Source organism: Halodesulfovibrio spirochaetisodalis (genome assembly GCF_001672295.1).
Lineage (GTDB): Bacteria > Desulfobacterota > Desulfovibrionia > Desulfovibrionales > Desulfovibrionaceae > Halodesulfovibrio > Halodesulfovibrio spirochaetisodalis.
On record NZ_JXMS01000001.1, the window covers coordinates 56,577 to 114,247 of the forward strand.

At 46.9% G+C, this 57,671-nt stretch carries 44 protein-coding genes (2 of these 44 cut by a window edge); 15 read left to right on the forward strand and 29 right to left on the reverse strand.

Translation table 11 applies throughout. The annotated features are described in order from the left end of the window. A protein-coding gene (locus tag SP90_RS00305; protein ID WP_066851406.1) for an efflux RND transporter permease subunit crosses the window boundary here: on the forward strand, positions 1 to 1,254 show its 3' portion. 1,899 nt of this gene lie to the left of the window's left edge; only the last 1,254 of its 3,153 coding nucleotides appear in the window; its start codon lies off the left edge, out of view; its stop codon occupies positions 1,252 to 1,254. A 3-nt stretch (positions 1,255 to 1,257) separates the two neighbouring features. On the opposite strand, the gene SP90_RS00310 is transcribed toward SP90_RS00305, so the two are convergent. From SP90_RS00310 to SP90_RS00320, 3 genes are all read right to left on the reverse strand, one after another. Further along, positions 1,258 to 2,271, reverse strand: a complete 1,014-nt coding sequence (locus SP90_RS00310; protein WP_066851408.1) for a zinc-binding alcohol dehydrogenase family protein — start codon at positions 2,269 to 2,271, stop codon at positions 1,258 to 1,260. A 178-nt stretch (positions 2,272 to 2,449) separates the two neighbouring features. Further along, positions 2,450 to 3,403, reverse strand: a complete 954-nt coding sequence (locus SP90_RS00315; protein ID WP_066851410.1) for a glycosyltransferase — start codon at positions 3,401 to 3,403, stop codon at positions 2,450 to 2,452. A gap of 17 nt (positions 3,404 to 3,420) precedes the next feature. Next, the gene (locus SP90_RS00320; RefSeq protein ID WP_066851412.1) at positions 3,421 to 3,984 is read right to left on the reverse strand and encodes an HDIG domain-containing metalloprotein; all 564 of its coding nucleotides are present in this window, start codon (positions 3,982 to 3,984) and stop codon (positions 3,421 to 3,423) included. Positions 3,985 to 4,200: 216 nt separating this feature from the next. On the opposite strand from SP90_RS00320, the gene SP90_RS00325 reads away from it, so the two are divergent. Continuing rightward, positions 4,201 to 5,280, forward strand: a complete 1,080-nt coding sequence (locus SP90_RS00325) for a PSP1 domain-containing protein (protein ID WP_066851414.1) — start codon at positions 4,201 to 4,203, stop codon at positions 5,278 to 5,280. A 176-nt stretch (positions 5,281 to 5,456) separates the two neighbouring features. Beyond that, positions 5,457 to 7,403: a methionine--tRNA ligase gene (gene metG / locus SP90_RS00330; RefSeq protein ID WP_066851416.1), complete on the forward strand. Its 1,947-nt coding sequence runs from the start codon at positions 5,457 to 5,459 to the stop codon at positions 7,401 to 7,403. 173 nt (positions 7,404 to 7,576) lie between these two features. On the opposite strand, the gene proC is transcribed toward metG, so the two are convergent. From proC to hrpB, 9 genes are all read right to left on the reverse strand, one after another. After that, complete coding sequence (gene proC / locus SP90_RS00335; protein WP_066851418.1) at positions 7,577 to 8,350, reverse strand: pyrroline-5-carboxylate reductase; 774 nt, start codon at positions 8,348 to 8,350, stop codon at positions 7,577 to 7,579. Between the two features lies 1 nt (position 8,351). Further along, a complete protein-coding gene (gene ndk / locus SP90_RS00340; protein WP_066851420.1) occupies positions 8,352 to 8,771 on the reverse strand; it encodes a nucleoside-diphosphate kinase in 420 nt (139 codons plus the stop codon). Positions 8,772 to 8,861: 90 nt separating this feature from the next. Continuing rightward, the gene (locus tag SP90_RS00345; protein WP_066851422.1) at positions 8,862 to 10,055 is read right to left on the reverse strand and encodes a divergent polysaccharide deacetylase family protein; all 1,194 of its coding nucleotides are present in this window, start codon (positions 10,053 to 10,055) and stop codon (positions 8,862 to 8,864) included. A gap of 373 nt (positions 10,056 to 10,428) precedes the next feature. Further along, positions 10,429 to 11,718, reverse strand: coding sequence for a S41 family peptidase (locus SP90_RS00350; protein ID WP_066851424.1), 1,290 nt, complete (start codon positions 11,716 to 11,718; stop codon positions 10,429 to 10,431). Positions 11,719 to 12,107: 389 nt separating this feature from the next. Then, complete coding sequence (locus tag SP90_RS00355) at positions 12,108 to 13,235, reverse strand: murein hydrolase activator EnvC family protein (protein WP_066851426.1); 1,128 nt, start codon at positions 13,233 to 13,235, stop codon at positions 12,108 to 12,110. 838 nt (positions 13,236 to 14,073) lie between these two features. Next, a complete protein-coding gene (locus SP90_RS00360) occupies positions 14,074 to 14,751 on the reverse strand; it encodes an endonuclease III domain-containing protein (RefSeq protein ID WP_082936217.1) in 678 nt (225 codons plus the stop codon). A 98-nt stretch (positions 14,752 to 14,849) separates the two neighbouring features. Continuing rightward, positions 14,850 to 17,786 carry a hypothetical protein gene (locus tag SP90_RS00365; RefSeq protein ID WP_066851429.1) on the reverse strand — a complete coding sequence of 979 codons (2,937 nt, stop codon included), beginning with the start codon at positions 17,784 to 17,786 and terminating at the stop codon, positions 14,850 to 14,852. A gap of 1,460 nt (positions 17,787 to 19,246) precedes the next feature. Further along, positions 19,247 to 20,098, reverse strand: a complete 852-nt coding sequence (locus SP90_RS00370; protein WP_066851431.1) for an AraC family transcriptional regulator — start codon at positions 20,096 to 20,098, stop codon at positions 19,247 to 19,249. 391 nt (positions 20,099 to 20,489) lie between these two features. Further along, positions 20,490 to 23,012 (reverse strand): ATP-dependent helicase HrpB, encoded by a 2,523-nt coding sequence (gene hrpB / locus SP90_RS00375; RefSeq protein WP_066851434.1) that lies wholly within the window; start codon positions 23,010 to 23,012, stop codon positions 20,490 to 20,492. 566 nt (positions 23,013 to 23,578) lie between these two features. Between hrpB and SP90_RS00380 the strand changes: the two genes are divergently transcribed. The 5 genes from SP90_RS00380 to fdhF all read left to right on the forward strand — a co-directional run bounded on the left by SP90_RS00380 (position 23,579) and on the right by fdhF (position 31,575). Then, positions 23,579 to 25,378, forward strand: a complete 1,800-nt coding sequence (locus SP90_RS00380) for a formate--tetrahydrofolate ligase (RefSeq protein WP_066851436.1) — start codon at positions 23,579 to 23,581, stop codon at positions 25,376 to 25,378. A gap of 84 nt (positions 25,379 to 25,462) precedes the next feature. Further along, positions 25,463 to 26,353, forward strand: coding sequence for a bifunctional methylenetetrahydrofolate dehydrogenase/methenyltetrahydrofolate cyclohydrolase FolD (gene folD, locus SP90_RS00385; protein WP_066851438.1), 891 nt, complete (start codon positions 25,463 to 25,465; stop codon positions 26,351 to 26,353). Positions 26,354 to 26,527: 174 nt separating this feature from the next. Next, positions 26,528 to 27,010, forward strand: coding sequence for an NADH-quinone oxidoreductase subunit NuoE family protein (locus SP90_RS00390; RefSeq protein ID WP_066851440.1), 483 nt, complete (start codon positions 26,528 to 26,530; stop codon positions 27,008 to 27,010). 10 nt (positions 27,011 to 27,020) lie between these two features. Beyond that, positions 27,021 to 28,868, forward strand: coding sequence for an NADH-quinone oxidoreductase subunit NuoF (gene nuoF / locus SP90_RS00395; protein WP_082936218.1), 1,848 nt, complete (start codon positions 27,021 to 27,023; stop codon positions 28,866 to 28,868). Positions 28,869 to 28,878: 10 nt separating this feature from the next. Further along, on the forward strand, positions 28,879 to 31,575 hold the full coding sequence (fdhF, locus tag SP90_RS16745; protein WP_082936219.1) for a formate dehydrogenase subunit alpha: 2,697 nt from the start codon (positions 28,879 to 28,881) through the stop codon (positions 31,573 to 31,575). A gap of 162 nt (positions 31,576 to 31,737) precedes the next feature. On the opposite strand, the gene SP90_RS00410 is transcribed toward fdhF, so the two are convergent. The 6 genes from SP90_RS00410 to SP90_RS00435 all read right to left on the reverse strand — a co-directional run bounded on the left by SP90_RS00410 (position 31,738) and on the right by SP90_RS00435 (position 37,862). Further along, positions 31,738 to 32,202 (reverse strand): Lrp/AsnC family transcriptional regulator, encoded by a 465-nt coding sequence (locus SP90_RS00410; RefSeq protein WP_066851446.1) that lies wholly within the window; start codon positions 32,200 to 32,202, stop codon positions 31,738 to 31,740. Positions 32,203 to 32,454: 252 nt separating this feature from the next. Beyond that, positions 32,455 to 33,132: an ABC-type transport auxiliary lipoprotein family protein gene (locus SP90_RS00415; RefSeq protein ID WP_066851448.1), complete on the reverse strand. Its 678-nt coding sequence runs from the start codon at positions 33,130 to 33,132 to the stop codon at positions 32,455 to 32,457. Positions 33,133 to 33,140: 8 nt separating this feature from the next. Next, the gene (locus SP90_RS00420; protein ID WP_066851450.1) at positions 33,141 to 34,064 is read right to left on the reverse strand and encodes an MlaD family protein; all 924 of its coding nucleotides are present in this window, start codon (positions 34,062 to 34,064) and stop codon (positions 33,141 to 33,143) included. Then, the gene (locus SP90_RS00425; RefSeq protein WP_066851452.1) at positions 34,065 to 34,841 is read right to left on the reverse strand and encodes an ABC transporter ATP-binding protein; all 777 of its coding nucleotides are present in this window, start codon (positions 34,839 to 34,841) and stop codon (positions 34,065 to 34,067) included. Between the two features lie 2 nt (positions 34,842 to 34,843). Then, positions 34,844 to 35,977, reverse strand: coding sequence for an MlaE family lipid ABC transporter permease subunit (locus tag SP90_RS00430; RefSeq protein ID WP_066851454.1), 1,134 nt, complete (start codon positions 35,975 to 35,977; stop codon positions 34,844 to 34,846). Positions 35,978 to 36,164: 187 nt separating this feature from the next. Beyond that, a complete protein-coding gene (locus SP90_RS00435; protein ID WP_082936220.1) occupies positions 36,165 to 37,862 on the reverse strand; it encodes a SulP family inorganic anion transporter in 1,698 nt (565 codons plus the stop codon). A gap of 675 nt (positions 37,863 to 38,537) precedes the next feature. Between SP90_RS00435 and SP90_RS00440 the strand changes: the two genes are divergently transcribed. Further along, positions 38,538 to 39,713, forward strand: coding sequence for an amino acid permease (locus tag SP90_RS00440; protein WP_066851458.1), 1,176 nt, complete (start codon positions 38,538 to 38,540; stop codon positions 39,711 to 39,713). 78 nt (positions 39,714 to 39,791) lie between these two features. Here the strand turns inward: SP90_RS00440 and proX are convergent, their stop codons facing one another. The 10 genes from proX to SP90_RS00495 form a co-directional block, all read right to left on the reverse strand. Further along, complete coding sequence (gene proX / locus SP90_RS00445; RefSeq protein WP_066851460.1) at positions 39,792 to 40,811, reverse strand: glycine betaine/L-proline ABC transporter substrate-binding protein ProX; 1,020 nt, start codon at positions 40,809 to 40,811, stop codon at positions 39,792 to 39,794. Between the two features lie 62 nt (positions 40,812 to 40,873). Then, the gene (locus SP90_RS00450; RefSeq protein ID WP_066851462.1) at positions 40,874 to 41,707 is read right to left on the reverse strand and encodes an ABC transporter permease; all 834 of its coding nucleotides are present in this window, start codon (positions 41,705 to 41,707) and stop codon (positions 40,874 to 40,876) included. A 9-nt stretch (positions 41,708 to 41,716) separates the two neighbouring features. Then, a complete protein-coding gene (gene proV, locus SP90_RS00455) occupies positions 41,717 to 42,955 on the reverse strand; it encodes a glycine betaine/L-proline ABC transporter ATP-binding protein ProV (RefSeq protein ID WP_066851464.1) in 1,239 nt (412 codons plus the stop codon). A 783-nt stretch (positions 42,956 to 43,738) separates the two neighbouring features. Further along, on the reverse strand, positions 43,739 to 44,902 hold the full coding sequence (gene dsrP, locus SP90_RS00465; protein WP_066851468.1) for a sulfate reduction electron transfer complex DsrMKJOP subunit DsrP: 1,164 nt from the start codon (positions 44,900 to 44,902) through the stop codon (positions 43,739 to 43,741). Positions 44,903 to 44,911: 9 nt separating this feature from the next. Then, entirely contained in the window at positions 44,912 to 45,688 is a 777-nt protein-coding gene (dsrO, locus tag SP90_RS00470) for a sulfate reduction electron transfer complex DsrMKJOP subunit DsrO (protein WP_066851470.1), read from the reverse strand. Further along, positions 45,688 to 46,068, reverse strand: a complete 381-nt coding sequence (gene dsrJ, locus SP90_RS00475) for a sulfate reduction electron transfer complex DsrMKJOP subunit DsrJ (RefSeq protein WP_066851472.1) — start codon at positions 46,066 to 46,068, stop codon at positions 45,688 to 45,690. Before dsrJ ends, dsrO begins: the two co-directional genes overlap by 1 nt. Before the next feature lie 2 nt (positions 46,069 to 46,070). Further along, positions 46,071 to 47,681 carry a sulfate reduction electron transfer complex DsrMKJOP subunit DsrK gene (gene dsrK / locus SP90_RS00480; RefSeq protein ID WP_066851474.1) on the reverse strand — a complete coding sequence of 537 codons (1,611 nt, stop codon included), beginning with the start codon at positions 47,679 to 47,681 and terminating at the stop codon, positions 46,071 to 46,073. Positions 47,682 to 47,690: 9 nt separating this feature from the next. Beyond that, on the reverse strand, positions 47,691 to 48,686 hold the full coding sequence (gene dsrM, locus SP90_RS00485) for a sulfate reduction electron transfer complex DsrMKJOP subunit DsrM (protein WP_066851476.1): 996 nt from the start codon (positions 48,684 to 48,686) through the stop codon (positions 47,691 to 47,693). A 30-nt stretch (positions 48,687 to 48,716) separates the two neighbouring features. Further along, a complete protein-coding gene (locus tag SP90_RS00490) occupies positions 48,717 to 49,253 on the reverse strand; it encodes an RsbRD N-terminal domain-containing protein (protein WP_066851478.1) in 537 nt (178 codons plus the stop codon). Between the two features lie 242 nt (positions 49,254 to 49,495). Next, positions 49,496 to 50,413, reverse strand: a complete 918-nt coding sequence (locus SP90_RS00495; protein ID WP_066851480.1) for a hypothetical protein — start codon at positions 50,411 to 50,413, stop codon at positions 49,496 to 49,498. 170 nt (positions 50,414 to 50,583) lie between these two features. Between SP90_RS00495 and SP90_RS00500 the strand changes: the two genes are divergently transcribed. Then, positions 50,584 to 51,342, forward strand: coding sequence for a M48 family metallopeptidase (locus SP90_RS00500; protein ID WP_066851482.1), 759 nt, complete (start codon positions 50,584 to 50,586; stop codon positions 51,340 to 51,342). A gap of 112 nt (positions 51,343 to 51,454) precedes the next feature. Here the strand turns inward: SP90_RS00500 and sat are convergent, their stop codons facing one another. After that, positions 51,455 to 52,732 (reverse strand): sulfate adenylyltransferase, encoded by a 1,278-nt coding sequence (gene sat / locus SP90_RS00505; protein WP_066851484.1) that lies wholly within the window; start codon positions 52,730 to 52,732, stop codon positions 51,455 to 51,457. 668 nt (positions 52,733 to 53,400) lie between these two features. Here sat and rpsL point away from each other — a divergent pair. From rpsL to rplC, 5 genes are all read left to right on the forward strand, one after another. Next, a complete protein-coding gene (rpsL, locus tag SP90_RS00510; RefSeq protein WP_020001415.1) occupies positions 53,401 to 53,772 on the forward strand; it encodes a 30S ribosomal protein S12 in 372 nt (123 codons plus the stop codon). A 24-nt stretch (positions 53,773 to 53,796) separates the two neighbouring features. Next, positions 53,797 to 54,267, forward strand: coding sequence for a 30S ribosomal protein S7 (rpsG, locus tag SP90_RS00515; protein WP_020001416.1), 471 nt, complete (start codon positions 53,797 to 53,799; stop codon positions 54,265 to 54,267). Positions 54,268 to 54,282: 15 nt separating this feature from the next. Next, positions 54,283 to 56,358, forward strand: coding sequence for an elongation factor G (gene fusA / locus SP90_RS00520; protein ID WP_066851486.1), 2,076 nt, complete (start codon positions 54,283 to 54,285; stop codon positions 56,356 to 56,358). Between the two features lie 733 nt (positions 56,359 to 57,091). Continuing rightward, complete coding sequence (gene rpsJ / locus SP90_RS00525; RefSeq protein WP_010938597.1) at positions 57,092 to 57,409, forward strand: 30S ribosomal protein S10; 318 nt, start codon at positions 57,092 to 57,094, stop codon at positions 57,407 to 57,409. 12 nt (positions 57,410 to 57,421) lie between these two features. Further along, positions 57,422 to 57,671, forward strand: partial view of a 50S ribosomal protein L3 gene (gene rplC, locus SP90_RS00530; protein WP_066851488.1) — the 5' end (the start) only. The gene runs 380 nt beyond the window's last position; only the first 250 of its 630 coding nucleotides appear in the window; it begins with the start codon at positions 57,422 to 57,424; the stop codon falls past the right edge of the window.

Sequence of the window (57,671 nt, forward strand, 5' to 3'; positions counted from 1 at the left end):
GAGATAACATCCCGAAGGTTTGAAGACTATCCGATGAATGATCCCATTGCGCACTTGGATAAGATGCGGACTGAGATGACTACCTATGCACAGAAGCATTGGGGAGATAACTGGGTGGTTCGAGTTCGAGCTGAATCGGACGGACCGCCTACCGGTAAGGATGTTACAATACGTATTATGGGTATTGATACAGTAAAGGTAGATTTGTTGACTCAGGATATCTGGAATTTTCTGAAAACGAACGAAACGTTTTCCGAATACCTCGTGGATTTACGACCTGACACTGGATATCCCAATAGAATTATACGCTTTGTGCCTGATGAAACACGGGTGGCGCAATACGAGCTTACTCCACGTTATGTCGCCCGGGTTGCAGGGTCGATACTGGATGGTTCGCTGGTAGGGGAGTTCAGGGCAGACGATGAAGATATCGATTTACGACTAAAAATAGACGGACGATATTTGCAAACCCCGGTGGACGCCATGTCTATTCCTGTTATGGAAGAAAGCAGAGGGCCGATTCGTCTGGAAGATATCGTTAAAATAGAGGCATACACCGAGCCGGGACAATACAATCGATTTCAGGGGGAACGCGCCATAACGCTCTCTGCAAACTTGAAAACCGGTTCCTCTTACTCTCCAGCGTATATTGTAAAAGAGGTGCTGAAGTATTATTCAACTATTCGCACAAAATACCCTGGAGCAACGTTGAACTTTGCAGGTGAATACGAGTCTACACAAAAGTCGTACTCATCCCTTATGTTTGCTTTTCTTATTGCGGTGCTCATCATTTACGTGATTCTCGCAACACAGTTTAACTCCTATGTCCAGCCATTCATTATTCTTTCAGCTGTGGTATTTGCCCTCATTGGTGTTGTGTATGGGGTGTTTCTTACCCGTACGTTATTTACGATAAACAGTTTTATAGCAACGATAGGAGTAACAGGGGTTGTGGTTAACGACTCCTTGGTGCTCATTGCTTTTTTGAATAATTTAAGCCGTGGCGGTATGCACAGGGATGAAGCTGTGTATGAAGGTGTGCGCATGCGGCTACGCCCGATTCTACTTACAACCCTGACGACAACCCTTGGGCTGCTACCGATGGCTGTCGGAATTCCATACTACTCCCTAAACTGGGGAACGATGGCCGCAACCTTCGTAACAGGACTGTGTACAGCGACACTCCTTACACTCTTTATTGTGCCTGTCCTCTGGCACATATTCATGGGGGTGCAGGAGCGGTTCGCAAGGTAATAGTTACTCCCCGATAACAATTGCCTGTTTGCCTACCATTTTTCCCGATTCTTGAAGCACATGGGCTTTCTGAACATTCTTTACTGTCAGGCCATAATAGGTTTCAGTCAGTGGGGAGCGAACCTGTAATGTGTCCACCAGCTGTGCTATCTTTGCGAGAATGAATCCCTGCATGTGCACGTCAGAAGTGTCATACATTGTGCGTACCAACGCATATTCCCAGCATAGATTTACGGATTTTGTTTTGAACATACGAATATCTAATGGTTCTTCAGGGTCATCAATAAGAACGACAGAACCTTGTGGACGTATAAGCGCTGCCATGGTTGCCCAGTGTTTGCTTAAATGAGTAGTGCAGAAGATAGAGTGCATCCAATGCATATCGATATTTCGTATCTGTTCCGTCATATCATGATGGTGGTTGATAACATGGTCTGCCCCAAGATCTTTGCACCACTCTGCTGTTTCATCACGGGAGGCTGTTGCAATAACGGTTAATCCCGCCCATTTTGCCAGTTGAATAGCCATTGAGCCTACACCACCTGCACCGCCGATGATGAGTATGGTGCATTCGGTATTAGCATTGGCTGAGGCGATGTATCCCAGACGGGTAAATATCGCGTCGTATGCAGTAAAAGCTGCAACGGGAAGGGTTGCGGCTTCAGCATCGGAGCATAGGTCAGGTGCTAGAGCGATTGTTCTTGCGTCAGCAAGCTGATACTGGGCAAAGGAACCGGAATATTTGGGCTGCCCCATAAAGTAGACCCGATCTCCTTTATTGAAACTGCGTACCTCATCACCCAGCTCTGCAATAATTCCGCATGTGTCCAGACCGGGAGTAATGTGTTCTGTCGAGGGTGTGCGCATGCGCATTTTGGTATCAACAGGATTAATGGAAGCTGCCGACACTTTGATAAGAACCTCATGCCCTTTAGGGACAGGAACTGTGCCTAAAACTTCAGAAAATGTCTGGTCATCAATGGCTGCACCACTGCCGCGAGCTTGTATTTGAAGCATATTTTCTCCAGTTGTCATTGGTTATGGTCGTTATGGGTATACTAGCAGTAAGTTCTCTGAGAGTACCAGTGCAAAGTGTAAAGAATACAGCGGCTATTGTTACTCAAATAAAAAAGGGATGCACCTGTGCGGGTGCATCCCTTTTTTATTATATCGTCATAAACGATGTAGCGATAGATTATTCAGCTGGAAACTGGGTACCAAGCTGGGTTGCAAGCATAGCTTTTGCGGATTCGCAAAATACGCTGCATGCGTAGCCGCGCTTGTCTTTAGAACCGATGCCCGGAATAAGGTAGGCAAGGTAGCGGATAGCAAACACGAGCATGTCCATGCCACCGAAGAACAGGGCAGTAAGAGGGCAATAGTGCTTCCAGAAGTACATCTGTTCGCTACGTGTACGTGCTTTAATAACGCTGGAACCATTCAGTGCGTAGTCTGAGCATTCACACTGCATGGAAAACTTATCAAGCACACGTGCAGTTGCCTGCGGAACGAAGTAGATATCGTAGGAAGGGTTGAGTGACTTACCTACGCGGCGGCAGAAGTCAGCATCAGCAAGACCTGCGTAAAAACGCTCATCAAGCTGTCCGAGTTTGGCAATAATATCACGACGCACAGCGGCAAAAGTGAAAGGAACAAATGATACTTTCATTGGCTGATCTGCGTTACGTGTTTTGGAACACGTACAGCCGAACATGCGTTTGAAGTTTGCCACAAGTCCCGGAAGGCGGTCAGGTGTCTTTAAACCAAGGTTGTCAGTTCCGACTACCTTGCCGCCAGCAACAGCACATGCTGCGTTGGTGGCAAACTGATCCATGAGGCGACGGATGGAGCCTGCGAGCACTTCAACACGAGGATCGACAAAAATAATAAGATCCCCTGTTGCGCGTTCAACTGCTTGGTTGGCTGCAGCTGCGTAGCCTTTATTGTCAGAGTTCTGGATAAGCTGAATCTCTGGAAGAGCTGTTTTTGCAATACTACCGCTGTCATCAGAAGAAGCGTTGTCTACAACAATAACTTCTGCATCAAACTTTCCTGCGGTCTGGTTATCAATAGTCTGCTTAATAGAATCGAGGCAGCGCCCGATGAATTTACTAGTGTTATTTGTTACAATAACAAAAGAAAGTTTCATGATTGTGAATCCTTATGCTATGTACGTTTAGCTAATCCTACGGAGTCAGCTATGGGAGTTATGGATTCAATGGCCAGTTGGAAAAACTGTCCCAGATCCAAGTCCAGTTTCTCGCACTCTCTAATTCGGTCACGACTGACAGACGCAGCAAACGCTTTGTCTTTCATTTTCTTTTTTAAGCTTTTAGGTTTCATGCCTTCCATGCCGTTTGGTCGAACAAGCGCATTCGTGGCAATAAGGCCGGTAACTGTTTCAGCACAGCGAAGTGCCAGATCGAGTTTTGTGGTGGGTTTATGATTCGTGAATTCCGAATTATGGGCAAGAATAGCATTCAGTGCTATTTCTGGAAGCTTTCCTTTGAGTAGTTCAACAGATTGCTTTCCATGTTCCTCAGGTATTTCCTTTGTGATGGGAAAGTCAAGATCGTGCAACAGGCCGGTGATGGACCAGAGGTTTTCATCTTCACCGAAGTGACGTGCAAGAGCGGTCATAACCGCTTCTGTTTGCATGGCATGGTGTAAAAGATGAGGTTCCGGATTTTGCGTCTCCAGCAGTTGAAAAGCGCTATCACGATCAATCATTTTTATTCTCCTGAAATACATTTACATAATCATGCGAACGATTTTTTCATAAACATGAATGCGCCAGAACACAACCATATATTCGATTTGTTGACACGAGCGCCAATAAAGCCGAAAAGAAAATGTTCTTATCAATAAATAGATGCTGAGCCTTTGTAAGGGGACAGCATATAACATATACGTGCTGCCGGGCTGCAGCGCCAAGAGTGGATCGCCATGTCATCAATAGCTGGTGTTAAGTTCCGTGAATACGGGAACATATATTATTTTGAAATAAAAGATCTGGAAGTCTCGATGGGGGACTGGGTCGTCGTCGATCAAGGACAGGGACTTGGTGAAGTCGTTGTTTTGCGCGACGATGTACCGGCAGATGCAGAGAGTGATGAGTTAAAACAGGTCAGCAGACTTGCAGAAAATGAAGATTTAGTTCGTCATCAGGAAAACGAAGGGCTTTCCAGAGAAGCATTTCAGTATTGTCTTGATTGTGTGCGTCAGCGTAAGCTTGATATGAAGCTTGTTGATGTCGAAGTCTTTTTTGACCGTAGCAAGATCATCTTCTATTTCACTGCTCCTAACCGGATTGATTTTAGAGAACTTGTAAAAGATCTTGTTAAAAATTACCGCACACGTATCGAGTTACGCCAGATTGGTGTACGTCATGAAACGCAGATGGTAGGTGCTGTAGGGAACTGCGGTATGGTATGCTGCTGTCGCAGATTTTTACGAAAGTTTGCTCCGGTAACTATCAAGATGGCAAAAGAGCAGAACTTGTTCCTTAACCCTGCTAAAATTTCCGGCATCTGCGGTAGACTGCTTTGCTGTCTTTCCTACGAGCAGCAGAACTACGAAGAATTCCATCGTGCCTGCCCTAAGCTTGGTAAAAAGTATTTTACGGAAGATGGTTCCGTTAAGGTGCTCCGTGCCAATATGTTCCGCAACAGTGTTTCCCTCCTTACTGAGTTTAACGAAGAGATGGAAGTGACACTTGAGGAGTGGGCGGAAATGAAGGCTACACGTCCTGATCAGGCGCTTCAAGATGCTGCACGCGCTGCTGCGAAAAAGGCTGCTGAAGATGCTGCTCGTAAAGAGCAGGAAGAGCGCGAAGCAGAGGAAGAAGAAGCACGTCGTGCCGAGATGGAAAAAGAGCTTGAAGCTCGTGCAGAGGCCGAGGGCGTTGACGTGGAAACTCTGCGTGAACAGTTAATCCGCAAGCCTGGTGTAAAGAGCGCAGAGCCTGTAAAACGTACAAGCCGAGGTAAACGCAAACGTAAGCGTAAACCGAAATCTGAAGAGTAATCTTCAAGGCTAAAAAGAACATTTCGTTGAGAAAGACTTCATTGCAGCATGCAATGGAGTCTTTCTCAACGATGAAGATAGAATGAGTGGCTGCTGCATGCGCATGTATGCAGCCGTAAAATACAACAAAGAATCCAGCGCCCGTATCCAGCGGGCGAAGCCGTCGGGAGATTCTCTTGGAACGCTTTTATATTACGACTCCGATTTACTATGTGAATGCGAAGCCGCATCTTGGACACGCCTATACAACAATCATCGCTGATACCATGAAGCGCTTCCAGCAGATGATGGGGAAAGAAACTTTTTTCCTCACCGGTACAGACGAACACGGCGACAAAATCGTTCAGGCTGCTGAAAAAAATAAATGTACTCCACAGGAATACGTAGATCAAATCAGCCAGCTTTTTAAAGATCTCTGGCCTGAACTGGGCATTTGCAACGATCACTTTATTCGCACAACAGACTCTGCTCATAAGAAAGTTGTGCAGGACGTATTGCAGAAAGTATATGACTCCGGTGACATTTACTTTGGTGAATATGGCGGACATTACTGCTACGGTTGTGAGCGTTTCTACACAGAAAAGGAACTGGAAGACGGCCTGTGCCCGCAGCACCAGACCAAACCTGAGTACATTGCAGAGAAGAACTACTTCTTTAAAATGTCTAAGTATCAGGAATGGCTGAAACAGCATATTCTCGATAATCCTGAGTTCATCCGCCCTGAGCGCTACCGCAAAGAAGTGCTTTCTCTGCTTGATAGCGGCGAACTGGAAGACCTTTGTATTTCACGTCCGAAATCTCGTCTTGAGTGGGGCGTAGAGCTTCCGTTCGACAATAATTTTGTTACGTACGTATGGTTTGATGCACTGCTGAACTACGTGTCTGCTCTGGATTATCCTGAAGGTGAGAATTTTAAAAAGTTCTGGCCTGGAGTGCAGCACATTGTGGCAAAAGATATCCTTAAACCGCACGCAATTTTCTGGCCTACCATGCTTAAAGCAGCCGGATTTGAGCCGTATAACAACCTTAATGTGCACGGCTACTGGCTTGTGAATGATACCAAGATGTCCAAATCTCTTGGTAACGTTGTAGCTCCGCTTGATATGGCGAAGAAGTACGGTAACGACACGTTCCGTTTCTTCCTTCTGCGCGACATGCATTTTGGTAATGATGCAAGCTTCTCTGAAGAAGCTCTGGCTATGCGTCAGAACGCAGAACTTGCTAACGATCTCGGCAACCTGTTCAGTCGTGTGCTTTCCATGGTTAAAAAGTACTTTGGCGGCGTTGTTCCGCAGCCTGCCGAGTACACTGAAGCAGATATGGAGCTGCGTGAACTTGCATCTAACTCTTGTAAGAACTTCCAGCAGCTTTTTGACAACGTGCGCTTCTCATACGGCATTGAATCCCTGTGGGAACTGGTACGTGCGTTGAATAAGTACGTAGATTCAAGCCAGCCTTGGACACTTGCTAAAGAAGGCGACACAGCCCGTCTTGGTACTGTTATGTACACTATGCTTGAGTGCATGCGTAAAGTAGCAATTCATTTGTGGCCGGTAATGCCTAAATCCGCTGAGAAGCTTGTTGCGCAGCTTGGAGTTGAGTTTGATCCTGTAAAAGCAAATCTTCCTGCGGAAGTTGAAGCTTGGGGAACATTACCTGTGGGAATTGAAATTGCTCCAGGTTCTAACCTGTTCCCGCGTATCGATATCGACAAGCTTCGTAAAGAGATTGAAGAAGCAACTAAGGCAGCAGCAGCTGCAGCGAAAAAAGCTGCTGCTCCAGTTCAGGAAGCAGCAGCACCTATCGAGTTTGATGATTTTACAAAAGTTGATCTGCGCGTAGGCAAGGTACTTGTTGTGGAAGACCATCCAAAAGCTGACCGCCTGTTCCGTTGTGAAGTCGATCTTGGTGAAGAAAAACCGCGTCAGATTCTTGCCGGCTTGAAAGAGCATTTTACCGCTGAAGATCTTCTTGGTCGTCAGGTTGTAGTTGTAGCTAACTTGAAGCCACGTAAAATCCGTGGGCTTGAGTCACATGGCATGATGCTCGCGCTGAAGACTGCTGACGGAATGGAAATGCTTACTGCTTCCGGTGAAGTACCTGCTGGTACAAAAGCTTCCTAGCCTGTCAGCTGCCAGGAATGCGTTGAGAATGTGAATACATTCTACGTATACAGAAATATGAAACCCCGTATCTTTTTTGATGCGGGTTTTTTTTCTACAAAGCAAGCTGGTTGCGTATTAGTTATAAAAAAAGGGCGCATCATAATGATGCGCCCTTACTATTCAGCAGCGAATTATTTACTCATTTCAATACCGCGGTCGCGGGCTTTAAAAATAGAGTCTATAATATTTCCGCGTAAGGCAGTTCGATCCATGTGGTTTACAGCAGCAATGGTTACACCAGCAGGTGAGCAGACCATTTCGCGTAGCAGGGAAAGGTGATGGTCAGACTCATCAGCAAGCTTAGTAGTGCCTTTAAAGAGGTTGATTGCCATTTCTGTAGCCTCTTTTCTGTTAAATCCAACACTGACAGCGGCTTCTGTTACGGCTTCCATGAAGTAGAGTACGTATGCAGGGCCGCAGCCGGCAATGGCAGTGAATGCGTTGAATTTAGATTCAGGCAACACCATTACCTGACCGATTTGTTCGAACATGGTATGCACGGCTGTCTGTTGCGTCTCTGTAAGGGCAGGATCGTCAAAACAGAAAGCAAAGATTCCTTCGCCTACCATTGCCGGAGTATTCGGCATACAGCGAATTACAGGGCATTTTCCGCCGCTGTGTTTTGAAAGTGTTTCCATAGAAACACCTGCTGCAATGGAAATGATGACCTTATCCTCAGTGAGTGCAGGCTGGATAGTTTCGAGCACAGATTCGACATAATCCGGCTTAACAGCAAGCATGATAAAATCTGCCTGCTCGGCAAGCTCAAGGTTAGTGTCGCACGCAGTGCAAGGGACATTACCGCTCGGGTCATAGCCGATAAGGGAAATATCCTGTTGGGATTCAAGGCCGCCCAAGATGGCGGAGCCCATATTACCACAGCCGATACAGCCGAACGTTTTCATGTTAGCCAGTAATCTCCAGATGATTAAAGAAGTAATTGATCTCGTACTCAGCAGTTTCAGGAGCATCAGAGCCGTGAACAGAGTTGGCTTCGATGTTTTCCGCAAACTCTTTACGGATGGTACCTTCAGCTGCATCAGCTGGATTTGTAGCACCCATAATAGCACGGTAGTTTTCAATAGCGTTTTCGCCTTCAAGAACAGAGCAAACAACAGGGCCTGAAGTCATAAACTCAACAAGGCTCTGGAAGAACGGACGCTCTTTATGAACGTGGTAAAATCCTTCTGCTTGTTCTTGTGTCATGCGAATTTTTTTCATGGCAACTACATTAAGGCCTGCATCCTGAATGCGTGCAAGTATTTTGCCTTCAAGGTTGCGTCCAGTTGCGTCTGGTTTAATGATTGAAAATGTTCTCTGAATCATTGCCAACAATCCTCCAAATAGAAAGGTAATTGAAGGATACAACAGTCGAGATTGCATATGTGGTATCCGACGTTAGTTGTATCTAGCCCGTCAGAAGTTCAGCAACTCTGTCAAAGAGACAACCTGCACCCTTGTATTGCGCTGTTTTTCCCACTCCTGCAGTGCTAGCAGGGTGGTAGGGTACGGGTGGCCTATTGCAATGGCGGTACCTTTTGCCAAAGCAATGCGTTCTGCTTTTTTGATCTGATGTAGAGTGCTTTGAACCTCTTTTACATTATCGATGAAAACATTTCGCCGGAAGGCAACTAAACCCTGCCTTTTTGCTTCGTTGTAGAACACTGACTTGGCATGCGTCATACTATCCAGAACAAAGAGCCCACTTTTCTTTGTCTCCTGTACAACCTCTCGTATTCCTTTGCGGTTTTGTGTGAACTTGGAACCCATATGGTTGTTCAGTCCCACAGCACCGGGAACAAGCTTGATGTTTGCACGGATGATAGCGCGAATGGTTTCAGGTTTCATTTCAACGTAAACGGCACCGGGCCCCGGTTTTGCATCAGCAGACATCGGCTCCATAGGCTGATGAATGATGATTTCACGGGAGGCAGCACTAGCTACTTTTGCAACTTCTTTTGCATATGACGAATGGGGCCATATAGCGAATGTTACTGGGTAGCTTAAGCCTGCAAGCGATTGTGCTGCCGAAATGCTTTCACCAAGGTCGTCTATCACAATAGTGAGATGACCGCCAATATCCAATGTTGAAGCATCCTTATCGGAAGAACCATCCCCATTGATTTTGGTAAATTTGAGAAGATGTGTTTCCACATCATTGTAGGTGACGCGATACAGGCTGTGAGAAAGTTTGGTCAGCATAGCTTTTTCAGACCACTGTAACAGGGAGGCTGCTATGGGTGTTGCTAGCTCTTCTGCAGTGTATTGCGAACGAATTTGCAATTGTTGGAAATGGAAGACTTCGTCACCAAATTTTTGTTGTTCAATGCCGGTTAAGTCAATGCCGGACGGAGGAACTCCGGCATCTTCCAGAGCACGTAGGATTGCAAAGTCAATGCGCTTTACGCCTTCTTCAATTGGTGCATCAAGGCGTTCTTCATATGGGAGGGAGGCGATGCGGACAGGAGCGCGCATCTCAGACACCGGATGGGCTTTGGGTTTTGTGTTACCGGTGAGTACAAAAATGAGTACGATGAGGGTAATGCAGGTAACTACAGCCAAGGCATAATAAGGCCAGCGCGGTGACTGTTTAGGTTTAATTTCAGACATCTAAGCTCCAGAAAGAATATGTACCCCAAACACATACCCCAGAGTGGTTAGATTTGAAAGGGCAACATACAGTGCGATTTTAGAGCCTTTTTACTCCAAAAAAATCCTGCATTTTTCGTAATTGAACCAAAATATTACAAAAAATACGGGTGTTGTGACAGGTGAGACTGTTGCGAAGCCCTTACTAGTCAGATTGAGTGAAACCTATGCAATGGAAGGCACAAGATAAAGTCAAGGGTGAAGCAATGTACGTAGGTGGACAGATAGGGAAAGGACAGATGTGACCAAAAGAGGAGTGTGATATTTTTTTGTTAAACTAACAGAGTACAAAAAAAGGGAGAGCAATATGCTCTCCCTTTGATGGACAGTGTGCTTAGTTCAGGCTCTTGATGCGAGGCAATGTCTGCACAAGGCTTGCTGCGAGTCTGAGCTGGTTGTCTTTATCAAGACGCTTTTGCACGTCTTCACTGCGTTTGAAGGCTGTTTTCTTTTTACCTTCATCGGCTGTTTCAAGATGCCCTTCAAGATCCTTTTCGCGTGGTGCGTGGAGGAATTTCACAGCAGGGTCTTCTTCTTTAGCCGGAGTTTCAAACGGTACCAGTAAGTCAGGCTCAATACCTTTGGCCTGAATGGATGTGCCGTTAGGGGTAAAGTAGCGTGCAATAGTAAGCTTGATGGCGCTGCCGTCGTTGAGCGGGATAATGTTCTGTACAGAACCCTTACCGAAGCTCGGCTCACCGATAATGAGTGCGCGTTTATGGTCGCGGAGCGCGCCTGCTACGATTTCAGAAGCAGAAGCGGAACCTGCATTGATGAGCACTACCATAGGAGCGGTGATGTCCGCGGACTGTTTTGCAGCATCAAAGTTACGGGAATCGTTGCCCTTACCTTTAATGGATACAACGGTGCCGCCCTGAAGGAAGATGTCCGCAATCTTAATGGACTGATCTAACAGGCCGCCCGGGTTATTACGCAGGTCGAGCACTACGCCTTTAATTTTGTGATTCTTTGTGTACGCTGCCAGCTTTTCTTTCAGCTCGTCTGTTGTGTTTTCAGAGAAGCGGCTGAGGCGAATCCATACAACGCCGTCGTCCAGTTCGCGTACTTTGGCACTGATGAGCGGAATGGAATCGCGCACGATTTCCACTTCGCGTGGTGCTTTTGCTTTTTTAGAGAGAATGGTCAGCTTAACTTTGCTGCCTTTCTCGCCTTTGATACGGGCTACAGATTCGCGCAGACCAAGATCCTGAGTAAGACTTCCGTTCACTTCAAGAATCAAGTCTCCGGCAGCAAGACCGGCTTTATCCGCAGGAGTATCTTCGATTGGTGTTACTACGCGCAGTACACCAGTATCGTCTTGCGTGATTTCTACGCCGATGCCGAAGAATTCACCAGTGGTGGATTCCTGCATGCTTTTGTACTCTTCCTGATCCATAAAGGTAGAGTGCGGGTCAAGAGACTGCAGCATGCCGTCAATGGCACCATTAATGAGATCCGGCCTCGGAACGTCTTGTACGTAGTAGCGTTCAACAAGATCGAGAATCTGGCTAAATCGCTTGAGAGACTCAAACTTGCTTTGTGCATCGGTCGCCATGCCGGGAATAGATGTGAAAGCAAGTAAAGCTGTAGTCATGATGGCGACTAACCACATAGTTAAGCGCATTATCAAAGATCCTCCAAGTTCGAATTAATGGCAAAACTCAAAATATTGCCGTGCCATGCGAGGCACTGTGTTATAGTATATTTGACGGCTTTTCCGGCTCATTGTCCGGCATCGCTGCGAAAATACGAGTAAAATATATATGCTGTTTCAGCTGCGTTTACCAGCACCTTACATACTTTCATAACTGGTAATACGCATTGTCAGTACGGTGCACTCAGCATATTGCTGATTTAGATGTCAGCACGTCTTTTTTAAACGTGTACGTGCTTGCCCGAGCATTTTCCTGCCCATTTTCGGTATCTGTCTGGCACCTCAAAGGACTGACGGTGGTCATGCACCCAGCAGCGTTTGTATACAACTTGCTAACGGCTGAAAACTATTAGCAGTTCTTAACGCAGTGCTGAAAGCCACGTCTCTGGATTAATTGCTTTTTGATGAAAGCGCAATTCGAAATACAGTCCGGTACCGTCCACTGCGGGGTAGAAGCCAGCTTCACCGATTATTTGCTTAGGTTTAACAACAGAGCCTACCTGTAAATTGCTGATGGCAAGAAAGGCGTAGAGCGAATAGTACTCTTCCCCGTGCATGATAATAACAACGCGACCGAAGCCTCGCAAGACATCGTTATGCACCACTCTGCCACCGGCAACTGCCCGAACCATGCTGCCTTCCTGCAGGGCAATCCCCACACCGCGAACAGGCGGTTTTCTTTTCGGCCTGAATCGTTGGGAGATAATACCTTTAGCAGGCCACGGCAGCACACCTTTAAGCAGTGAAATATTGGAGCCAGCCTGACTGTGCGCTTCCATTTTGTAATTCAGTGTATCAATAATAGAGAGAACATTGCGCAGTGATGACTCTGCGGTTGCCCGCTCTTTGCTTACTTTTGCAAGCTGTCTGCTGTGGCGCAACTTTTGCGCAAGCAGGACATCTTTCTTTTTGTTTACCTTTGCAAGCTGCTGTCCGGCCTCTTTGGAGAGTGCCGTTTGCTTTTCAGCCAGCTGCTTAAGCTTGTTTTGCTGCGCAACAAGTTCGCGCTGCTTTGCTTCTACCGTTGCATACAGGGTGGAAGCCCATGTGTAGCGCCTGTCCAGCTCATCCCAGTTCTCTGCGGAATTGTTAGAAAGGACACGGCTATTAATGTACAACGGCCATAACTTTTTAACCAATGATATCAATTCTTTTTGCGCTGCACTATTCTTGGTCTCAAGCTTTTTATACTCAAGAGTAAGCGTCTTACTCTTCGTATTAAGCGCAGCGTATTTTTTTTCCTGCTTTTTGATCTCGCCGGAAAGGGCAGCAATAGTCGCCTCTTCAGTGCTCAGCTTGCGCTTAAGATGCTGTGTTTTTCTGTTGAGTACTTTGAGCTTTTTCTTTTTTTGCTCAGCTTCGCGTTTTTCACGCTTCAGCTTTTTAGCAAGGCTGGAAGCATTTTCAGCATAGGCAGGAGAGTACGTGGCGACTGAACAGAGCAACGTGATGAGAATGAGGAGTAGGGAGGTGAGTGTTTTCTTCATGTGTATTTTTCTGGTGCCTTCGGCGAGTCTCCGACGGGCAGGGGCTCTGCCCCGCACCCGCAAGGGGGACGCCCCCTTGACCGCGAATAGTTTGTTCACCTTCGGTGTGGACATGTCATTACGGTTGTATCGTAACATGTCCACTTTGCTCTGTGTATGCGGTTAACCAGACTATGTTAGGCTATAAAGCGTTAACCGCAGGTGAAGTTTTACCTGCAACTGCTGTGAAATTTCTTTCAGCTCATCATGAACTCGCATTCGAGCAGTAAAGCTCGTTCGTTGAGTTGGTATCCAACTCCGTGCTCATTGAGAACCATCTGTAAATTCAATCGAAAAGCCTGACTGACACTATGAATAGTGATCTACTATGACAGCCTAGAATATTCTGTTCGGCAGAGCGTGTTGTGAGCTTTAATTCAAAGTGAGCAGGATGAACTATCTATATAGCAGATAACAGCAATGCGTGGATTTATTTAGTGTGCAAAAGCAAGGTGCTATGTGCAGCGATGTTTTGCAGAGTGTGTCTAGAGGGCAGGGATGGTGTTCCGTTCCGTGTTCTCGTGCTGTTTTTAGTATATTGTTTTGGCGCAGAATGCAAAACGTGGCAGCTAGCAAAGCCTGCTCGGGAACATGGGACGGAATATCATTCTCTGCCCATACTCGAACCTAGTGCAACAAAAAAGCTTCTCAGCTTACGTTTCACACTTACGCATGAGGCATACGCGCTTAGACCACGGAACACTTGTTCCCTAGTCTTTGATGCAAAGGAAAATTTCAGCGTCGCACATGCCAGCCTATCATTATATATAAAGGTTAGCTCACCACATTAAATGCAAACCTATTCTAAGAACGGCTGTAACGGACATGTTTCGCAGCGCGGCTCTTTTTTTAAGCACCATTCTTTAGCAACGCGAACGACAAGGGCGTGATACTCATTAAAGAGCTGTACATCCTGCGGCAGCACATCCATGAAGTAATCACGAAGATCATCATAGTAAATATCTTCTTCTACTAAACTGTGCCGATTAAAAATACGCCGAGTGTAGGTGTCTACCACAAAGGAAGGACGCTCTAAGGCGTAGAGAAGGATAGAATCTGCTGTTTCCTGCCCTATGCCGTTAACAGTGAGCAGTTCTGCCCGTAAGTCGTCTGTGGAGAACGTATCGAGTGCAGCAAAGGAATAGTCTGCTGTTTCTTGAAACCAGCGCAAGAGGTTCTGTAGGCGTTTTGCTTTAACATTGAAATATCCGGCAGGTCGGATAAGTGCAGCCAGCTCGTCCTGAGGCAGGGCAAGTATAGCTTGCGGAGTTAGCATCTTCTGGTCTTTAAGAGCATGGATGGCTTTTTCAACATTCTTCCAGTTTGTATTCTGGGTAAGAACTGCACCCACCATTACCTCAAATGCACTTTCAGCAGGCCACCATTCGCTGTTGCCAAGTTCATTTTGCATGGCTGCGAACATGTCTAGTAATAATGATTCACGATTCATAGTGTGTTCAACACTACTCTTAACCATACAGACTAGCAAGAAAGCACAACGTGGAACGCTGTGCTTTGACAAAAAAGAAGCCCCCTCGGCAAGCCGAGGGGGCTGGGAGTCGCAAACTAAATTAACTATGCGTCATTGTCATTAACTTGCAGTGCATCGGCAGCTTCCTGAGCTGGGTTTGTACCGTCATTGTAAATAACTTTATACATAGCTGGATCAGCTTGATGGTCACCAACTGCGATAGTGAAGGTTGCGTCGTCTGCACTCTGAGCAGTGATAGTTACGTTGTAACCATCGCCTGGAGCGTCATCAACAACAACTGCACTAACTGTAGCGTTTTCAGCAGTTGCAGCACCACCTGTTTTAACAAGTGACCAATGATCTTTGTTGCCTACAGCAGTAGCAGTAGCTGCACTCTTAACAACAGTAACTTTAACAACAGGTGCTGTTGTCACTGCTGCATTAGCACCAGAGGCTTCAGTAGCTTCACCTTTAGTTGTTACAGCAACGCCAGCAGCAGCGTTAGGTGCAGGAGGTGCATCAGCTGTGTTAGTTACAGTCATAACAACTACAGATTCTACGCTACCATCAAAGGTAACTTTAGCAGTAGTTTCACCAGTGTCAGCTGCGTTGATGGTAGTGTCTTCGAATGTAAGTACTGCAGTGTAGTGAGTATCATCTACTCGTGCTGCAGCAGTTACAGATGTAAGTTCAACAGCATCGGTAGCAGCAGTTACTGGAGAGTTAAGAACTACGTTCCAGTTAGCTTTTTTGTTGAGTTCTGCGATGTATGCAGCGTTATCTGCAGGTGCCATTGCAAGGTTGATAGCAACGGTTACGGTACCGCTTGCAGCTACGCTAGCGCCGTTAGCACCAGTAGCTGTTGCAGCTGCGCTGCCGCCATTGATTGTGATAGAAGCGATATCGCCAGGAGCTGCTGGTTTAGCCTGAATTGCTTTTACGCCACCAGTTGTATCGGTAACAGCAACAGCGAATTCAGAATCAGCAATGCTAGGTTTGATTGTAACTTTAACGTACTCACCAGCGTTAAGAGCAGGTGCTTCTACAGTAAGTGCGCTGAGGTCAACAGTGAACTTCTGCATGCCGTAGAGGTACTCTGCAGCAGCAGCAGGTGCGATTGGCTGTGCGCCAAAAGTTACGCCGTCAACTTTAGCTGCAGCCCATGTGAGGTTTGCAGCAGCGTTGTCTTTATCAAAGCCCTGTACAGGAGCGTTAACACCAGCAACAGAGTTCCATGTTTTACCGTAGAATACTACGTTGTTAGCTTCTGCACCAAGTGCAATAGCTGCGCTGTAGTCTTTAGTAACTTCAACTGCTTTTTCAGAGAACGCGATGCTCTGAAGGATGTTTTTAGTATCGTCAGAAGCTACTACTTTGTAGCTAGGACGAGTAGACATGAGTACTTTTGGAGTTGCTTCAGCAGAAATAACTTCCATACCGAAAGTTACAGCGCCAGCAGGGAGTTCTTTAGTTGTGATAAGTGAGTAACCGCCGCCAGCAACTGCGTATGTACCTACGCTTGCAACTGCAGGGTCAGTAGCTTCAATAACGATGCTCTGGCTGTCGTCTTCGCCAGCCTTTTTGAACATGAGGCCTTCAGGTGCAGTAAAGCGAACTTTAAATGCAGCATTAAGAAGAGCAAAAGCAACGTTATCTGTAGTGTTAACCTGCGCGTCGTATGTTACAGCTGCTTTCAGGGTGTCGTCAGCGATTGCAACGGTTGCACCTTTTGCAATTTTGCTAACAACTTTTCCACCATCGGTGAAAGGAAGAAGCTTTACTGTTGCAGTGTTTTCTACTTTTGTTGGGATAAGAGTGTCTGCTTTTTTGATAACAATTGTAGCAGTATTTTCAATCTTGTCGTCAGCAACAATAGATACTGTGAATGTTACAGTAGCATCTTCATCAGCAGTTCTATCAACGTTTACTGCATGAACAAAGTCGTAAGGTGTGTTAAGAGCAGCAGGAGCGCCGTTAACTTCGAGCTTTGAGATATCAGAAGCAGCAGTAATCTGGTACTTGTTTGCAGCTGCAAAGCCAACTGGTGCTGAACCATCTGCAACGTTACCTACTGGAGAAACTAATACAGGGATATCTGCACCAGTAGCCTTGAAGTAAGGAGAAATACCACCAAGGCTGAGAGCTACAACTTTATGTTCAACTGTTGCATCAGCAATATTGAGCTCGCCCTGTGTTTTTGCAATCGCAGCAGCTTTTGTGCCATCTTCGATGTCTTTGTCTGTAACAACAGTAATGGTGCTAGCAACGCGGTTTGCGATAGCAACTTTATTGTCATTTAAGAACTTAGCAATGGTTTCACCATCAACGAGGGCAGCGTTAGCAGCTTTTGCAGCCTGAGCGTAAGTGCCACCATCATTGAGTGAAGTAGCTACGTCATCAATAGCATTAGCAAATGCAGGCTGATCTGTTGCAACGAGAACACCAGTACGTGGAGCTTCTTCAACAGCAATTGTAGCGAGGAAAGACTGAGTAAGAAGCTCGTGTTTTTCCAGTGCTGCAAGTGGGTTTGCGAAAGGATCGATAGTAGCGCCAAAAGTGTCTTTAGCGATTGCTTTAACTTCTGCTTTAGCAGCAGCTGCAAATTCTTTTTCAAGTTCTGCAGTCACTACAGCAACATTTTCAAGTTTTTTTTCGTAAATAGCAGCTGCGAGAGTGCTGAGCGGAGTTACGTACACAGGGTTGGTTGCATCATTCATGATTGCACGAAGCTCTAAGCCGAATGCATCCTGTGTGTTTGAGTTGGTACCTGCTGTAGTTTTAACTACGATAGGGAAGGTTTTGATTGTAGCAACAGCTGCTTTATCAAAAACGATAGTACCTTTTTTGGAAACACCAATAACGGTATCTACGCCTTCGATGTTAGCTACTACGTTAGCACCATCAATAGGACCAGCTACTACTGCGCCAGTAAGGCCGCTAGATGCTGCTGGGGTGCTGTCGCTGCTGCCACTGCTGCCGCCACACGCGGTGAGGGAAACAGTGAGAACGAGAAGGGATAATAACCAAAGTGCTTTTTTCATAGTTGCTCCTTTTGAAAAAGCAAATTCATAGAGAGTGGGGTCTGTTTACATATTCTAACAATTTGTAAACGGACTAAATTTTTTTCAAGCTAATGAGAAAAATTGCCTATAAATAGGAACTTCTTAGCGGTTGTATATGTTTTAGCCGAAATGTGTCAATAAATTAATTTGTGTTAATCTTGTGTCAAATCTATGAATGCCGTGCGTTGAGCGGAAATTGATTCATACTGAAATATAAAAAAAATGAAAAGTCTGCTTTGCGTAGTTAGCAGTTGCTTGCAACATTTGTTAAATTTTCAAAGAGTTGACATTAACACTGCTTGCTTGTTGAGTATAGTTGATGTGACAATGAAAACTGTATATTAATCCTATCCAACTTAAGTTCTTAACGGCAGATATGAAAAATGCATTAGGGTTTTGACAATAAATTTTTTAAAAAAACATTACTATCTGTAGTTATTGTTTATTTGAACGAGTGGGAATTGTTATTGCGGTGCTCCTGACTGTGTTTTTTGCACTAAACGCGGTGCGAAAAGGATAGGGATAAAGGACGTAGTTGTTGTTTTACATATTAACAACTGAGTGTTTCTAGTTAACAACTTGCGTTTCAGATTCTCTTTTTGTCATTTGTCTGAGTTGTGTAAAAATATGGTTGTGTAATTTTTTTTTGAAGTTTCGCTTCTATATTACGTATTGACATTACAAAATTGCAAGTTTACAACAGTTTCTAAGCTTTTACATACGTAGAAGTTTTTCGTTGATTTAGTGCTGAGGCATATCATTACGCCTATTGGTGCTTCAGTAACTAACTCTTCCCTACACTTTATATGCTACCCCATATAACTTAAGAGCGTCCTGCAACGGCAGGGCGCTCTTTTGCTTTATGTGGTTTTTAGTAGTAATTTCTGCATGTAGACGTATAGCGATGTTGCAAAAAAAGTTTTTCATGTGTGTCACTGCGTACTCTAAAAATGTTTTAACAAATGTTAGCTCTATATAATGCTGCATTGTGGTGGCTGGCGATTGCAGCAGCGTGCGTCGATGTGAGGAGTATTGCGCAGGTTATTTGCGCACGGTAGTTCTTTTCCATGTTCTACTATGGAGTATCAGCTTATCCATTGATATTTTGGTGAGATATGAAAAAAGCCAAGCTCTATGCATACGTGTACGTTTGCTGTGAGCTTGGCTTTTTTATAGTTAGTGTATTGTGCAGAGTGGTCATGCTCTGACAAGTAAAGGTGTTATCAGCTTATTACATAGAAGTACTATGCGTTATTTGATGGCACGTTACTTCAACTGGAATTGAGTATTCAGGTATTTCTATCTGTCGCGCATTACTGGCGTATAGTTACCTGCGGTCTTGGTGAAGGGTCTACACAGGCATTTGGACTGAACGCATACCGGTTGGTGCATGGTGAACGATATACGTCTCCTACTATTAAAAACAGCACTTAGTAATACTACTTCAACTCTACACGGATCTCCGTAAGGAGTTCTTCCTCCGGCATGTCCTGATCATGCTTCAGATACACCTGCTGGCAGGGGGCGTCTGTCAGTTCCTCGCCGGACTGTGGTAGCCATTCGCCAAGCAGGGCTGCATAGGTCAGGTACAGCGTGCTATATGAGCCTTTGTGCAGGATAGTTGCGTAGCGGCCTGCTTCGATCACTCTTTTTTCTGCGCCTTCGGGCACGTCATACGTGTCCGGAACTGTAATGCAGGCATCGTAGCGGCATTTTTCCGCAGGGGTGATTTTGGGATCGTCGTAGCATAACCCCAACCATTCTTCTTCTCCCGTAAACAAGTCGTGCTTGGCTGCCCAGTCTCCCAGTTGCTCGTGCACAACACCGCAGCCGTGGTAGTCGCCAGTGTAGCGCATGGATGCCACATGCTTCTCAGGGAAGGTCTTTACCTCAACCGTCAAATTATACTCTTTCAGCAAACTCTGTTTCGATTCCATCAGCATTTCTCCTGAAATGTATTCGTGTGCGGGTGCCCATTTTCTGTAATGCTTGGGCGTAAAACCGCTCCAACGTTTAAAGGCTCGAGTGAACGCTTCCTGTGAGCCGTAGCCTGCCTGCAACGCGATATCGATAATCTGCCTGTTACTGTAGAGTAACGAGCCGGCAGCACGCTGCATTTTTAACCTGCGCTGGTATTCCGCAACACCTTCACCAATGAGGCCTCTGAATACATGGTGGAAATGATGCGGCGCGTACATGCTGATATCGGCAAGCACCGCTAACGAAACAGGCTCGTCCAAATGTAACTCCATGTACCGCAAGGCGCGGCGGATACGTTCGTGTGCGTTCATGTTCGTCCTCCGTTCAAGGTACACTGCATGAATCTTGAAACTATTTCTTGATCGTTTTTGCTAATTTGTTGCTTTTGGAAGAGCTTTTTGTGCCTGCGGCGCTTGAGTTTTTTTGTCTCCGACGGGGAGGGGCGCTGCCCCTCCACCCCGCAAGGGGGAATCCCCCTTGACCCGATTAGGTAGGTGTGGGGTGGGAGGGACATGAAAATCTGTGTATCGGCATCACTACTTACTTGAGGCGTGACGCTATATGAATTTGGACTGAGTACTTATAGAGCCGTGAATGCAACCTTATTTCGGAATATCTCGAATAATAGGGGTGCAGGGGGATTATCTCCCTGCCCGCCGGAGGCAAAAAAACTCAAGCGCCGCAGGCATACCAAATAAACCCCTATTCTTTTCTCAAAGCTCTTTTGGTTTTGCGGGTTGGTTCGGCTGTGAGCGGATTTTCCGGCCACGGGTGTTTGGGGTATCTGCCGCGCATTTCTGCTCGTACTGACGGGTAGCCGTTTTGCCAGAAGGATATGAGGTCGCGTGTGACTTGCAGCGGCCTGTTTGCTGGCGAAAGCAGGTGTATTGTGAGCGGAAGTTTGCCTTCTGCTATTGTTGGTGTTTGCGTTGCGCCGAACATTTCTTGCAGCTTAACGGGCAGTGTTGGCGTTGCCGGGTCACTGTAGTCTATACGGATGCTTGACCCTGACGGGACGGTGAAATGGGTTGGCGCTTGTTGTTGCAGTGTTTGTTGCTGCGTCCATTCTAATGATGCGAGCAGGATGGATTCGAGGTTGAGCTTGCGCAGGTCTGCTGCTTTGCGCATGCCTGTTGTGTAAGGGGCGAGCCATGTTGTGAGACTGGCGAGGAGCGCTTTGTCTGAGATGTCCGGCCAGATTGGGGAATCTTCTTTGGTGAAGAGGTGGCTGTGTTTGTGCATGAACGCAAGGCGCTCGCGTAGACGCAGGGCTTCTTTTGTCCACGGAAGGGTTGTGATGCCAAGCTTGCGGATGCCTGTAAACAGGGCTTCTTGGATTTGCTCATCTGATGCTGAATCTGACGGTTGCTGAGTAAGGACAAGTTCACCAAGTTGCTCTGTGCGGATGGTGGAGACGGATGCTGTTTTTTCGTCCCATGTGACGATGTCGTGCTCGTGGATATCTGTTTGGAACAGGGTGTAGATGTCGTCTATGTCGATGGGGGCGCAACGCCAGATGCGGCTTGTTGCGTGGGCGTCGTTAAGCTCTGCTGCGACTATGAAAGGCGATGCTGCGAGTGGTGAGTCTTCTGGCAGCTGTGCTTTGCGTCCGTTGCTGAGCTTGTAGTCGGTGCGGCTGTTTTCACGCAGCTTACCTATGCGGTCGGGATAGGCAAGGGCAAGGCAGGCACCGACTTTGCTGGTGTGGATTGGTTCTGTTGTGGAAATATTTTGACGCTTGCAGAGGTGTTGTGTGGCTTTTTTGAGCGCGGGATTAGCTGTGGCTTGTTCTACAGCATGGCGCAGATCTGTACCGAGTGATCTTTCTGAAAGAACGGCTGCAAGGGTGCATGCGGTGTGCCCGTAGCCGTTTTTCTGTGCCGTCAGCACCATGTGCGCAAGGCGTGGATGCAGGGGTAGGGCAGCAACAGCTTTGCCGTGGTCGGTTATGGATAAATCTGCATTGAGTGCTCCCAGCTGGTGCAGGAGGGTGAGCGCTTGGGTGTAGGCACTGGTGGGCGGAGTATCCAGCCATGCAAGGGCGTGGGCTCCTTCTTCACCATAGGCACCCCACTGGGCAAGTTCCAGCGCAAGGGGGGCAAGATCTGCTTCTTTGATTTCCGGCGATGCGAATGCGCGGAATGAGTTTTCCTGTGTTTGTGACCAGAGACGGTAGCAGATGCCGCTTTCTGTACGTCCGGCTCGGCCTGTGCGCTGTGTTGCTGCTGCCAGAGAAACGGGTTCTGTGATGAGCCTGTTCATGCCTGTTGCAGGAGAAAAGCGGGATGAGCGGGAGAGGCCGCTGTCTATGACAATGCGGATTCCTTCAATGGTCAGGGAGGTTTCTGCAATGGAGGTGGCGAGCACTATTTTACGGCGTCCTGCTGGTGCTGGGAGAATGGCTGCGTCCTGCTGTTTTTGCGGCAGGTTGCCGTAGAGCGGAGCAACGTCCACATGCGGGGGCAGAGCGCTGCTGAGCATATCGGCAACTTTGTTGATCTCTCCGGCACCGGGGAGGAACGCAAGAATGCTTCCTTCGTCATGAGCAAGGGCATGGTGGATTGTTTTCACCATGTGGTTCAGCAGGGCAGGAATATTTTGATCCGTGCGCGCCGCTAGTGCTTGCGGCAGCGGAATATGGTTGATTGTGACAGGATAGCTTTTTCCTTCACTGCTGACGATGGGGCTGTTATTCAACAGAGTTGCGATTTCCTGCGTGTCCAGTGTGGCGGACATGACAAGAATGCGTAGGTCATCGCGCAATGCTTCTTGAATCTCCAAAGCAAGGGCGAGACCTAAATCTGCATGAAGGCTGCGTTCGTGGAATTCATCAAAAATGATACAAGAATATGCGGAAAGTTCAGGGTCATTTTGCATTATGCGCGTAAGAACGCCTTCTGTAACGACCTCGACCTTTGTTTGTGCGGAAATTTTGGTATCATTTTTAATACGATATCCAATGGTTTTGCCTACTTGCTCACCAAGAGTGGCTGCAAGGCGTGCTGCGGCTGTCCGCGCTGCAAGACGACGCGGTTCGAGCATAATAATTTTTTTTTCGTCTTGTGCGAAATTTTTTATCAGCGCAAGGGGAACGCGTGTTGTTTTACCTGCACCCGGAGGCGCGTGAAGCACGCAGTTCGGGGATTTTGTCAAAACAGAAACAAGTTCCGGCAAGGTTGTGTCGATGGGAAGCGCTGGAAAAGTATCAAAAAAGTTTGTGTGCATAAACAATTCGCTAGGGCGTTTTATGTGAATAAAGTAACATGCGGTTTATACCGGAGAAAGCCTTGCAACGTAAGAGCATTTGCAGTGTAGAGAAAAAAGAAAATGCAGTTTTCGAAGCATCTTTTGCAGGGTTGCGTGATTTTAGCACTCAATTGTTGGTTTTTCTGCAAAAAAATCTACGGTTATTGACGTAAACGCAATAGTGTGTGTATGCAATTAAGAACTACTTAGCAGTATGCACAATATTTGCGGGATGATTGGACGGATGCAGGCGTATGCTCATAGGTTTCCATCCACTTAAGTAGCCGTACTGGGAAGGCCGCTTTTCTTTTCTACTCGCATCGAGCTGCATAACGTTTCGTACAGCAGGGTGAATAACGCTGCAACGTTGGATTATTCACACCTGTATGACTGGCTTGATGTACGTTAATAATGCTTGCGCTGAGTGCTTTTTTCCGGTTTGGACTGGGCGCTTTTATTGAGATTCTTATGTTGAGACGCAAAGTAAGATGATTTCCTCTGTGTAAGCATATATGTTCTTTTACCTTTTAAGGGAGGGTGAAGAAATGACCTCTGTGGGAACAGAAAACAAGACCTTGGACCCGAAAAATCATGCAGACTGGGAAGTAGCTCAGGACGCAGAAAAACGGATGAAGACCATCTACGCAATTGCTGATGAGATGGGACTGACCGAAAAAGAGCTTCTTCCGTACGGGCACTATATGGGTAAAATTGATTACCGTGCAGTGCTTGATCGTCTTGAGAACAAACCCAACGGCAAATACATTAACGTAACTGCTATTACCCCGACCCCGCTTGGTGAAGGCAAGTCCACAACGACTATTGGTCTTGTACAGGGACTTGGCAAGCGCGGGAAAAAAGCTTCCGCAGCTATCCGTCAGCCGTCCGGCGGCCCGACCATGGGCGTAAAAGGCTCTGCTGCTGGCGGCGGCCGTTCACAGTGCATTCCACTGACTCCTTTCTCCTTGGGCTTTACCGGCGACATCAACTCCATCATGAACGCGCATAACCTTGCGATGGTTGCCCTTACCTCCCGCATGCAGCATGAGCGTAACTACGACGATGAGAAGTTGGAAAAGCTGTCCGGTATGAAGCGTCTCGATATTGATCCGACCCGTGTTGAGATGGGCTGGGTAATCGACTTCTGCTGTCAGGCACTGCGTAATGTCATTATCGGCATTGACGGTGTTAATGGACAGCGCGACGGCTACATGATGCGCTCTAAGTTCGATATTGCTGTATCTTCTGAAGTTATGGCGATTCTTGCTGTTGCGAAAGATTTACGCGACCTGCGTGAGCGTATGTCAAAAATCATCCTTGCCTACGATAAAAAAGGTAATCCGCTTACAACAAAAGATTTTGAAGTAGACGGTGCCATGACTGCATGGATTGTTGAGGCTGTGAACCCGAACCTTATCCAGACTCTGGAAGGGCAGCCGGTTATCGTGCATGCCGGTCCTTTTGCGAATATCGCGATTGGCCAGTCTTCCATTATTGCCGATCAGGTCGGCCTTAAACTTTCCGAATATCACGTGACAGAATCTGGATTCGGCGCTGACATCGGCTACGAAAAATTTTGGAACTTGAAGTGTCACTACTCAGGCCTTAAACCGGATGCAGCAGTTGTTGTTGCAACTATCCGCGCACTCAAGTGCCACGGCGGTGCTCCTGTACCTCTTCCTGGTAAACCATTGCCGGAAGAATACAGCACCGAGAATGTGGAATGGGTGGAAAAAGGCTGCGCAAACCTTCTGCACCATGTAGATATCGTGAAGAAATCCGGTGTGTCTCCAGTTGTCTGCATTAACGCGTTTGTAACTGATACAGAAGCTGAAATTGCGAAAGTCCGTGAGCTGTGTGAAGCAGCCGGTGCCCGTGTAGCGCTGTCCCGTCACTGGGAAGATGGCGGCGACGGAGCACTTGAACTTGCTGATGCTGTTATCGCAGCGTGTCAGGATGAGACAGAGTTTACACCGCTGTATACTTGGGATATGCCAGCACGCGAACGTATTGAGCGGGTGGCTACCGAAGTATATGGTGCTGATGGTGTGGACTATTCTGTTGAGGCACTGCGTAAGCTGAAAGCGATTGAAGCTGATCCGAAAGCCAGTGAGCTTGGTATGTGTATGGTAAAAAGCCACTTGTCACTTTCGGATAACCCTGCGTTAAAAGGTGTCCCAAAAGGCTGGCGTCTCACTATCCGCGATGTTCTTGTCTTCGGTGGTGCTGGATTCTTCGTACCGGTAGCAGGTGCTATTTCACTTATGCCGGGTACTGGTTCCAACCCTTCATTCAGAAGAATTGATGTTGATCCTGATACCGGACAGGTAAAAGGGTTGTTCTAGCAAGAAAAAGCGCGTGTGCGTTATTATGGCAGGCTCCGCTGCTGGCGGAGTCTGCATATAGACGCATTGCAGAAGGAGCAGACGATGAGTGCTGAAATTATCAGTGGAACAGAGATGCGCGCAGCGATTCTTGAAGAACTGCGTGGTGAAGTGGCGGCTATTAAAGAAAAATACGATACCGTTCCAGGTCTTGTAACAATTCTTGTCGGAGAAAATCCGGCGTCCGTAAGCTATGTGACCCTTAAAGTGAAAACCGCATTAGGGCTTGGTTTTCACGAAATTCAGGATAATCAGCCTGAAGATATTACTGAAGATGAGCTCCTTGCGCTTATCGACAAGTACAACAACGATCCTTCCATTCACGGCATCTTAGTTCAGTTGCCGCTTCCTAAGCATATTGATGAAGAAAAAGTCATCACTGCTATTAATCCTGATAAAGACGTGGACGGGTTCCACCCTGTAAACCTCGGGCGAATGGTTTTGGGCGACAAGGATGGCTTCCTCCCTTGTACTCCAGCAGGTATTCAGGAAATGATCGTGCGTTCCGGCACAGAAACCAGCGGTGCAGAAGTAGTGGTTGTGGGCCGCTCTAACATCGTGGGTAAACCTATCTCTATTATGATGGGTCAAAAAGGTGTGGGCGCCAACAGTACCGTGACCATGGTACACACCCGTACTAAAAATTTAGAGGAACACTGCAAACGTGCAGATATCCTTATTGTTGCAGCAGGGGTACCTAACCTTGTGAAGCCGGAATGGATTAAGCCGGGCTCTACTGTTATCGACGTTGGTGTAAACCGCATCGGTACAGCTCCTTCCGGTAAAGCACTTTTGAGCGGTGATGTTGAATTTGACAAAGCCAAAGAAATTGCAGGTAAAATTACTCCGGTTCCGGGCGGTGTAGGCCCTATGACAATCGCAATGCTCATGAAAAATACGGTCGCTTCTGCCTGGCGTCACCTCGGGGCAGAATAAGCTCTGTGTGTTTGAAACGTATTTAGAGGATTGAATGATACGATAGTATAAAGGCCGTTAACTACAGATTTTGTGAGTTAGCGGCCTTTTGTCCTTTTAACGGCATGCGTTAGATCGTCGTTATAAGCGGCATACTGCAGGATTGCAGGCAAATATTGTCTGCAAGGAGGAAGAATGAGCTGCTGCAGCGAAGAAATTTCTCAAGAGATGTGGAGCGAGGTTGATAGCGTTATTGAGCGCCATCGTGAAACTCCCGGGGCGCTGATCACAGTGCTCCGTGAAGCGCAGGATGTTGTGGGGTGGTTCCCGCAGGCGCTGATTGAATATATTGCAAAAGGTATGAATATCCCTGCCAGCGATGTGTTCGGGGTTGTCTCTTTTTACTCTCTCTTTTCCCTTACGCCTAAAGGGCGAAATTCTATTAAGGTCTGTACCGGTACGGCCTGTTACGTAAAAGGTGCCAGAGAAGTTATTGGCAGGATCTCCGGTGAATACGGCATTGCAGAAGGTGAAACCACTGAAGACAGACGGTTTGATCTGGAAGGGGTTCGGTGTGTAGGTGCCTGCGGATTAGCTCCGGCAATGGTGATCAATGGAGATGTGCATGGTGATGTCACCGCTGATTCCGTATTGAAAATTTTAGAAAAGTATTCGTAATGGAGCTCGTATGACACATATTACTCCAACGAAACTTGAAGCAATGCGAAAGGAATATGCAGCAAGGCTCACGCAGCCGCATATCCGGCACCTGTTTATTTGTGGCGGTACAGGGTGCCATGCCACGGGCAGCTTAAAGGTAAAAGACGCACTGCATGAAGAAATTGCAAAGCACGGACTGGAAGAAAAAGTCCGTGTTGTTGAAACCGGTTGTAACGGTTTCTGTGCGCTTGGCCCGTTAATGGTCGTGCATCCGGATAATGTTTTTTACCAAAAAATGACTGTCGATGATGTGGCAGAAATTGTCAGCGAACATCTTGTGCATGAAAAGCCGGTCGAACGGCTTATGTACAAAGACCCGCAGTCTAAAAAAAGAGTTCCGCTCTTTTCCGATATCCCATTCTTTGCACTGCAGAAGCCGTGGACATTGCGCAACAAAGGGATAATTAACCCTGAGTCCATTGAAGACTACATCGGGCGCGAAGGATACATGGGGCTTTCTAAAGTGCTGCTCGAGATGGAGCCTTCTCAGATTATTGATGAGATGAAAGCCTCCGGTATTCGCGGCCGTGGTGGTGCCGGTTTCCCTACAGGCATGAAATGGTCATTTGCTGCGCAGAATGACAGTGACATTAAATATGTTCTTTGCAACGCGGACGAGGGTGACCCGGGTGCGTTCATGGACAGAAGTATTCTGGAAGCAGACCCGCATGCCGTACTTGAGGGCATGACCATTGCTGCACGCGCTATTAATGCGACAGAAGGCTACATCTACTGCCGTTCTGAATATCCGCTGGCAATCAAGCGGGTGCAGATTGCAATTGATCAGGCTCGCTCACTGGGACTGCTCGGTGAAAACATTATGGGTACCGGCTTCTCCTTTGATATCTCTATTTATCAGGGAGCCGGAGCGTTTGTGTGCGGTGAAGAGACTGCGCTGATGCGTTCCATTGAAGGTAAACGCGGTATGCCTATTCCACGTCCTCCGTTTCCTGCAGCACAGGGCTTATGGAAAAAGCCGACCATCCTTAATAATGTCGAGACCCTTGCGAACGTCGGGCAGATTATGCTCAACGGCGGTAAGTGGTATTCTTCGGTAGGTACGGAAAACAGCAAGGGAACCAAAGTGTTCGCGCTTTCCGGTGATGTGAATAACATCGGCCTTGTTGAAGTGCCTATGGGAACCTCGCTGCGTTCCATTGTCTACGACATTGGCGGCGGTATTCCTAAAAAACGTAAGCTCAAGGCTGTTCAGCTTGGTGGTCCGTCCGGCGGTTGTATTCCTGAAGACCATATGGATGTTGTTGTCGATTACGAAGAAATTGCCAAAGTCGGGGCTATTATGGGCTCGGGTGGCGTTATCGTAATGGATGACAAGACCTGCATGGTCGATATGGCGCGTTTTTTCCTTGAATTTATTCAGGAGGAATCATGCGGTAAATGTACCCCGTGTCGGGAGGGCACACGCAGGCAGCTGGAAATTCTGGAACGAATTTGTGAGGGGCATGGTAAGCCTGAAGACATTACTCTTATTGAAGAGTTGTCCGAAATGATTACCGCCTCTGCCTTATGCGGACTGGGACAGACTGCATCTAATCCTGTTCTTTCTGTTCTTCGCCATTTCCGTAACGAATTTGAAGCGCATATTTTTGATAAAAAATGTCCAGCCAAGCGCTGTCCGGCGTTGGTTGAATTCAAAGTTATTGATGAACGTTGTAAAAAATGCGGTAAATGTGCGGCGGTCTGTCCTGTGGGGGCAGTGGAATGGCAGAAGAAAGAAGTTGCAAAAATCAATACGGAAGCATGCGTACAATGTATGAGTTGTTACTCGGCATGTCCGTTTGATGCCATAGATTAGGCGGTGATCCATGAGTACCTTAGAATTGACCATTAATGGCAAGGGATATGCGTTCACCCAGGGAGAAACCATTCTGGACGTGGCGTGCAGGAACGATATTGTTATCCCCACACTGTGTCATTTAAAAAACACCACGCCTACAGGTGCCTGCCGTATGTGTGTGGTGGAAGTAAAGGGTGCACGTTCACTGGTTGCATCATGCACAGTACCTGCCAGTGCCGGTATGGAAGTGCAGACGGAATCTCCATCTGTTGTTAAATCCCGCAAAATGAATCTAGAGTTATTGCTGTCTTCCGGCTCACATGACTGCCTCCTTTGTCCGGCCTCCGGTGACTGCCGTCTTCAAGATTTAGCATTCAAATATAATGCAACAGGAAAGCGGTTTGAACGAACCAAGCCGAAGTATTCTCCTGATGTGTCCAATCCGTTTTTAATTCGTGACTTCTCCAAATGTATTCTGTGCGGGCGTTGTGTTCAGGCATGCAAAGATGTGCAGGTCAACAACGCCATTGATTACGGCTATCGCGGCAGTGATGCAAAGATTATTGCCAAATGTGATCTCCCGTTAGGTGATTCCGACTGCGTATTCTGCGGGGAATGCCTGCAAGTATGTCCTGTGGGTGCGCTTACGCTAAAGAAAGCGCGCCAGAAGCCACGCATTTGTGAAACAGAAGCAGTGCGGACAACGTGCGCTTACTGTGGTGTGGGATGCCAGATGAATCTGCATGTAAAAGACAATGTTGTGCAGATGGTGACTGGTGCAGATGCTGTTCCGAACCATGGCAGCCTGTGTGTTAAAGGGCGGTTCGGCATGCAGTTCATCAACTCCCCGGAACGTCTCACAACACCGCTTATCCGTAAAGACGGAGAGCTTGTTCCTGCAGAGTGGGATGAAGCACTCGGGCTGGTTGCAGAAAAACTGGGAACATACAAAGCAGAAAACGGTGCAGATTCTATCGGCGTATTAGCTTCAGCCCGTTGTACAAATGAAGAAAACTACCTGTTTCAAAAGTTTGCACGTGCAGTAATCGGGACAAACAATGTCGATCATTGTGCGCGGTACTGACACTCCCCAACGGTAGCCGGTCTGGCTGCTGCATTTGGAAGCGGTGCTGCTACAAACCCGATTGATGATCTGCAACATGCAGATACGGTGTTGATAACAGGTTCAAATATTACAGAGAATCATCCTGTGATGGGGGCGGCGCTAAAACGTGCCATTACTCAGCACGGGACCAAACTGATTGTGTCAGACCCGCGCAATATTGATGTTGTGCGTTTTGCAGACGTCTGGCTGCGGTCCCAGCCGGGGACAGATGTTATCTGGATTAACACACTTGCGCATATAATATTGCGCGATGGTCTGCACAATCAGGAGTACATTGATGAGCGCACAGAAAACTTCACAGCCTATTCGCAATCCCTTGCGAAGTTCACACCGGAGTACGCAGAGAAGAAGTGCGGTATTCCAGTTGCTGAACTTGAAAAAGCAGCACACTTGTATGCAAAAGGACGCAGTGCCATCCTCTACTGTATGGGAATCACCCAGCACGTAAGCGGCACTGATAACGTAAAAGCCCTCGCAAATCTTGCCATGTTATGCGGTAATATTGGTATACAAGGTGGTGGATTGAATCCGCTTCGCGGGCAAAATAATGTTCAGGGTGCGTGCGATATGGGCGCACTTCCGACAACATATCCAGCGTACGGAAAGGTTATAGACGAGAGCGTCCGTGCCCGTTTTGAGGCAGCGTGGGATGTCAAATTGTCCGAATCTAACGGTATGACATCACGACAAATGTTTGATGCTGTTGATGCAGGGACGCTAAACGCCTTGTATCTTATTGGTGAAAATCCTGTGGTCTCTCATGCAGATTCAGCTCATGCGGTGCATTGTTTAGAGAAAATTCCGTTTCTGGTTGTTCAGGATATCTTCCTAACAGAAACAGCAAAACTGGCTGATGTAGTACTTCCTGCTGCATGTTTTGCTGAAAAAAATGGAACATTCACTAACACGGAACGGCGTGTTCAGCGTGTACGAAAAGCCGTAACTGCGCCGCAAGGTGCTCGCGATGACGCACAGATTGTGTGTGATATTGCAGCAAAAATGGGTACAGAACTCATTCAGGATAACGGGGAAAATGCTGCTGCCGTGTTTGATGAAATGGTATCGGTGACACCTTCTTATGGTGGGTTAACCTACAGCCGGATTGATGAAACTGGCATTCAATGGCCGTGTCCTGATACAGAAAGTAAGGGAACGCCAATTTTGCATGCAGAAAAATTTGTATGTGGAAAAGGCAAGTTTCATGAAGTGGACTTTGTTGCTCCTGCTGAAGAAGCAGATGAAGAGTACCCGTTAATTCTTACAACAGGACGGGTGTTGTACCAGTATCACACAGGAACCATGACCCGTAAGTCTACAGGACTTTATGCAAAAGCACCTGCTGCATATCTGGAAATAAGCCGGAATGATGCAGCAGCGTACAACGTGAACGATGGTGATCGAGTGAAGGTCTCATCCCGTCGCGGTGCCATTGAAGTTTCCGTTCAGTTGTCAGAAAAAGCTGTGGACGGCACAGTGTTTATTCCGTTCCATTTTGCGGAAGCTGCTGCAAACGTCCTCACAAACAGCGCGGCGTGTCCTGAATCCGGCATTGCCGAGGTAAAGGTCTGCGCTGTAACTATAGAACCAGTCGGCGATTAGATTGCCCGTCTAAGTAGCCACAACAACCACATAATAGGAGCGGAGCTGCAGTAATGCGGCTCCGCTCCGAAATATATACTGAATGAGTAACTATAGGAGGGCTGCTGAGGGTTGCAATAAGAGGCGACAGCCTGTTTGCAGCTCAGCATAAAGGAATTAGATTTACTCGCTCAATGTATTCGGGTCGAGAATGTATGGAGTCATGAGGTTAGAGCCTTTGTATACAACAAAGCTTTCCACAGACCGAATACCGTCGACCTTGGACATTTCTTCGGAGTAAAATTCAAGCAGCCCGTACCCGTCGCGTAGTAGCAAGGTTAAAATGATATCAAATCGTCCTGTTACAACCGCACCGGAAACAACGCCTCGTAACTGGCTTAATTCCTGACACTTTGCAAAAAGATCACGCTCGTCGAGCAGAACACCGGTAAACACCATTGTGTGACCCGGTAGTTTTTCTATGTCGAGACGCGCAACAATATCCATCACGCCTTCTTTCTGCATCTTATTGATTCTGGAACGTACAGTGTTTTCCGCAACTGCAAGTTCCTGCGCAATTTCTCTGAACGACTTACGCCCTTCCAGAAGTTGTCCTGCTATCTGAAAGCTCAACTTATCAATCTTCATAAACTCCCTCCAGTTACAGCTTTGTCTTGCACCACCTACAGACATAATCATGAACGACAAAGCGCTAGTACAATTTTAGATACTAATTTTTATAAAAAAACTCAATAAGACCGACTGAAAAGAGCATATTTCTTCATTAGCGACTCAACTTTGCCCGGAGAAATGCAGAAACGCCGTAGTAAATACGGCGTGTTCTGTTTGTGATGCATGTGCGAATTGAGGAACTCTTCAATAGTATATTTTGCTTTTTTATTATTGATTATAGGTGGTTTGAGTGTGCTTTTGTCTTGCTTTTTCTACTTCTGCCCTTTGAATGGTGGAAAGCACCCATGTGTCCATGCTGCGTAATAATGCAGCTGTTGAGGCATTGAATGAACGGACAATAGTTTCAAGCTCAGTTCCGGCTGCAGGTCGTTGCCGTGAGAAAACGGAAGTGGCAAGAGTGGTTCCGGTGTCAGTATCCAGCAGCCAGCATGTGAAGGAGATATTGATGGTAGGTGGCATTTTTTTGCTGCCGTAACGGGCGTAGAAATCTTCAATGCTCCATACCAGCTTGTAATCAGGGAAGATACCCGGCTGTACTTTGCTGAAGGCACTGACCTGTTGACCAGCATTAAGAGAACGGATTGCAGCTTCCTGCATCATTTCCGGTAATGGAGTTGCCCATGTACCTTTTGCGAAATAGAGTACTTTTTGATTCGGTTGAATAAGAGCGATACCGGTTGAGTTCAAAAACGCATTTGCTTGCGGTCGTTCAACAGAAACGGTCGGGCAAGCCTGGTGCGTTGCTGTGGCTTGAGAGTCGGTTGCTACTGACAACATATACCGTTCAGATGCTGATGGGGGCTTAAGTCCCACATCGAGTGCACACCCTGAGCAGGCTGTGAGTACCAGAGTCACAGTAAGTAGTTTATTGATAAGTTTGCGCATAAAGAGTCCTATGGCGTTTGAAATTCGGGTACTGTTTTCCCAAGCAGGAATTGCTTCGGATCGCTATTTAATTTTTGTGAAATATTTTCGAGTGTATTCACAAGAATTCTGCTTTCGTTCACGAGCGAGTTCAGGTCGCTCAGGCCGTCTTTACTGAACCTGCTTAATCCCGGCTCCATATTTTTAACAACTTGATCGATGCGTTTTACAAGGTCACCAACTTTATCCGTGGCAGGGACAAGTTGTTTTGAGACATACCCGTTGATGGCATTGGCTGCCTGTTCTGTGGCACCCATGGCATTACTTGTCTGATCAGCAGCTTTGTTGAGATTGGTGATGGCTGCCTGTATCTGTTGTTCATTTTTGACAAGCATGTTGGTGACTGACGCAATGTTAGCCAGAATAGTTTTAATATGTTCTCGGTTGTCCGGATCAACTACTTTTCGCAGGTCAGCAAGGAGCTTTTTGCCTGTGTTCAGCATTTCCGGCAGTGCATTCATAAGTTCATTGATTGGTGACGGAACCGTTTTAATTACTGGAACATTTCCTGTGAACAATGGGCGAAGTAATGGGCTGGCTGCGGTTCCACCGGAAATGAAGACCGCGGATTGACCAGTGATTCCGATAGGAACAAGCTTTGCCCTTGAGTCATCACGGATTGGTGTAGTGCGGCGCACAAGAATGCGGACACGGATTTCGTCCGGCTTATCCTGACTGAGCGTAATAGCAGTAACCTTACCGACCCGTACCCCGTTGAGCAGTACCGGGTTGGCAATGGAGAGTCCGTCTACACTGTTGAAAAATAGGATATCGTAGGGCAGGTCATCAGAGTCTGAATTGGTGTTGGCTCCCCAGAGGATGAAGCCGAAACCGCAGACAATAGATGCTATGATGAAGAGACCTACTATGATGTAGTGAGCTTTTGTTTCCATTTATTTCTCCCCGCAAGGCACAGGTTTTGCGCTTCTTCCGCGTGGTCCGTTGAAATATTCCTGAATCCACGGGTAAGGATTCTTGACCACTTCATCCAGCTTGCCGACTGCATAGATGCGCTTTTCTGCAAGTACGGCCACGCGGTCACAGATTGTGTAGAGTGTGTCCAAATCGTGTGTAACGAGAAACACGGTGAATCCCAGTGCATGCTGCAGCGTCTTCAGTAACTCATCAAACGCATTGGCTGTAATAGGGTCCAGACCGGCTGTCGGCTCATCAAGAAACAGTATTTCAGGGTCCATAGCCAGTGCTCTGGCAAGGCTGGCACGTTTACGCATTCCGCCGGAAAGTTCTGACGGCATCAACTCTGCTGATTCTGCTGGAAGACCTGCCAGAAAGATTTTGAGCATGGCTATTTCATTACGCGTTGCACTGCTGAGTTTTGTATATTCCTTCAAGGCAACATCAACGTTTTCCATTACGTTTAATGAGGAATAGAGTGCGCCGTCCTGAAACAGGACTCCCCATCGTTGTTCAATCTTGTGTTTCTCTTTGGTATTCAGCTTATGGTATTGCTTGCCAAATATTTCTATTTTCCCACCCGCATGGGTGTTCAGTCCTAAAATGGTACGCAGAAGAACTGTTTTACCGGAACCTGACCCGCCGATCACGCCGATAATTTCCCCTTTGTACACGTCAAGATTGACATCATCATGAATGACCCTGCTTCCAAAGCGGGTTTTGACATTGCGGAGTGAGAGAATGACATCATTCATGGCTATATCCCGATTGCTGCGAAAAAGATTGCGAATCCGGCATCAATAACAATAACGGCAAAGATGGATTCAATAACAGATGTTGTTGTGAGCCTGCCCACTGATTCCGCACTTCCTGTAACCTGAAGTCCTTGAAAGCAACCGACGGTTGCGATGACTACGGCAAAAAACGGCGCTTTAACGAGGCCGACATAAAAGTTGTTAATGTTCATTGTTTCGTGCAGGCGGACAATGAAGCCGCTTAGACCGATATCGAGAGATTGCCATACCATGAGGGCGCCTCCGAGAAGGCCCATGATGTCGGCAATGAATCCAAGAATGGGCAGCATGATAAGTAAGGCGAGTACGCGGGGAATGACGAGTGTATCTACGGGGTCGAGTCCGGTGGTTTTCATGGCGCGAACCTCTTCGTTGGCAACCATGGCTCCTATTTGGGCTGTAAATGCTGAACCGGAGCGTCCCGCGATAACAATAGCTGTAAGCAGAATGCCCAGCTCCCTGAGCACAGAAACTTGAACGAGTTGAATGACAAAGACTTGTGCTCCGAACTTTTGCAGCTGTTGGGCGCCCATATACGCCAGTACCATGCCGATAAGAAATGAAAGCAGAGCAATGATGGGAATACCGCGCAACCCGACATGTTCCAGATGGTAGAAAAACGCCGTGGTTCGGAACCGTTTTGGCTTGATGCATGACCGCACAAGAGCAATGAGTACTTCACCGAGAAATCCGATAATGTGCAGCGTTGTTCGAGATTCTGTAACGACGGTTTCTCCAATGTCATACAGCAGGGTGATGTAAAAAGGGTCGGGCTTCTGTTTTTCTGGAGACTTTGGTCTGTTTTTTACGGTATCTAGCAGTACACCTGCGTTTTCACTGGCACCGGTTACTGTACAGCTTTTTCCTAGGGCATCGGCCTTACGGTTAAATTGTTCAACAAGCCATGCCCCGTTTGTATCAATGGATGAGATTCCGGTAAGGTTGAGCGCAATAGAGTGCGCTGCATTTTTAACAGACCGCAAAAAAGCGCGCTCTACGGCAGCAAGATGCAGAGTTGTCCATGCACCGGAAAGTGAGATTGTGGTCGCGTCAGAACCGGTCTGCACGTCAAAAGAGGGTGTAGGCTGTGTTGTCATAGTCTTTGTATATGGCTGATGATAAAAAACACTATGAGTACAGTAGCATATTCAAAGAGCTTTTCTGAACCGTATATACAGAAAAATACAAGATAGCTTTAGATGACAATGACTAACCATCATTTACCGATTGATGGATAAAAAAACGCCCTGCAACGTATGGTGCAGGGCGTTTTTTAGAGAATAGTTAGCTCAGAGCCTGAGCCTCTTGAGGAGGAGTTGGATGAGTATCGAGGTGTTGTTGTGCTTGGGTCCATGCTGAACCGAATGTCGCGTGGATATTATCCCTGTTGATATGGTTCAGCAGGCCGAAGCGTATCATCTGCTGTTGAATCGAATTGTCGACTCCTGAAAAGAGAATTTCAACATCAAGTTGCTTCATACGGATCAAAACAAGTTCTAAAGCATGTAACGCCGTGGCATCAATTGTATGTACATGACGCATTCTGAAGATAATAACTTGCGGTGGCTTACTCATCAGCCTGAATGTTTGCGAGAAGCGTTCTGCGCAGCCGAAAAAGAATGGCCCGTTAATTTCGTAGACTTCTATGCCGTGATCCCAGTCAGGAACTTGCTGTGACGGCATTGTTTTTTTGTGCTCCCAGCTTTGGAATTGTGTCGCGTCGCTGATTCTACCTATGAGAAGTAGTGCAGCAAGAACAACTCCGAACTGGACCCCCACTGTAAGGTCGATGAGCACTGTCAGCAGAAACGTACCCAACATGACCGCTGCATCAGATTTTGGTGCGCGGAGGATGTGGATAAACTTAGGAAGCTCGCTCATATCCCATGCGACATAGGCAAGGACACCCGCAAGACTTGCAAGAGGGATAGCTGAAGCAATCGGGGCAAAGAATTTGATGAACAAGGCAAGAACAAGCGCGTGTACTATGCCTGAGACCGGTGAAAACGCTCCGGCGCGAATGTTCGTTGCGGTGCGTGCAATAGCCCCTGTTGCCGGAATACCACCGAAAAGTGATGAAGCAATATTCGCAAAGCCCTGTGCGATGAGTTCTGTTGATGAATTGTGCTGTTGTCCGGTCATCCCGTCGGCAACAACGGCACTGAGAAGAGATTCAATTGCAGCAAGCAGGGCAATTGTGATGGCGTCGGGCATCATGACAATCATTAAGTCGCCGAAGTGTTCCGGCAGTGCAAAAGAGGGCAGGCTTGCTGGAATGCCGCCAAAACGTGTGCCGATGGTGGATATATCCAGTCCGCAGAGCATGGTGATAGCTGTTGCACTGATAATGCCTGCGATGTGGGACGGAAAGCGCGGTATAAATCTGCGAGTAAGAAAAATAGTTAGTAGTGTAATTCCTGCCACTAGCATTGAGTTTTGACTGGCTGTCGGCACGGCATGGAAAAGTGTGGTGACTTTAGGAAGAAATTCAGCAGGCAGTGCAGAAACTCGCAGCCCGAGAAGATCTTTGACCTGAGTGGTAAAGATAAGCAGAGCAATGCCTGTCGTGAATCCTGTTGTTACAGGGTATGGTATGAATTTCAGAAGCCTTCCGAGTCCGCAGCATCCCATGACAAGAAGAATTACCCCTGCCATGGCTGTGGCAATAACCAGCCCCGTATACCCGTGTCTGGCGATGATTCCCGCAACAATGACAACAAATGCCCCTGTAGGGCCACCTATCTGGAAGCGAGAGCCGCCGAGAGCAGAAATGATAAAACCGGCAACAATGGCTGTGAACAACCCTCGTTCCGGTGGACAACCGCTTGCGATAGCAAAAGCCATGGCAAGCGGTAAGGCAACAATTCCTACGGTTGAGCCGGAAACAATATCTTTGAAAAACCGGGTGCGATTGTAGCCTGAAGTAAACGTGTTGAGCAGGGCAGGACGAAAAGTCCTGAAAAAGAAAGCGTGTGAACGCACAGTGTATCCTCCATGAGATAATAAACACATAGGGTGGACACAGGCGCGGTCCGTTTTGAAAAGTCGGATCGGTCTGGAGGTCTTCGCCTTACTGAATAAAAGTGTTGGCAATCATTAGTAACAAAAACAAGCAAGTGAGTGAGTACTTGTTTGCTTTTTCTGTGAGCTATGTACTGGGCTTTTGTGGATGATGCAAGGCATGAGTTTATGCAAAATTGATAAATTCGACGTAAACATTATTGTTAATTTGGTATGCAAAAATGTTCAAACTATATACAAATTTGTAATGCGTAAGCATTATGTGCTGGTGTAGATTGCTTTTTAGTATGTATTTGCCATATTGAAATTTTCCAGAAACGTAAAAAATATGCACTACAGTGCTTGACCTTGTCTGTTAACAACGTGTACTTGGTGCAAGCTATAAAGATTAATCGCGCAACTATATAAGCTGCTACTGTTACTGTATCGCTGCACACAACTTAGCAGGTTTTACATTAGAAAAATAAAGTAAGCCTGCAAAGAGCGAGCGGTAGCATCTTGTTTTTACCCATATATGCTCATTGCTACGAGTGATTTTTAGTCTGATTCGAAAACGGTTGAAGCAGACATACGGGCACTGTTGTTTGTTATTAGGTGTAGGCGCGAGCACAAATGACCTATGGGGGTTATATTATTATGAAGTCTCAATCTCTGGATGCAGTATTTGTTGTAGCCGGAACCACCATTGGTGCCGGAATGCTCGGTTTGCCGATGGCAATCGGTTTTCTGGGCTTTAAAGTCAGCATGGTACTGCTTCTGGTCATGTGGGCTTTGGCATTCTACACTTCCCTTCTCCTGCTCGAAGTTAACCTTCAGGTAGGTACCGGGTTAAATGTAAATATGATGGTGAAGAAAGTTCTCGGACGCGGTGGACAGGTAATTGCTGTTCTCTGTCTTGCATTTCTTCTCTACGCCGTTCTCGTTGCTTATGTAACTGCAATGGGTGGCATTATTGCCAGCGCACTGGATGTAAGTGGCGATGCCTTTAGTACCGGTCTGTGCGCAGTTGGTTTTTCTGTGGCCATGGCTGTAATTATGTTCTGCGGAACCAATGCCATTATCAGATTTAACAGCTTGTTCTTTATGACCATGCTTGTTGCCATGGCTGTTGCGTTTGCCACATTGAGCACCACTGTAAATACAACCGTATTGCTGAACAGCGTGCCGAACTATGACTACCTTGTTGCAGCTATTCCGGTACTGTTTGCTTCTTTCTCATTCCACTTCTGTATTCCAAGTATTACCAGCGTGGTGGGAACCAATACCAGACAGCTCGTGCGCATCATGTTCTGGGGAACACTTCTTCCGCTTCTTTGCTACATGCTTTGGCTCTTCCTTTCCCTTGGCAGTGTACCAATGGATCAGATTGTGAATATGAGCGGCAGTGTTGATGCTCTCATTAAGTCCATGTGTAACGGTTCTGTGGTCATTCAGACTATTCTGTCCGTATTTGCAGCATTTGCGCTTGTTACCTCTTTCTTCGGGGTGGCATTGTCATTGTTTGACCTGATGGCGGAAACACTGCGCCGCGGCAACTCTGCAAAAGAGAGAATGGGTACAACCTTTATTGTGTTCGTACCAGTTGTCATCGCATCCTTGCTTGCTCCAGGCGGCTTTATCGCAGCACTCGCGCACGCTGGTGCGGCTCTCGCTGTTATCTGTATCCTTCTTCCATGCGCAATGAGCTTTAAGCTTCGTCGTGAAGCAAAAGCAGCAGCAAAAAAGATTGCATACATGACACCCGGCGGCAGCATGGGCATTGCTACCGCGGCAGTTTGCGGTGTAGTTATCCTTGTTGCTAACTACGTATAAGCTGTTTTTTGATAGTAAAAGCCCCCGTTTTCTCAGGAAAACGGGGGCTTTTTTTATATAACGATACGGGCAGCGTGTTTATTTAGCAGCATGACGCGCCTGATCAAGCCAGCTGTTCCATAACTTCTGATTGTTTTTGATCCATTCGTCCGCATGGCGGTTGATATCTTTCTGGGATTTTTCACCTTCCATCAGCTTAGTGTATTGGGCACTAAGGTCAGCAAGATCAATAGTGAATAGTTCTAAAAACTTTTTAGCAGCCGGATTTTTTTGTAGAAATTTGTTGTTTGCCACAACACGGATATCGGCAACGCTGAAGCCCATATCGATAGGACTGGTTACAGCGCCTTGAACTTCTTCCAGATGCATAAGTTCCAGCTCATCTTTTGAGCCTGTAAGGGGAATATTAAACGGAACGTTAAGCCACACTACATCTTCACCTGGAACCAGCTTGTAGATTGTCCAGCTAGGTGTCCATGTGTAGTAGAAAATAGGCTCACCACTTTTGTACGCAGCAATATTGGCTGCCATTGAGGCTTCATAGGCAGCATTAATTTGCTTCACATGTTTACCGAGTCCGTATTCTTTAAGATGGGTGTTGATAACCTTCACATTTTCCCATCCATGAGGGGCTCCTGTAAGGTCTGCCTTGCCGTCACCGTCTTTATCAAATGCTTTGCGTACTTCCGGACGCTTGAAGTCTTCAAGTGACGTAATATTGAGAAGCTCTGCATGCTTTCTGTCAATCACATAGCCTTGCAGAGCCTGCTTTTTTAAAACATAGCCGACAGCTGAAATAGCGTTTGCTTCTTTTTCCAAGTAGTTATCGTAGAGCGGGAACCAGCCGTTCGGCCAGTAATCAACGTCTCCTAACGCCACGGTTTTGAAGAACAATGCCACAGGTAGTTCTTTGGATTTTTTAACGTCATACCCTAATTCACGCAGACCTTTTTCTATGATCATGGCATGGAAATAGCCAGTGGTCCATGTGGCGCGGGCAGGTTTAATAGTGATGCCTTTGCCGGGGGTAGCGTTATAGGCAAAGGCGGGAACCGAAATACAGATAATAAGTAAGGTGAGTAAGAGCTTTTTGGTCATGGTAGCGTATTTCCTACTATTCTAAAGGTTATCGTACTACGCATCAGGAATGCAGTGGTTGGTTAATTTTTCTTCTGGGCGGCTGCTTGTGTAATGCGGTCCAGCATGACAGCCATAAGCACAATGCCGATACCGCCAATGGCAGCAAGTCCGATATCGAGCGAATTCAGGCCGATAATAACGGGAGAGCCAAGGCCGCCTGCTCCGATAAGTGCTGCTACAACCACCATGGACAGTGCCATCATGATAGTTTGGTTCAGGCCGGCCAGAATAGTCGGCATAGCAAGCGGAATTTGCACTTTCACCAGAACCTGAAAGTTTGTAGCACCAAATGCTTCTGCAGCCTCCACAAGTTCTTGAGGTACTTGCCGTATCCCAAGTGATGTTAAGCGGATAATTGGAGGGAGAGAGAATATGATAGTTGCAAGGACACCGGCAGCGTTACCAATGGAAAAGAGCATAACAATCGGGACAAGATATACAAACGACGGTGTTGTCTGCATTGCATCAAGCATAGGGCGAATGAACTGCTCAAAGCGATCGCTTCTTCCTGCATAAATTCCCAGCGGGACTCCTGCAATAACACAGAATATGACTGAAGAAAGAACCATCGCCAATGTGATCATGGTATTTTCCCATAATCCGAGCAGGCCGATTAAGATAAGAGAGCAGCTCGAAAAAAGGGAGGTTCTCCAGCCTGCAAGACGCCATGCGAGTAATACCACGGCTATTATGACGATCAGTGGGTGCAGTGCATTCAGGCCATGTTCAATTCCGGTAAGAGTCTGCTCCACTGGCCATTTGAGTTTGAGAAAAATACTGCGGTGGTTGTCGACAAGCCAGTTGATACAAGTGGAAATCCATACATCCAATGGGATAACTTGTTCTTCAAACATGTGCACTCCTTACATTCCCTGAGCTTTTGCGTGAGTTGAAGCTTCGCCGTTGCGATGAAGCGTATTAAGAAAACGGGCTTTAGATACAACACCTTTAAAGCGGTTTTCAGAATCAATGACAGGGACAGGGTACGTACAGTGGGCAACAAGCGGAAGAATGTCCTGCATTGTGTCATCTTCATGAACAGAGAGAATATGCGGGAGAAATGCGTCACGCAGGGTATTGTCCGGATTCTTTTCTTCCAGCATATCCTGTATCGAATCTGCGGACACAACTCCTTGCAACTGGTGTTGCGGGTCGAGCACAAATGCATAGTCTCGTTCGCTTGAACTGAGTATTTCATGCGAGGTGCGCAGGTTTCCGCCTTTAGTAATGATAATAGTGGGGTAGTTACTGGATGCAATGTCCTTTGCGCTAAGGACGCTTGTCGGGTCAACGCCTTTGAAAAAAGCCCTGACGTAGTCATTAACCGGATTTTGCAGCACGTCTTCCGGTGTACCTACTTGAATAAGGCGCCCGCCTTCCATGATACCTATTCTGTCACCAATTCTAAGTGCTTCATTAAGATCGTGCGATATAAAGATAATGGTGCGGCGGTATTTTTCCTGCAACTTGAGTAACTCATCCTGCATTTCTGTACGTATGAGCGGGTCAAGGGCAGAGAAAGCTTCGTCCATAAGCATAATTTCAGGGTCTACAGCAAGGCCGCGTGCTAAACCTACACGTTGCTGCATGCCCCCGCTGAGTTGATCCGGTCGGGAGTTTTCCCAGCCTGCCAATCCAACCTGCTCGAGTGCTTGCGTTGCTCGTTTATGGCGCTCCGGCTTGGATATTCCGGCAAGCTCCAGCCCGAATGCTGCATTTTCCAGTACAGAAAGGTGCGGCATAAGTGCAAAAGATTGAAAGACCATACTCATGTTATGGAGACGAAATTGGACCAGTTCGTCATGGTTCATTTTTGTGATGTTGTTACCGTGCATGGATACGCTTCCGGCATTTGGTTCAATAAGCCGGTTCAGCATGCGTACAAGGGTGGACTTACCAGAGCCTGATAAGCCCATAATGACAAATATTTCTCCCTCATACACAGTAAACGATGCATCATGGACTCCGACAGTGAGTCCAGTTTGTTGCAGAATATCCTCCTTGGTTGCTCCTTGCTCCAGCAACGGAAGGGCGCGTTTAGGATTTGATCCAAAAAGTTTTGTGAGATTTTGTACTTCAAGCATCACCTTCTGGGATGTCATGTAGTTTCCTTTTTCCTCCAAACCATAGAAAGAGCCTTGTTCATAGTCGGTTCGTTATACATCAGGACCGGAAGAGGCATAATTGCATTCAATTCATAAGGCACAATGCAAGAGTGGGTACGAAAGTCGTACTCACAACATATGCAGCTTCATACAAACAAGCTGCCTATAACCGATGAAGCTCTTGAAGAATCTCGAAATGAAAGAAAATAGGCTGAAAATAGATACAATATAGTGCGTACATATCGACCACAACGAGATACCTAAAGAAAACTCTGAGGTTTAGGCTGCTTATAAACAGAGCAGTATAGTCTACTCTGCCTAAGTATTGTATTTTATTTTCAATAAAAAAATATAACGAAGGAATGGAAGGAATTGTGCTGGGGGAGTGCAGCGGAAAGCTTGGATGAGTAAGCACCTGCAAGTGAAGGGACAAGAATTTGCTATGATGAAAATATGGAATTGAGCACAGAGTTAGGGGCGGCAGTATTCTGTTTTTTCTGAATACGGGCAGGTGACATTGCGTTTTTATTTCGCTGTGCAATTGAGCTGATTAAATCTTCCATAATGACAGGTGAATGTGTTTTTTCATTCATATGGAACGAGTTTGTTTTGCCGTTAGAGGAAGGCTGCGGGGCGCCATGCGTCGTAGTGTGGGGTTCTGCTGTAAGCAATGATTGCGGGATATGTTTTTTCATTATGCAGGATAGTAAGCCTGTTGCTGATGCTATAAAAAAAGGGTCTGCCCGAGAGCAGACCCTGATGTACGTAAAGAGACCGGTCTTATAAGGTGCCAGCTTCTTTTTTCACGTCGATTGCGATCTTCCAGAGGATGGACACTACGAATGCGCCAACACCGAAGATGCCGAGAGAGATCAGCAGTTCAGGTACGGTTGGTGCGTAAGTAGCCCAAGTCTCGAACGGAGATGGTGCGAAACCACCGATGATGAGGCCGAGACCTTTGTCGATCCATGTTGCGAGAACGAGCATGCCGAGAGCCCAAGGAAGGATCTTCATGTTTTCACGCAGGGAGGTAGGAATGAGGAGTACGAGGCTTGCAATAGCGAGCACTGCGCCGATCCACATCCAGTAAGTTACCCAAGGAAGACCCTGCTCTGTACCTGCAAAGAGGTAGTGGAGCGGGTGCATGTGACCTGGAATGTTACTGTAGAACGCTGTGAATACTTCACAGAGGAACAGGAACACGTTGAGGCACATTGCGTAGGTGATGATGATGGTAAGAGTCTTGATAGCTTCTTTACCAATTTCAAACTTAGCAATTTTCTTCACTACCATGAGGAGGAGAAGAAGAAGAGCTGGACCTGCGCAGAAAGCGGATGCGAGGAATCGTGCAGCAAGAACTGCAGTCAACCAGTAGTGACGACCCGGCAGACCCTGAGAGAGGAACGCAGTAACTGTGTGAATTGAGAACGCCCAGATTACGGAAGTGTAAATGAGGTACTTAACCCACTGTGGAGGAGCAATCTGGAAGCGTTCGCATTCCAGAGTTTTCCAACCGATGATTGCGTTCAGGCAGAGGTAACCGATAAGTACCATCATATCGTAGAACATAACGGAGTTAAGGGTCGGGTGGAGCATTACGTTAAGCATACGCTGTGGCATACCCATATCAACTACGATAAAGAGCATGCACATGATAACTGCGCCGATTGCCATGAATTCACCAAAAATGATGATCTTCTTGAACTGCTTGTAGCCGTGGAAGTATGCAGGAAGAACCAGCATAACCGCGGAAGCTGCAATACCTACGAGGTAGGTGAACTGAGCAATGTAGAAGCCCCAGGTTACGTCACGGTTCATGCCTGTGAGGCCGAGACCGTACTGAAGCTGGAACAGGTATGTAATTGCGCCGATGCCGATGATGCCGCCGAGGAAAGCCAACCACATGTAGTACTTTGGAGATCCTTTCAGAACTTTTTCGAGCATGATGGCCTCCTAAATTATGTAGAATACACCAGGCTCAGTGCCGAGTGCAGGTTTACGACGGAGAGTGTAGTTCTCTTCGAGCAACTTACGTACTTCAGACTCAGGGTCTGAAAGGTCGCCGAAGTGAATTTTGCCCGGAGCGGCTTCAACACAAGCTGGAAGCTTGCCTTCATCAAGACGTTCAACACAGAAGTTACACTTCTCAACTACACCGATCATACGGGTAGGGAACTTAGGGTTGATTTCTTTGATGTAAGGACGAGGATCAGTAAAGTTGAAGGAACGTGCGCCGAATGGGCAGCCTGCCATGCAGAAACGACAACCGATACAGCGATGGTAGTCCATTGCCACGATGCCGTTTTCAAGCTTGTAAGTAGCCTGAGTAGGACATACGCGAACACATGGAGGGTTTTCGCAATGGTTGCAGAGCATGAAGTATTCACGGTCTTCAATTTCTTTAGACTGATACTTGTTGGTTGTTTCAGTGAAGGTGTGCTCGTATGCGTCTTTCCAGATCCATTTGATTTCAGTTTTACCTGGAATCTCAGGAACGTTGTGCGCAAAGTTACAAGCATTGATGCAAGCATCAAAATCTTCTTTAGAAGCAAACTCGCGTGTATCAATTACCATCGCCCAGCGCTTAGCTTTAAGCGCAAGAGCGTCTTCTTTGTAACTAGGTTTTACAGCAGCAGCTGCTTTGGTCACGCCGCCAGCAGCAAGCTGAGCACCAAGACCTGCAACAGAAAGGCTGGCAACCTTAAGGAATTGTCTTCTGCTACGTTTCATTATTCATTCCCCTTAGGCGGAACGTGGCAAGTCCAACAGTATGGTTCCACGGCGTTCTCAAGGTGACAAGTGTCACAGAACTCAGCCTTATTGGTATGACAGCTCATACAGGTTTTCTGCAGGCTTGCTTCCCAGGTTGCACCGTTGGATGCAACGTATACTCGCTTACCGTCGCGAAGAGCGGAGTCGCGCCACTGGTTCAACAGAGTCATATGCTCAGCGCGCATAAACTCTACAGGCTCAATGCACTGCTTTTGATCAGCAGGCAGGCTCAGTTTAGGACCAGTGTAGTCTTTGGAAGCCAGGTTGCCCCAGAAAGGGTACGAAAATACGGCTAAAAAGATTACCAGTCCGGAGATAACATACTTGCTGTTATACATGATTATTCATCCTCCATTCCTGGCAGTTCTTCCTGCCTGAGGTCCATAGTACGCTTTTTCTCGCCTTTCATAACAAGGGCGTTAGCGACAAGTTCGTGCATACCGGAAACGTCTACACCCGGTGCCCAGTAATCGGCAAGCGGAGGCAGGGTTGCGCGGTCAATAGCACAAACACAAGACATCATGTTAACACCGTGTTTTTCCTGTACGTGACGCAGAGCGTTACCACGAGGAAGAGCGCCACGCATGCGGATTTCCATGATCTCGTCTGTGTTGAGACCGGAACCAGCACCACAGCAGAAAGTCTGCTCGCGGATGGTGTTTTCAGGCATTTCGTAGAAGTTATTACAAGCAGCCTTAAGAACTTCACGAGGTTCATCCATAAGACCCATTGCACGAGCTGGGTTACAGCTGTCGTGGTAGGTAACATTGAGATGATCGTTACGGGAAGGATCAAGGCGGATTTTGTTGTGCTTAATGAGGTCAGCTGTGAACTCAGCAATGTGAACCATTTTGGTTTCAGCAGCGTTTTCAAACACGGTACCTGTAATTGGGCTTACAGGAGTTTCCATGCAGGAAGGTGCAGGACCGTTCATGGTAGACATGTACTGGTTAATAACACGCCACATGTGACCACACTCACCACCGAGAATCCATTTGGAGCCTAAGCGTTCTGCTTCAGCGTACATTTTGGCGTTCAGTTTCTTCATCATGCTGGATGAGGTGAAGAGACCGAAGTTACCGCCCTCGGAGGCGTAAGTGGACAAGGTGTAATCAAGCCCGATTTCTTCGAAGAGCATCAGGTAACCCATGAAGGTGTAAATACCTGGCTCAGCAAATGCGTCACCGGAAGGAGTGATGAAGAGAACTTCATGTCCCGGTTCGTTGAAGGTCGGGTTGATGGAGATACCGGTCACTTCTTCAATGTCTTCGCAGAGGAATTCTACGATTTCTTTGAAGGCGTGCGGTGTAATACCAAGGTGGTTACCTGTGCGGTTACAGTTACTTACAGGGTCCATGATCCAGTGCAGACCGAGACCGAGTTCGTGCAGCAACTCACGAGCCATCATGGTGATTTCAGCGGTATCAATACCGTATGGGCAGTACAGGGAGCAACGACGACATTCAGTACACTGGTAGAAGTAGTAGAACCATTCTTTAATTACGTCTTTGTCGAGCTTGCGTGCACCGGCAAGTTTACCAAGGATTTTACCGGCAGTGGTAAAGTCTTTACGGTAAACGGAGCGGAGCAGTTCTGCACGCAGAACAGGCATGTTTTTAGGGTCGCCGGAACCGATGAAGTAGTGACACTTATCAGCACAGGCACCACAGCGAACACAGATGTCCATGAAAAGTTTAAGAGAACGGTATTTTTCAAGACGTTCTTTCAAACCGTTGTAGATGATTTCTTCCCAGTTTTCCGGGAGGTGCCAATCTTCCTCAAATGGATTCCAATCGTGTGGATTAGGCATTCCAAGAGGTTCCATGGTCACTTTCTTAGCTGGATACGCTACCGCGCCTTCTGTAATCTCAGGCTTGGTGTCCATCCAGTTTTCACGAGGCATATCGTAGCTGACTTGCATCAGCTCTTCTGGTGAAGGGATTTTAGCCATAACTACTCCTTATTCCTCCGGCTTCTTTACGACCGGGAGTCCTGCCTCAGCCATAGGTACTCTGAACTCGTCTTCGTATTCTTCGTATGTGCGGTATACTTTTTCCGGGTTCCATGGGTTAACGTGCAGCTTCATACGGCTGTCGTTTGCCATGTTACGTGTCGGGCTAAGGAATACACCGCCGGCATGCATAAGCTTACTGAACGGGAAGTACATAAGGAGTACTGCAAGGAAGAACATGTGCACGTAGAAAATGCTTCCGATTTTTGCAAGAGCAGCAGTATCCGGTGAGAAGTGCAGCAAGCTCATTACAAAAACTTTTACAGTCGCAATATCCACTTTCATGAAGTAGCGCATTGCGATGCCGGTAGCACAGAGACCAAAAATCAGGAAAAGCGGGAAGTAATCGCTCAAAAGAGAGATGTAACGCACTTTCTGATTAAAGATACGGCGACCGATCAGGTACAGCAGAGCAACGATCACAAGTGGACCAGTCATAAACAGACGTGGAGCACCGATCTGCAGAATGCCGTCAATCATTTCGACACCGTTTACGAAAAACGGTACCGGCTCAGCAAAGAACCTGAAGTGGCGTACAAAAATAATAAGAAAAGAGTAGTGGAAGATGAGTGCGAAGAGCCACAGGAACTTTGAGGACCAGTAGACTACGCGGTCGCCTTCGATTGAAACGTTAGTGTTGCGGAACAGGGAGCGAAACATAAGTACTTCAAGGATCATGCGTCCCCAAACACCCGCTTTATCAGACGGGTTATCGAGGGTGGCAGGCTTAATCCAAGGAAGGGACTTTTGTTGGCCACCTGTAGTAGGAATGCTGAACGGAACCGGACGCTTTGCCCAGTCTATAATCCGCCATGCAAAACCTACAAGGAATACGATTACTGCTGTGTACGGTAAACAAACACCCAGAACATACTGGAATCCCATCATTGATCCCATCCAGGCAAGTATACCCAAAGCAATAACCGCGAGAAGTGAAATGATCATTCCGTTACCTCGCTGCTAGGCTATTGGTTGTTATGATTCCGGTTCCCCAACCGGTTTCTCCAATATACGTTCTGCTCTCTTCAAGAGCTGAAAGTGCTTCCTTTTGAATTCATCAACGCGCATTCTCTGAATCTTGTCACGGCATTCCGCATAAATTCGGAATCCCACAAGTGCCAGAGAATCTATCTTTGATTCTAGTTCCAGAAGATCAGCAAATTCTTCGGACTTAGAAAGTTTGGGGACAATATGTTTGCGGATAATGCTTTTTAAAACAAAGAGAACGGACATAGCCTGATCTGCTTCGAATTGCTGAACTGCGCGTACCTGAATAATCTCATTCACGGCCGGTGTGACAGTATCGCTGTCCAGCTCATCATCCAAGAGTGCATCAATAAGGGCTACAGTTGCTTTTTTTGTTTTGTTTCCTACCGGATTCAAAAAAGCATTGTCCTGAGTACGCAGGAACCCTACGGTATCGATGTCATAAGTACCGAAAATGGCGGCAACCCATTCATCGGTAATTTGTTGTTTATGTTCGGAAAAAATAGCTTTTAGTTCGTGTCGCATAGACATACTTCGCTTAATCTAAAAGGATTGCGGCGGGAGACCCTATAAAGCGTTTTTTGCTCTTTGTCCAAGTAATTTGCCAAAAAAAGTATGGCACCAAAGGACAATAGTGCCCAATCGCCGACACTCCGGTTTCAAATGATTTTTTTCACATAATGTGATTACATGGTTGCGTCAACACATTCAATAAGATTGGTTGGCCAACCAGCCTGTTGAAAAAAGAAATGACTAAGGTGTGTTAGTTAGTCACACGATGTTGGATCCTCTTCTGTGCAGCCGGAAAAGCCGTCAGTAAAGTCAAGCACATCCTGCTTGCCGGGCTGCTTTTGCTCGTTGGAGAGCAGTGATCGTGGGACACCATTGGTAATAAGGACGGGGAGTCGGGTGACACCCATTGATGCCAGTCTGGATTTGTTTCTGAAAAGATTCCAATGCAGTTCCAGTCTTGTCATAAGCGGCATGGAGACTTCTTCCGGGTTTCCGCGAAGGGCACGATTGAACGCTATGTAGACTGAGGTGCCGTCTTCCAGTGCTTTTTGCATTAGAAATATTCTTTCAATATCGTCATCGGTTTCGGCAACTGGGTAGTAGGTGATGTTGTCCGGATTATCTTTGGACAGTTTAGGAACAAGTTCTTTGCATGCATTACAGCTTGGTGAAAAGAATACCTGCACGTCGGACTGGTGCTTGCCGTGGATAGCCCATGTGCCGATCTGTTCATTGGCAGTGGCAAAAAGGCTAGGCGTAACCAGCAGCGTCCAGATGACGGCAGTCGGGATAATCAGCATTGCAGGGCGCTTGAGTATGGAGCACTGCATGAAGAAGACGATAAGCAGAATTGCAGCAAAAAAGAGGCATGGTACACATGGCGCAGTGAAGATCATGAAGAGAAGAAAGCCAAGATCAATTATGACTGCGGTGAGTGCCAGAAGAAGCGCTGTTCTGAAAAGTTTTACGAGATTGAGGAGAGTGAGTGTAAGAAAAAGCGCAGTGCCGATCCACCATAAGGAAATTCCGAATACGGAAATGTCCTTAAAAATTTCACAGCCGGTGGTGATACAGATAGCGTCTAAATTTTTTGTGGCGTTGAGAGCACAGAAAACTGCGCCAACAAAAGCGACGAAAGCAGTGCCGTATGCAGATCGCTTTGTAAGGGACATGCAAAATCTCCAAAAGTTGCAGTAGATAATGGGTGTAATAGGCTGTTAGAGTGCGTAGATAGCCAATTACGAAGTGGTGTCTTACAAGCCGCAAGATGAGAAGACTGTACTGTGATTGCAATTGCGGGTAAAGGGGTAAGCTCGATTTTTATGCATGTGGAGGTTGTGTTTTGATCTTCAGGGAAGATGGTTCCATTCAATATACGCTCACGCGCAGCAAACGGGCAAAGCATGTGCGGTTAAAAGTTTCACGAACAAAGGGGCTTGAGGTTGTTGTCCCCGTTACGTTTAAAAAAGCGTGGCTTTCACCGATTCTTGAAAAACGATCCGAGTGGATCCGGAAAACAGCCAAGCGACTTGAGCTTCCAGATACCGTAGAAAACCTCTCTGTTATTCCGTCGACCATATCGCTTCCGGTTTTGGGGTGCGAGTACGCTGTCAAATATGTTCCTATAGAAGAAATTAGTCGCTTGATTGTTGAGGCTCAAAAGATCATACGGACATCGACTGGTGCGTTATCGGTTGAGTATAAAGGAACTATTTTTTTACCGGAAGAGCAGGAACAAGAGGTCTGTATCGAATTATTACGCCTTTGGCTCATCCGCTGTGGTAAAGAAACTCTCCCTGAGTTGTTGGAAGATGCTTCTGAAAAAGTGAATATTCCTTTCACTAAGGTTCAGGTGCGTCTGCAGAAGGGACGCTGGGGCAGTTGCTCCAGCCGTGGAACGATTTCTTTGAACGCACGTCTCTTGCTGTTACCGCCTCACTTGCTGAACTATATTTTACTGCACGAACTTGCACATGTGCGGCATCCAAACCACTCCTCTGCATATTGGAACTATCTGCAAAGTCTAGACCCGCAAGCTTTGGAGTATGATGCTGCCATGCAGGATGCGTGGCGCTACATTCCGCTGTGCTTCTCCATGTAAGCCACTGTTTTCAGGAGTAAGGAAGTGGTCATATAATGTAGAGGCTGTGCGAAAGGTATAAAAAAAAGGGGATCGGTTGCCCGATCCCCTTTTATAATCAGAGTAGCTAAAACTACATGGATTCGCCGGAAGCAGCACCCTGCATTTTAACTTCAACTTTCTCGGTAAGACCTTCGTAGTATTCACGAAGGATAACGAGAACTTCGTCACGACCGAAGTGATCTGGAATTTCAGCGCCTTCGGAAAGTGCTTTACGGAGTTTAGTACCGGAAAGGATAACACGATCTTCTTTAGTGTGTGGGCAGGTACGCAGGGAAGCCATGCCGTCACACTTGTAGCAGTAGAAGGTCCAGTCAATTTTCATTGGCTTACAAAGCAGTGCTTTGCCCTGATCTGCAGGAGTAGGGATGCGATCGAAGATTTCCTGTGCTTCGAAGAGACCGTAGAAGTCACCTACACCAGCGTGGTCACGACCGATGAGCATGTTGTTAACACCGTAGTTCTGACGGAAGGTAGCGTGGAGCAGGCCTTCACGTGGACCAGCGTAACGCATGTCAAGTGGGTAACCAGCCTGAATTACGTTTGCTTTTACGAAGTAGTGCTCAACAAGAGTGTCGATAGCTTTTACGCGAACGTCAGCTGGGATGTCCCCTGGCTTGAGGTTACCGATGAGAGAGTGAATGAGCACGCCGTCACAAACTTCGATAGCGATTTTTGCGAGGAATTCGTGAGAACGGTGCATTGGGTTACGGAGCTGGAGAGCAGCAACTTCAGACCAGCCGCGCTCTTCGAACATTGCACGAACTTCAGCAGGGCGGAGGTAAACGCCTTCGTATTCTGCAGGGTACTCACCTTCGGAGAGAACTTTAACAGGGCCGGCAAGGTTTACTTCTTTCTGAGCCATTACCATCTGTACACCTGGGTGATCGTCAAGAGCGATTTTCCAGAATACGTCGTCAGCAGACTCTTCGCCTTCGCCTTTAAATACTTTTTCACATTCCCATTTCTTGTCAGCTTCGGTCATCTCGAATTTTTCTTCTACTTTCATAGTAGCGAAAACGATGCCGTCACGAACGAGAGCAATTTCTTCACCAACTGCGATTGCGTCAGCTTCTGCTTTGGAAGCGTCAAGAGTAACTGGTACAGGCCAGAAAGTGCCGTCTGCGAGAGTGAAGTTCTCACATACGTTCTTCCAGTCTTCTTTACCCATGAAGCCGTTAAGCGGGGAGAAGCCACCGATACCCATCATGATGAGGTCGCCTTTTGCACGAGCGGAGATGTCGAGCTTTTTGAGGCCTTCAGCTTTTTTTACTTCTGCTTCAAGTTCAGCACCTTCGAGCAGGCAACATACGAGACCTTTACCACCGTGTGGGGCTACCAGTTTAGACATAACTTCCTTCCTCCGGAATATAAAAGTTTGTAACTTGTGAATTACCGATTAGGTTTTTCATAAATCTAATCTTGTAGTTACTCTAACTAGATAGACGATTGCGCTTGTGTCTGTAAAAATTCTAGTTAGTGCTTGAGACTGGTTTGTGAAAAAATAGACAAAAAGTCAAGAGCAAAAAAATAACTTTTTTAAATGAATAAAATTAAATGTTTATATTGATGACATGGTGTCAAGAAAAAATAAAATAATGCCCTATATGCCGGAGCTTGGGAATAATAGTACAAATTAAACTCTGAAAAACGATCGAATTAGTAATTATAAAGCAAAAAAACTTTGTGAAAAAAGTCTCAATAGGGTGACCGCAGCGTTACATATATATAGTCAGATTAGCGCGATGATTATATCTGAAAAAAATAGCAAAAATTACTTGAACCCTATGGTAAAAAGACGTAAGTACCTGATTCGAAATTTCACGGGTCTGACTGTCGATGCCGAGCGGGCTGCTGGGCTGCATCGGGTCCCCGTTTGGAATAGATGAGCTGCTAACTTGCTTTTAGTTCTCCACTAAAGGCTTGTTGGTGCTTTTGTTGTGATTGAGTTGCACCACGCAACGGAGCTGCTCATCCTGTACTAAGCGAACGACTTTGATTAATTCCTTTGGAGGAAAAATGCCCACTATCAACCAACTTATCCGTAAGGAACGTAAGAAGGTTGTAAAACGTAAGAAAACCCCAGCGCTGCAGGCTTGTCCACAGCGTCGCGGCGTTTGTACTCGTGTTTACACCACTACGCCTAAAAAACCTAACTCCGCGCTGCGTAAAGTAGCTCGTGTACGCCTCACCAACGGCATCGAAGTAACTGCCTACATCCCTGGTGAAGGTCATAACCTGCAGGAACACTCCGTTGTTATGATCCGTGGTGGTCGTGTAAAAGACTTACCAGGTGTACGTTACCATATCGTACGTGGTACCCTCGACACCGCTGGTGTTGCAGATCGTCGCCAGGGCCGTTCCAAGTACGGCGCTAAGCGTCCTAAGTAAGCAGTTAATTGGAGTAATATAGATATGCCTCGTAAAGGACCCGTACCTAAGCGTGAAATCCTGCCAGATCCGGTTTACGGAAGTCGTCTGGCAGCTCGTTTTGTCAACCGTCTCATGCTCGACGGTAAAAAGAGCACTGCAGAGAAAATTTTCTACAAAGCTCTTGATGTTCTCGCTGAGAAAACCGGCGAAGATGCAATCCGCGCTTTTGAAAAATCTATTGAGAATGTTAAGCCTCATCTGGAAGTTAAATCCCGCCGTGTAGGTGGCGCAACTTACCAGGTTCCGGTTGAAGTTCGTCCAGACCGTCAGGTTTCTCTCTCTATCCGTTGGATCATCACCTACGCTCGCGGTCGTGGCGAGCAGGGCATGGTTGCACGTCTGTCCGGCGAACTGCTTGACGCGTTCAACAGCCGTGGTGGTGCTGTGAAGAAGAAAGAAGACACCCATCGTATGGCAGAAGCTAACAAAGCTTTTGCACATTTCCGTTGGTAATCTGAGGAGCTTGCTGTGTCTGCTAAAGTAGCTGTATCAAAACAGAGAAATATTGGTATCATGGCCCACATTGATGCGGGCAAGACTACCACTACTGAACGTATTCTTTACTACACCGGCGTGTCTCACAAAATTGGTGAAACACATGACGGTGAGTCCAACATGGACTGGATGGAGCAGGAAAAAGAGCGTGGTATTACTATTACCTCTGCTGCTACCACCTGTTTCTGGAAAGATTACCGCATCAACATCATTGATACACCGGGTCACGTTGACTTCACAATGGAAGTAGAACGTTCCCTTCGTGTTCTTGATGGTTCTGTGTGTGTATTTGACGCTGTTGCTGGTGTTGAGCCTCAGTCTGAGACTGTATGGCGTCAGGCTGACCGTTACGGTGTGCCTCGCATCTGCTTCATCAACAAAATGGACCGTATCGGTTCCGATTACTGGCGTGCAGTAGGCATGATCTCCGATCGTCTCGGTGCTAAGCCTATCTCTCTCCAGATTCCAATCGGTGCTGAAGACCATTTTGAAGGTATCATCGACCTCGTAACCGGCGAAGCTATCTACTACGATAAAGCTACCAAAGGTGCTGAGTTCGAAATCAAGCCTGTTCCTGCTGACCTGCAGGACCTGTTTGACGAAAAACGCCTTGAAATGATGGAAGCTGCAGCTGAAGAAGACGAAGAGCTTTTCGAAAAATACCTCGGTGGTGAAGAACTCTCCGCTGATGAAATTAAGAATGCTCTGCGTAAAGCTACAATTGCGCGTTCAATCGTGCCTGTATTCTGTGGCTCTGCATTCCGTAACATGGGCGTACAGCCTCTGCTTGACGCGGTAGTTGACTACCTCCCAAGCCCGGTTGATATCCCAGCAATGGAAGGTAGCGATCCTGATAACGAAGAAGTGAAAATTCCTTGTCCATGTGATGACAAAGAACCTTTCTCCGCTCTCGTTTTCAAACTCGCTTCTGACCCATACATCGGTCACCTTTCTTTCAGCCGTATTTACTCCGGTAAAATCGAAACTGGTATGACCATTTACAATGCGAATACTGGTAAGAAAGAACGTGTTGGTCGTCTTCTCAAGATGCATGCTAACAAGCGTGAGGACATCAAAGAAGCATACGCTGGTGACATCGTAGCTGTTGTTGGTCTGAAAAACGTATCTACTGGTGACACCATCTGCGCGATGGATCGTCCGGTAGTTCTCGAGTCTCTCGATATTCCAGATCCAGTTATCGAAGTTGCTATTGAGCCTAAAACAAAAGCTGACCGTGACGCTCTGTCCGCAGCTCTTGCTAAGCTCGCTAAAGAAGATCCATCCTTCCGTGTTAAAGGTGATGACGAAACTGGTCAGACCCTTATCTCCGGTATGGGTGAGCTTCACCTCGACATCATTGTTGACCGTCTTACCCGCGAATTTAGCGTTAACGCTAACGTTGGTAAGCCTCAGGTAGCCTACCGTGAAACTATCACCAAGGTTGCTAAAGAAGATCACAAGTACGCTAAGCAGTCTGGTGGTCGCGGTCAGTACGGTCATGTTGTTATTGAAATCGAGCCTAACCCAGAGAAAGGCTACGAGTTCACTAACTCCATTACCGGTGGTGTTATTCCTAAAGAATACATCCCAGCTGTTGACAAAGGTATTCAGGAAGCACTCAAAAGCGGTGTTTACGCTGGATTCCCAACTGTTGACGTTAAAGTTAACCTCGTATTCGGTTCTTACCACGACGTTGACTCCTCTGAGCAGGCATTCTACATCGCTGGTTCTATGGCGATTAAAGCTGCTTGTAAGAAAGCTGGTCCTCAGATCCTCGAGCCTATCATGGGCGTAGAGGTTGTAACTCCTGAGGAATACCTTGGCGACGTAATGGGTGACCTTAACGGTCGTCGTGGTCGTGTACAGGGTATGAACACCCGTGCTAACGCTCAGGTTATTGATGCGATGGTTCCGCTTTCCGAAATGTTCGGTTACGCAACTGACCTTCGCTCTAAAACTCAGGGTCGTGCGAACTTCACTATGCAGTTCGACCACTACGAGCCTGTACCTAACTCTATTGCTGACGAAATCGTTAGCAGTAAAGCTTAGTATCTGAGTAATCAGACGATATAATGCTCCGGTCATCGCAAGGTGGCCGGAGCTTTTCTGGTTAGAAAAGGTAGGCTAAGTATAATTCAACATATCGTAAGAAAAAATACGAAAAAGGTGTTGACGTTAGTGCTTGTCTCACATATAAGTCTTTCTCGCTTGAGACGAACTCTGTTTTGTTCTTAAGCACAAAAACTCCTCCTCACAAATTTGGAGGTTAAGAATGGGTTGAGCCCATTCTGCTGTTTTTTGACATTTGCAGGCGTTTCTTGATGCTGCATTATGTCGTGCCGTTCCAGCAAGGACCGTGTTTTGCTGTAAGGTGCACATACAAATTTAAGTGTTTATACCACTTGCATCTTGGAACCCCTGCGGGCCCTCCATGTCTATTGTTTCTACACAATATGCATGGAACGGGTGACGACATTTGGGCGTTCTTCGCAAATAGTGGAGTAGAGGTCTTTTGATGTTGTCACGCTGGGCTGGCATGTCACACATCACAATCCCTCTCTTCTTTTCTCCATTATTTACGAATAACAAATTTCGAACTCGCTTCGAGTTCTCCTGTCCTCTGTCGTTCTTAGGGCAAGATGCATCTGTTCAGCCGTTACTTTACAGAGATTTTCATCTTGTACCGTCGTGAGGAAATTTCTGCTTATTGCAGTTTGGATCATTCCCCTCACGGAATGATCACAGGTAAGGGTCTCGTATCCCTAATATGGAGTAATAAACTATGACAACTGTTAGCAGTGATCGTATCAGAATCAAGCTTAAAGCTTACGATTACCGCATCCTTGATAAGGCTGTGGCAGAGATCGTTGATACGGCGCGCAACACGGGTGCAGGGGTTGCTGGTCCAATCCCACTCCCAACAAACATTCACAAGTTCACGGTCAACCGTTCTGTACACGTAGACAAAAAGTCTCGCGAGCAGTTCGAAATGCGCATCCACAAGCGTCTTATGGATATCCTTGAGCCTACTCAACAGACCGTTGATGCTCTTGGAAAGCTCAGTCTACCTGCTGGCGTGGACGTTGAGATTAAACTCTAGCGAGAGGTAATCATGACTGAGAAATTAGGAATCTTGGGCCGCAAGGTTGGCATGACCCGTATTTTCGCTAACGATGGTTCTGCTGTTGCAGTAACAGTTATCGAAGCAGGTCCATGCCCTGTAATCCAGAAAAAAGATGCGGCTACTGACGGATATAATGCAGTTCAGATTGCATTTGGTGAAGCTAAAGAAAAGCACGTAACCAAAGCAATGCGTGGTCACTTTGCAAAAGCTGATCGCGGTCTGTTCCGCAACACATGCG

Coding starts and splice junctions, on each gene's coding strand:
- SP90_RS00310 (WP_066851408.1), bottom strand. CDS start 2,271: ATGCTTCAAATACAAGCTCGCGGCAGTGGTGCAGCCATTGATGACCAG.
- SP90_RS00315 (WP_066851410.1), bottom strand. CDS start 3,403: ATGAAACTTTCTTTTGTTATTGTAACAAATAACACTAGTAAATTCATC.
- SP90_RS00320 (WP_066851412.1), bottom strand. CDS start 3,984: ATGATTGATCGTGATAGCGCTTTTCAACTGCTGGAGACGCAAAATCCG.
- SP90_RS00325 (WP_066851414.1), top strand. CDS start 4,201: ATGTCATCAATAGCTGGTGTTAAGTTCCGTGAATACGGGAACATATAT.
- proC (WP_066851418.1), bottom strand. CDS start 8,350: ATGAAAACGTTCGGCTGTATCGGCTGTGGTAATATGGGCTCCGCCATC.
- ndk (WP_066851420.1), bottom strand. CDS start 8,771: ATGATTCAGAGAACATTTTCAATCATTAAACCAGACGCAACTGGACGC.
- SP90_RS00345 (WP_066851422.1), bottom strand. CDS start 10,055: ATGTCTGAAATTAAACCTAAACAGTCACCGCGCTGGCCTTATTATGCC.
- SP90_RS00350 (WP_066851424.1), bottom strand. CDS start 11,718: ATGCGCTTAACTATGTGGTTAGTCGCCATCATGACTACAGCTTTACTT.
- SP90_RS00355 (WP_066851426.1), bottom strand. CDS start 13,235: ATGAAGAAAACACTCACCTCCCTACTCCTCATTCTCATCACGTTGCTC.
- SP90_RS00360 (WP_082936217.1), bottom strand. CDS start 14,751: ATGGTTAAGAGTAGTGTTGAACACACTATGAATCGTGAATCATTATTA.
- SP90_RS00365 (WP_066851429.1), bottom strand. CDS start 17,786: ATGAAAAAAGCACTTTGGTTATTATCCCTTCTCGTTCTCACTGTTTCC.
- SP90_RS00370 (WP_066851431.1), bottom strand. CDS start 20,098: ATGAACGCACACGAACGTATCCGCCGCGCCTTGCGGTACATGGAGTTA.
- hrpB (WP_066851434.1), bottom strand. CDS start 23,012: ATGCACACAAACTTTTTTGATACTTTTCCAGCGCTTCCCATCGACACA.
- SP90_RS00380 (WP_066851436.1), top strand. CDS start 23,579: ATGACCTCTGTGGGAACAGAAAACAAGACCTTGGACCCGAAAAATCAT.
- folD (WP_066851438.1), top strand. CDS start 25,463: ATGAGTGCTGAAATTATCAGTGGAACAGAGATGCGCGCAGCGATTCTT.
- SP90_RS00390 (WP_066851440.1), top strand. CDS start 26,528: ATGAGCTGCTGCAGCGAAGAAATTTCTCAAGAGATGTGGAGCGAGGTT.
- nuoF (WP_082936218.1), top strand. CDS start 27,021: ATGACACATATTACTCCAACGAAACTTGAAGCAATGCGAAAGGAATAT.
- SP90_RS00410 (WP_066851446.1), bottom strand. CDS start 32,202: ATGAAGATTGATAAGTTGAGCTTTCAGATAGCAGGACAACTTCTGGAA.
- SP90_RS00415 (WP_066851448.1), bottom strand. CDS start 33,132: ATGCGCAAACTTATCAATAAACTACTTACTGTGACTCTGGTACTCACA.
- SP90_RS00420 (WP_066851450.1), bottom strand. CDS start 34,064: ATGGAAACAAAAGCTCACTACATCATAGTAGGTCTCTTCATCATAGCA.
- SP90_RS00425 (WP_066851452.1), bottom strand. CDS start 34,841: ATGAATGATGTCATTCTCTCACTCCGCAATGTCAAAACCCGCTTTGGA.
- SP90_RS00430 (WP_066851454.1), bottom strand. CDS start 35,977: ATGACAACACAGCCTACACCCTCTTTTGACGTGCAGACCGGTTCTGAC.
- SP90_RS00440 (WP_066851458.1), top strand. CDS start 38,538: ATGAAGTCTCAATCTCTGGATGCAGTATTTGTTGTAGCCGGAACCACC.
- proX (WP_066851460.1), bottom strand. CDS start 40,811: ATGACCAAAAAGCTCTTACTCACCTTACTTATTATCTGTATTTCGGTT.
- SP90_RS00450 (WP_066851462.1), bottom strand. CDS start 41,707: ATGTTTGAAGAACAAGTTATCCCATTGGATGTATGGATTTCCACTTGT.
- proV (WP_066851464.1), bottom strand. CDS start 42,955: ATGACATCCCAGAAGGTGATGCTTGAAGTACAAAATCTCACAAAACTT.
- dsrP (WP_066851468.1), bottom strand. CDS start 44,902: ATGCTCGAAAAAGTTCTGAAAGGATCTCCAAAGTACTACATGTGGTTG.
- dsrO (WP_066851470.1), bottom strand. CDS start 45,688: ATGAAACGTAGCAGAAGACAATTCCTTAAGGTTGCCAGCCTTTCTGTT.
- dsrJ (WP_066851472.1), bottom strand. CDS start 46,068: ATGTATAACAGCAAGTATGTTATCTCCGGACTGGTAATCTTTTTAGCC.
- dsrK (WP_066851474.1), bottom strand. CDS start 47,681: ATGGCTAAAATCCCTTCACCAGAAGAGCTGATGCAAGTCAGCTACGAT.
- dsrM (WP_066851476.1), bottom strand. CDS start 48,686: ATGATCATTTCACTTCTCGCGGTTATTGCTTTGGGTATACTTGCCTGG.
- SP90_RS00490 (WP_066851478.1), bottom strand. CDS start 49,253: ATGCGACACGAACTAAAAGCTATTTTTTCCGAACATAAACAACAAATT.
- SP90_RS00495 (WP_066851480.1), bottom strand. CDS start 50,413: ATGTCCCTTACAAAGCGATCTGCATACGGCACTGCTTTCGTCGCTTTT.
- sat (WP_066851484.1), bottom strand. CDS start 52,732: ATGTCTAAACTGGTAGCCCCACACGGTGGTAAAGGTCTCGTATGTTGC.
- rpsL (WP_020001415.1), top strand. CDS start 53,401: ATGCCCACTATCAACCAACTTATCCGTAAGGAACGTAAGAAGGTTGTA.
- rpsG (WP_020001416.1), top strand. CDS start 53,797: ATGCCTCGTAAAGGACCCGTACCTAAGCGTGAAATCCTGCCAGATCCG.
- rpsJ (WP_010938597.1), top strand. CDS start 57,092: ATGACAACTGTTAGCAGTGATCGTATCAGAATCAAGCTTAAAGCTTAC.